This window comes from Kribbella antibiotica (genome assembly GCF_004349055.1).
Taxonomy (GTDB): Bacteria; Actinomycetota; Actinomycetes; order Propionibacteriales; family Kribbellaceae; genus Kribbella; species Kribbella antibiotica.
In genome coordinates this window covers 1-51,988 of record NZ_SMKX01000049.1, presented here as the reverse complement: position 1 = coordinate 51,988, position 51,988 = coordinate 1, and the positions used below count along the sequence as shown (strand labels likewise).

Annotated in this window: 46 protein-coding genes and 1 other annotated feature; of the genes, 14 read left to right on the top strand and 32 right to left on the bottom strand. The window is 67.5% G+C overall.

Annotated features, from left to right (window positions below):
- Positions 1 to 437: MarR family winged helix-turn-helix transcriptional regulator (locus E1263_RS18605; RefSeq protein ID WP_132169011.1), on the top strand; the 437-nt coding region annotated here is incomplete at its 5' end.
- 79 nt (positions 438 to 516) lie between these two features.
- On the opposite strand, the gene E1263_RS18600 is transcribed toward E1263_RS18605, so the two are convergent.
- The 3 genes from E1263_RS18600 to E1263_RS44060 all read right to left on the bottom strand — a co-directional run bounded on the left by E1263_RS18600 (position 517) and on the right by E1263_RS44060 (position 2,660).
- Positions 517 to 1,740: a serine hydrolase domain-containing protein gene (locus E1263_RS18600; protein WP_132169009.1), complete on the bottom strand. Its 1,224-nt coding sequence runs from the start codon at positions 1,738 to 1,740 to the stop codon at positions 517 to 519.
- Between the two features lie 36 nt (positions 1,741 to 1,776).
- Positions 1,777 to 2,433, bottom strand: coding sequence for a DUF4097 family beta strand repeat-containing protein (locus E1263_RS18595; protein WP_132169007.1), 657 nt, complete (start codon positions 2,431 to 2,433; stop codon positions 1,777 to 1,779).
- A gap of 101 nt (positions 2,434 to 2,534) precedes the next feature.
- Positions 2,535 to 2,660: a hypothetical protein gene (locus E1263_RS44060; RefSeq protein WP_272949674.1), complete on the bottom strand. Its 126-nt coding sequence runs from the start codon at positions 2,658 to 2,660 to the stop codon at positions 2,535 to 2,537.
- Between the two features lie 93 nt (positions 2,661 to 2,753).
- Here E1263_RS44060 and recC point away from each other — a divergent pair, with 93 nt between their 5' ends.
- From recC to recD, 3 genes are read left to right on the top strand one after another with little or no spacing between them, the layout of a single operon-like run.
- On the top strand, positions 2,754 to 6,065 hold the full coding sequence (gene recC / locus E1263_RS18590; RefSeq protein ID WP_132169005.1) for an exodeoxyribonuclease V subunit gamma: 3,312 nt from the start codon (positions 2,754 to 2,756) through the stop codon (positions 6,063 to 6,065).
- Positions 6,065 to 9,361: a UvrD-helicase domain-containing protein gene (locus tag E1263_RS18585; protein ID WP_132169003.1), complete on the top strand. Its 3,297-nt coding sequence runs from the start codon at positions 6,065 to 6,067 to the stop codon at positions 9,359 to 9,361. The genes recC and E1263_RS18585 overlap by 1 nt, the downstream gene beginning before the upstream one ends.
- Positions 9,358 to 11,127, top strand: coding sequence for an exodeoxyribonuclease V subunit alpha (recD, locus tag E1263_RS18580; protein WP_132169001.1), 1,770 nt, complete (start codon positions 9,358 to 9,360; stop codon positions 11,125 to 11,127). The genes E1263_RS18585 and recD overlap by 4 nt, the downstream gene beginning before the upstream one ends.
- Here the strand turns inward: recD and E1263_RS18575 are convergent.
- The 22 genes from E1263_RS18575 to E1263_RS18480 form a co-directional block, all read right to left on the bottom strand.
- Positions 11,124 to 11,528 (bottom strand): DUF1761 domain-containing protein, encoded by a 405-nt coding sequence (locus tag E1263_RS18575; RefSeq protein WP_132168999.1) that lies wholly within the window; start codon positions 11,526 to 11,528, stop codon positions 11,124 to 11,126. The two genes, recD and E1263_RS18575, sit on opposite strands and share 4 nt — an antisense overlap.
- A 40-nt stretch (positions 11,529 to 11,568) precedes the next feature.
- Positions 11,569 to 11,994, bottom strand: coding sequence for a VOC family protein (locus tag E1263_RS18570; RefSeq protein ID WP_132168997.1), 426 nt, complete (start codon positions 11,992 to 11,994; stop codon positions 11,569 to 11,571).
- Between the two features lie 20 nt (positions 11,995 to 12,014).
- Positions 12,015 to 12,161: a hypothetical protein gene (locus tag E1263_RS42775; protein WP_165956675.1), complete on the bottom strand. Its 147-nt coding sequence runs from the start codon at positions 12,159 to 12,161 to the stop codon at positions 12,015 to 12,017.
- A 14-nt stretch (positions 12,162 to 12,175) separates the two neighbouring features.
- Complete coding sequence (locus tag E1263_RS18565) at positions 12,176 to 12,871, bottom strand: DUF2461 domain-containing protein (protein WP_132168995.1); 696 nt, start codon at positions 12,869 to 12,871, stop codon at positions 12,176 to 12,178.
- Positions 12,861 to 13,250, bottom strand: a complete 390-nt coding sequence (locus tag E1263_RS18560) for a TfoX/Sxy family protein (protein WP_202868951.1) — start codon at positions 13,248 to 13,250, stop codon at positions 12,861 to 12,863. The genes E1263_RS18565 and E1263_RS18560 overlap by 11 nt, the downstream gene beginning before the upstream one ends.
- 29 nt (positions 13,251 to 13,279) lie before the next feature.
- The gene (locus tag E1263_RS18555) at positions 13,280 to 14,737 is read right to left on the bottom strand and encodes an MFS transporter (RefSeq protein ID WP_132168993.1); all 1,458 of its coding nucleotides are present in this window, start codon (positions 14,735 to 14,737) and stop codon (positions 13,280 to 13,282) included.
- A gap of 250 nt (positions 14,738 to 14,987) precedes the next feature.
- Positions 14,988 to 15,320 carry a YciI family protein gene (locus E1263_RS18550; protein ID WP_132168991.1) on the bottom strand — a complete coding sequence of 111 codons (333 nt, stop codon included), beginning with the start codon at positions 15,318 to 15,320 and terminating at the stop codon, positions 14,988 to 14,990.
- Positions 15,321 to 15,334: 14 nt separating this feature from the next.
- Positions 15,335 to 16,117: a class I SAM-dependent methyltransferase gene (locus E1263_RS18545; protein WP_132168989.1), complete on the bottom strand. Its 783-nt coding sequence runs from the start codon at positions 16,115 to 16,117 to the stop codon at positions 15,335 to 15,337.
- Positions 16,118 to 16,145: 28 nt separating this feature from the next.
- Positions 16,146 to 16,475, bottom strand: a complete 330-nt coding sequence (locus E1263_RS18540; RefSeq protein ID WP_132168987.1) for an SCP2 sterol-binding domain-containing protein — start codon at positions 16,473 to 16,475, stop codon at positions 16,146 to 16,148.
- Between the two features lie 105 nt (positions 16,476 to 16,580).
- On the bottom strand, positions 16,581 to 16,865 hold the full coding sequence (locus tag E1263_RS18535) for a 4Fe-4S dicluster domain-containing protein (protein ID WP_132168985.1): 285 nt from the start codon (positions 16,863 to 16,865) through the stop codon (positions 16,581 to 16,583).
- Complete coding sequence (locus E1263_RS18530; protein WP_132168983.1) at positions 16,865 to 18,109, bottom strand: NAD(P)/FAD-dependent oxidoreductase; 1,245 nt, start codon at positions 18,107 to 18,109, stop codon at positions 16,865 to 16,867. Before E1263_RS18530 ends, E1263_RS18535 begins: the two co-directional genes overlap by 1 nt.
- Positions 18,110 to 18,140: 31 nt before the next feature.
- Positions 18,141 to 19,067, bottom strand: coding sequence for a DUF1702 family protein (locus E1263_RS18525; RefSeq protein WP_132168981.1), 927 nt, complete (start codon positions 19,065 to 19,067; stop codon positions 18,141 to 18,143).
- Positions 19,064 to 20,053 carry a DUF1702 family protein gene (locus tag E1263_RS18520; RefSeq protein WP_132168980.1) on the bottom strand — a complete coding sequence of 330 codons (990 nt, stop codon included), beginning with the start codon at positions 20,051 to 20,053 and terminating at the stop codon, positions 19,064 to 19,066. The genes E1263_RS18525 and E1263_RS18520 overlap by 4 nt, the downstream gene beginning before the upstream one ends.
- Entirely contained in the window at positions 20,050 to 21,381 is a 1,332-nt protein-coding gene (locus tag E1263_RS18515) for a cation:proton antiporter (protein ID WP_132168978.1), read from the bottom strand. The genes E1263_RS18520 and E1263_RS18515 overlap by 4 nt, the downstream gene beginning before the upstream one ends.
- A complete protein-coding gene (locus E1263_RS18510; protein WP_132168976.1) occupies positions 21,378 to 22,322 on the bottom strand; it encodes a DUF1702 family protein in 945 nt (314 codons plus the stop codon). Before E1263_RS18510 ends, E1263_RS18515 begins: the two co-directional genes overlap by 4 nt.
- Complete coding sequence (locus E1263_RS18505) at positions 22,319 to 23,272, bottom strand: DUF1702 family protein (protein WP_132168974.1); 954 nt, start codon at positions 23,270 to 23,272, stop codon at positions 22,319 to 22,321. The genes E1263_RS18510 and E1263_RS18505 overlap by 4 nt, the downstream gene beginning before the upstream one ends.
- On the bottom strand, positions 23,256 to 28,790 hold the full coding sequence (locus E1263_RS18500; RefSeq protein ID WP_132168972.1) for a type I polyketide synthase: 5,535 nt from the start codon (positions 28,788 to 28,790) through the stop codon (positions 23,256 to 23,258). The genes E1263_RS18505 and E1263_RS18500 overlap by 17 nt, the downstream gene beginning before the upstream one ends.
- Positions 28,768 to 29,676, bottom strand: coding sequence for a thioesterase II family protein (locus E1263_RS18495; protein ID WP_132168970.1), 909 nt, complete (start codon positions 29,674 to 29,676; stop codon positions 28,768 to 28,770). The genes E1263_RS18500 and E1263_RS18495 overlap by 23 nt, the downstream gene beginning before the upstream one ends.
- Positions 29,673 to 31,385: an NAD(P)/FAD-dependent oxidoreductase gene (locus tag E1263_RS18490; protein WP_132168968.1), complete on the bottom strand. Its 1,713-nt coding sequence runs from the start codon at positions 31,383 to 31,385 to the stop codon at positions 29,673 to 29,675. Before E1263_RS18490 ends, E1263_RS18495 begins: the two co-directional genes overlap by 4 nt.
- On the bottom strand, positions 31,382 to 31,894 hold the full coding sequence (locus tag E1263_RS43300) for a hypothetical protein (protein WP_202868950.1): 513 nt from the start codon (positions 31,892 to 31,894) through the stop codon (positions 31,382 to 31,384). The genes E1263_RS18490 and E1263_RS43300 overlap by 4 nt, the downstream gene beginning before the upstream one ends.
- Complete coding sequence (locus E1263_RS18485) at positions 31,806 to 33,065, bottom strand: NAD(P)/FAD-dependent oxidoreductase (protein ID WP_202868949.1); 1,260 nt, start codon at positions 33,063 to 33,065, stop codon at positions 31,806 to 31,808. The genes E1263_RS43300 and E1263_RS18485 overlap by 89 nt, the downstream gene beginning before the upstream one ends.
- A complete protein-coding gene (locus E1263_RS18480) occupies positions 33,058 to 34,869 on the bottom strand; it encodes an NAD(P)/FAD-dependent oxidoreductase (protein ID WP_132168966.1) in 1,812 nt (603 codons plus the stop codon). Before E1263_RS18480 ends, E1263_RS18485 begins: the two co-directional genes overlap by 8 nt.
- A gap of 215 nt (positions 34,870 to 35,084) precedes the next feature.
- Here E1263_RS18480 and E1263_RS18475 point away from each other — a divergent pair, with 215 nt between their 5' ends.
- Positions 35,085 to 35,864 carry an AfsR/SARP family transcriptional regulator gene (locus E1263_RS18475; RefSeq protein WP_165956674.1) on the top strand — a complete coding sequence of 260 codons (780 nt, stop codon included), beginning with the start codon at positions 35,085 to 35,087 and terminating at the stop codon, positions 35,862 to 35,864.
- On the opposite strand, the gene E1263_RS18470 is transcribed toward E1263_RS18475, so the two are convergent.
- Both E1263_RS18470 and E1263_RS18465 read right to left on the bottom strand, forming a co-directional pair.
- Entirely contained in the window at positions 35,827 to 39,852 is a 4,026-nt protein-coding gene (locus E1263_RS18470; RefSeq protein WP_202868948.1) for a carboxyl transferase domain-containing protein, read from the bottom strand. The two genes, E1263_RS18475 and E1263_RS18470, sit on opposite strands and share 38 nt — an antisense overlap.
- Positions 39,853 to 39,934: 82 nt before the next feature.
- On the bottom strand, positions 39,935 to 40,801 hold the full coding sequence (locus E1263_RS18465) for a TetR/AcrR family transcriptional regulator (RefSeq protein WP_132168962.1): 867 nt from the start codon (positions 40,799 to 40,801) through the stop codon (positions 39,935 to 39,937).
- 174 nt (positions 40,802 to 40,975) lie between these two features.
- On the opposite strand from E1263_RS18465, the gene E1263_RS18460 reads away from it, so the two are divergent.
- Entirely contained in the window at positions 40,976 to 41,860 is an 885-nt protein-coding gene (locus E1263_RS18460; protein ID WP_202868947.1) for an AfsR/SARP family transcriptional regulator, read from the top strand.
- 117 nt (positions 41,861 to 41,977) lie between these two features.
- Here E1263_RS18460 and E1263_RS18455 read toward each other — a convergent pair whose 3' ends face one another.
- Positions 41,978 to 42,484, bottom strand: a complete 507-nt coding sequence (locus E1263_RS18455) for a PAS domain-containing protein (protein ID WP_132168960.1) — start codon at positions 42,482 to 42,484, stop codon at positions 41,978 to 41,980.
- 164 nt (positions 42,485 to 42,648) lie between these two features.
- On the opposite strand from E1263_RS18455, the gene E1263_RS18450 reads away from it, so the two are divergent.
- Together E1263_RS18450 and E1263_RS18445 are read left to right on the top strand one after the other, a co-directional pair.
- Positions 42,649 to 43,752, top strand: a complete 1,104-nt coding sequence (locus E1263_RS18450) for an ATP-binding SpoIIE family protein phosphatase (RefSeq protein ID WP_132168958.1) — start codon at positions 42,649 to 42,651, stop codon at positions 43,750 to 43,752.
- A gap of 127 nt (positions 43,753 to 43,879) precedes the next feature.
- Positions 43,880 to 44,260 carry a nuclear transport factor 2 family protein gene (locus E1263_RS18445; RefSeq protein WP_132168956.1) on the top strand — a complete coding sequence of 127 codons (381 nt, stop codon included), beginning with the start codon at positions 43,880 to 43,882 and terminating at the stop codon, positions 44,258 to 44,260.
- A 7-nt stretch (positions 44,261 to 44,267) separates the two neighbouring features.
- Here E1263_RS18445 and E1263_RS18440 read toward each other — a convergent pair whose 3' ends face one another.
- Complete coding sequence (locus E1263_RS18440) at positions 44,268 to 45,491, bottom strand: hypothetical protein (protein ID WP_132168954.1); 1,224 nt, start codon at positions 45,489 to 45,491, stop codon at positions 44,268 to 44,270.
- Between the two features lie 219 nt (positions 45,492 to 45,710).
- On the opposite strand from E1263_RS18440, the gene E1263_RS18435 reads away from it, so the two are divergent.
- From E1263_RS18435 to E1263_RS18425, 3 genes are all read left to right on the top strand, one after another.
- Complete coding sequence (locus E1263_RS18435; protein WP_165956673.1) at positions 45,711 to 46,511, top strand: endonuclease/exonuclease/phosphatase family protein; 801 nt, start codon at positions 45,711 to 45,713, stop codon at positions 46,509 to 46,511.
- Positions 46,512 to 46,588: 77 nt separating this feature from the next.
- Positions 46,589 to 47,563 (top strand): alpha/beta hydrolase, encoded by a 975-nt coding sequence (locus E1263_RS18430; RefSeq protein WP_132168951.1) that lies wholly within the window; start codon positions 46,589 to 46,591, stop codon positions 47,561 to 47,563.
- A gap of 32 nt (positions 47,564 to 47,595) precedes the next feature.
- The gene (locus tag E1263_RS18425) at positions 47,596 to 48,261 is read left to right on the top strand and encodes a phosphatase PAP2 family protein (RefSeq protein ID WP_132168949.1); all 666 of its coding nucleotides are present in this window, start codon (positions 47,596 to 47,598) and stop codon (positions 48,259 to 48,261) included.
- Here the strand turns inward: E1263_RS18425 and E1263_RS18420 are convergent.
- On the bottom strand, positions 48,251 to 49,144 hold the full coding sequence (locus E1263_RS18420; protein ID WP_132168947.1) for a hypothetical protein: 894 nt from the start codon (positions 49,142 to 49,144) through the stop codon (positions 48,251 to 48,253). The genes E1263_RS18425 and E1263_RS18420 overlap by 11 nt on opposite strands.
- Entirely contained in the window at positions 49,141 to 49,635 is a 495-nt protein-coding gene (locus E1263_RS18415; RefSeq protein ID WP_132168945.1) for a SigE family RNA polymerase sigma factor, read from the bottom strand. The genes E1263_RS18420 and E1263_RS18415 overlap by 4 nt, the downstream gene beginning before the upstream one ends.
- Before the next feature lie 69 nt (positions 49,636 to 49,704).
- Between E1263_RS18415 and E1263_RS18410 the strand changes: the two genes are divergently transcribed.
- Positions 49,705 to 50,517 carry a methyltransferase domain-containing protein gene (locus E1263_RS18410; protein WP_132168943.1) on the top strand — a complete coding sequence of 271 codons (813 nt, stop codon included), beginning with the start codon at positions 49,705 to 49,707 and terminating at the stop codon, positions 50,515 to 50,517.
- 14 nt (positions 50,518 to 50,531) lie between these two features.
- Here the strand turns inward: E1263_RS18410 and E1263_RS18405 are convergent, their stop codons facing one another.
- The gene (locus E1263_RS18405) at positions 50,532 to 51,221 is read right to left on the bottom strand and encodes a hypothetical protein (RefSeq protein ID WP_132168941.1); all 690 of its coding nucleotides are present in this window, start codon (positions 51,219 to 51,221) and stop codon (positions 50,532 to 50,534) included.
- Between the two features lie 113 nt (positions 51,222 to 51,334).
- On the opposite strand from E1263_RS18405, the gene E1263_RS44375 reads away from it, so the two are divergent.
- Positions 51,335 to 51,655, top strand: coding sequence for a transposase (locus E1263_RS44375; RefSeq protein ID WP_165956672.1), 321 nt, complete (start codon positions 51,335 to 51,337; stop codon positions 51,653 to 51,655).
- Positions 51,613 to 51,744: a sequence feature (AL1L pseudoknot), on the top strand. (Overlaps the previous gene by 43 nt.)
- Positions 51,658 to 51,988: IS3 family transposase (locus tag E1263_RS44370; protein WP_165956671.1), on the top strand; the 331-nt coding region annotated here is incomplete at its 3' end. (Overlaps the previous feature by 87 nt.)

Sequence of the window (51,988 nt, the reverse complement as noted above, 5' to 3'; positions counted from 1 at the left end):
TCGTCACCCCGCTCTGGCGCCTGGCCAAGCTCTTCGCCGACGACCGCCGCCGCGTTCTCGCCGACCTCGGCATCGACTCGGCCACCCTCGACCTCCTGAGCGTCCTCCGCCGCGCCGGCTCCCCCTACGAACTCACCACCCGCGAACTAGCCCGCCGCACCCTGGTCACCGCCGGCGCCATCTCCCAACGCGTCACCCGAGCCGAAGACGCCGGCCTGGTCACCCGGACCCCAGCCCCCGGCACCACCCGCGCCGTCCTCATCACCCTGACCCCTGCCGGCCACGCCCTGATCGAACGCAGCGTCGACCAGGTCCTCACCCGCGAATCCGAACTAGTCGCCTCGCTGTCTCCCCAAGCCCGAACCCACTTGGCCACCGCCCTGCAGCAACTCCTGAACGACGTCACCACCCAGATCGCAGAGGCCAGGGACAGCTAGCGGCTAGCACCTGCGGCATGACTCGACCTGATGGCTCCAGGTAAAGATCGAGGCGTGCGGTTTCCGGGCTGTGCTTTCGTCAGTCGATCGCCTGGTACAGGGTGGTCCAGAAGTCGAGCGTCAGCTGCGTGGCGCTCGGCACAGTCGCCCCGACCTGGGTCAGCAGTACGCCGACCAGGTCGTTGACCGGGTCGGCGTACGTCGACGTACCGCTGCCGCCGTCCCAGCCGAACTGCCCGACTGGGGCGTAGTCGCCGCGGTACGTGCGCACCGCCATCCCGAGGCCCCAGCCGCCGTGCTGGCCCTGGCCGAACGAGATGTGCACGTTGCCGCGAGCCAAGGCCTCCCGAGCGACCTGCTGCTCCGCAGTGAGGCGGTTCGTGGTCATCAGCGCCGCTGCCGGCTTGGAAAGAATCCGCTCGCCCTGGTGGACGCCGTGGTTGAGCAGCATCCGGAAGTAGGCGTGGTAGTCGTCCGCGGTGGAGTTGAGACCGCCACCGCCTCCCGCAAACGCCGGAGGCTTGCTGTGACGGCCCCCCTCGGCCTCGTCCCACACGTGGAACTCTCCAGTGGCCGGGTCCGGCGCGTACATCGGGGGCAGGCGGTGCAACTGGTCGCCGGGCACCCAGAACCCGGTGTCCTTCATCCCCAGCGGGCCGAAGACGCGCTCCTGCAAGAATTCGTCGTACGGCTGCCCGGTGACCCGGGACACCAGCACCCCGACCAGGTCGCTGCTGATCTGGTACTGCCAGCGCTCACCGGGCTGGTTCATGAGCGGCAAGGTGCCGAGGCGGCGCACCCACTCGTCCGGCTCCGGCATGGGGACCGGGAGGTTCGGTGTGATGCCCTGCTCGAACAGGGCGGCCATGATCGGCGTACCGATCATCGTCATGTCCATGCCGAGGCCGAACGTCGAGGTGAGCACGTCCCGGACGGTGATGGGCCGCTTGGCCGGCACGGTGTCGTCGACCTCGCTGGTGATCTGCCGCAGCACCTGTCGGTCGGCGAGTTCGGGCAGCCACTGCTCGACGGTGTCGTCGAGCCGCAGCCGGCACTCGTCGAGCAGGACCATGGCCGCGGCGATTGAGACGGGCTTGGAGGTCGAGGCCATCCGGAAGATGGTGTCCCGCTGCACCGCCGGTCCCCCGTCGTGGCGCATCGAGCCGATGGTCTCCACGTGCGGCTCGCCGCCGCCCCGGCTGACCAGGGCGACCACGCCCGGGATCTTGCCGGAGTCGACGTGGCGGGCGAGGACGTCGTGCCGCCGGCGCAGACCGGTCGTGGAGAAGCCGGTGGTGGTCATGGTGGTGTGCTCCTTCTGTTGTGCTTCGGTAGAGGTTCAGAGGCCGGCGGCGGTGATGTCGCCGACCGAGGTGGTGGCCTTGATGTTCAGGTCAGCGTTGCCGCTGTTCTTGAGCGAGTTGCTGATCCGGCCGATCGCGGTCCCGGCGTCCAGGGTGGCCGAGGTGCCGGCGGCGATCTCGATCGCGCCGGCGTCGGTACGCAGGACGACGTCGCCGCGGGTGGCCTCGGCGATCCGGATGTCGCCGGCGATGGTGCGGATCTCGGCCGGACCGTGCAGACGGCCGATCGCGATGTCACCAGCAGAAGTAGTGAGCTTGGCGCTCGCGACGTCCTCGAGGTCGATCGCGCCGTGCGAGCTCTCGACGGTGAAGTCGCCGTACCGGCCGACGGCCTTGAGCTGGACGCTCGCCGCCTTGACCTCGACCGCCGAGCCGGTGGGCAGCTGAACGCTGACCGCGACGGAGCCGGACGGGCCGAAGTACTGGTTCTTGGCCTTGACCTGCACCGTGAGGACCCCGTCGGCGTAGCCGACCTGAGCCTCCTCGGCGGCGCTGACGTCGCGCTTCTTCGACGGGTCGGCCGGCTTGACCTCGACCGTGGCCTCGGTCTGCTCGGCTGCGACCAGCTGGATGGCGCCGGCCGGGAGGTCGAGGACTGCGGTGATGGGCTCAGAGGTGGTGAAGGTCGTCATCGTGGTGCCTTTCGTGGTTTCTGTTCGGTTGATGGCATTACCTTGGCGAGCGGTCCTGACACTGGCCCGCCATCGTGCTGACACCGCTGACACGAGAGCTGTCAGCAGCCGAGCCGGTCGGTCACCACGGCCGCCACGCGGTCGAGGTCCCGCCGCATCCGCACGCGCAGACCGAGCTCGACGATGCCGTCGGCGAACCCTCGGTGCTCGGGGACCACCCGGTGCACTCGGTGGGTGATGCGCGTGCCGTCAGGGCACCGGCCGACGATCTGAAGCCCGGTAAAGCTGGTTGCGGGGCAGGCTCGTGAAATGCTGCATCGGTGACTCTGTATCTCCATCGCGCTGAGCGAACCGACCTGCTCGCTGACGCGTTGGGTGACGTGCTTGCCGTGCCGCTGGCCGACCCGTTTGCCGAAGAGTTGGTGGTGGTCCCGGCGAAGGGTGTTGAGCGGTGGCTTTCGCAGCGGCTTTCTCATCGGTTGGGGTCTGCGCCGGGGCGGGGTGACGGGGTGTGTGCCGGGGTGCGGTTTGCGACGCCGCGCTCGCTGGTGGCGACGGTTCTTGGGCTGGCGGAGGATGATCCCTGGGCGGCCGATGCGATGGTTTGGCCGCTGCTTGCTGTGCTCGATGGCTCCCTCGACGAGCGCTGGTGTGCGCCCGTTGCGCGACACCTCGGGCATTTCGAATCCGGCGCTGAGGCAGAGCTTCGACAGGGACGCCGGTACGCCGTTGCCGCGCGACTGGCGCGTCTCTTTGCGGCGTACGCCGTACAGCGGCCTACGGTTTTGGCTGATTGGAGCCGGGGTGAGGACACCGACGGTCGCGGGGTTCGAGTCGATGCCGATCTGAGCTGGCAGCCTGAGTTGTGGCGGCGCCTCGCTGACCGGATCGATGCACCGACGCCGGCCGTTCGCCACGCCGCGACTCTGGGCCAGCTGCGCGATCGGCCAGACTCATTTGACTTGCCGGCGCGACTCTCGCTGTTCGGGCACACGCGGCTTCCGGTCACCGAGATCGAGGTGCTGTCGGGGCTGGCTGAGCACCGCGACGTGCACCTCTGGCTCCCCCACCCCAGCAACGTGCTCTGGGAACGCTTGGCCGCTGCGGGCATTAGCGTGGACGACCGCGCTTCTGACACGAGTCATCAAGAGGCCGAGCATCCGCTCCTGGCCACGCTCGGGCGGGACAGCCGAGAGCTGCAGCTGTCTCTCGCCGTTGCAGCGGCGACCGATCGCCATCTTCCGTCGCCTCCGGCGCCGGCCACTCTTCTCGGCTGGTTGCAGCACGATCTGCGCAGCAACACCGTCGCGTCCGCGGGCAGGCAGCTGGCCGCCGACGACCGCAGCGTGCGGGTGCACGCGTGCCACGGTGCCGCGCGGCAGGTCGACGTACTGCGGGAAGTGTTGTTGGGGATGCTCGATGCCGACCGCACGCTGGAGCCCCGCGACATTCTGGTGATGTGTCCCGACATCGAGACGTATGCGCCCTTGATCAGCGCTCGGTTCGGCCTCGGCGACCTCCGCACCGACGGCCACCCGGCGCATCGGTTGCGGGTCCAGTTGGCTGACCGGTCACTCATCCAGACCAATCCCCTGCTCGGCGTTGCCTCGCAACTGCTCGATGTCGCGGGCAGCCGGGCGACCGCCAGCCAGTTGCTCGACCTCGCCCAGACCGAGCCCGTACGGCGTCGCTTCCGGTTCACCGATGATGACTTGGACACGATCACCGGGTGGGTCCGTGAGTCGGGCGTGCGGTGGGCATTCGACCAGGACCACCGAGCGCCGTACGGGCTGGCCGCGTATCCGCAGAACACCTGGCGCTTCGGCATCGACCGGGTCCTGGCCGGCGTGACGATGTCCGCCGACTCCCATGCCTGGATCAACACGACGCTGCCGCTCGATGATGTCGGCAGCACCCGGATCGAGTTGGCCGGCCGGTTCGCGGAGTTCGTCGATCGGTTGCAGGCGGCAACCAAACGGCTCGAAGGAACGCGCCCGCTGGCGGACTGGCTCGATGCGTTGCGGGCAGGGATCGATCAGCTGACGCGGGTCGTTCCCGACGACAACTGGCAACTCAGCCAGGTGCACCGCGAGTTCGCCGATGTGACCGCCGACGCCGGAGCGCTGGCAGAGACACCGTTGCGGCTTCCCGATGTTCGAGAGCTCCTCTCCAGCCACCTGGCTGGACGTCCGAGCCGTGCAAGCTTCCGGACCGGCACACTGACCGTCTGCACGATGGTGCCGATGCGATCGGTCCCCCACCGGGTGGTCTGTCTGCTCGGTCTCGACGACGGTGTCTTTCCGCGGTTCGGTCTGGCCGACGGGGACGACCTTCTGGCCAGGACTCCGATCACGGGCGAGCGTGATGTCCGCAGCGAGGACCGCCAACTGCTGCTCGATGCGATCCTTGCGACGACCGAGTCGCTGGTGATCACCTACACCGGCGCCAACGAATACTCCGGGCAGCGGCGACCTCCCGCCGTACCGCTGGGTGAGCTCCTCGATGTCCTCGATCGCACCACCGAGGCGACCGTCCGGGATGCAGTGCTGATCAAGCATCCGCTCCAGCCCTTCGACCGCAAGAACCTCGAAGCCGGCCGGCTCGGTACGGCGGGACCTTTCACGTACGACCCGACCGCCCTGGTCGCGGCACGCGCTGCCGCCGGATCCCGTCCGGACCGACCGGAGTTCCTGGCCGGACAGCTGGACGTGGACCGTGAAGAGGACATCTCCCTGGCTGATCTCCTGGCGTTCTTCCGGCACCCGGTGAAGGGATACTTCCGGGCGCTCGACCTGACGCTGCCGTGGGAGGTCGACGGCATCTCGGACGAGATGCCGGTGGAGATCGACAACCTGCAGAAGTGGTCGGTCGGCGACCGGCTGCTCCGCGACATGCTGGCAGGAGTCAACCCGAACGACGCCCTGCAAGCAGAGTGGCGACGAGGCGCCTTGCCGCCGGGACGACTCGGCTGGCGAACCGCGACCGCCGTACGGGACGAAGCCAAAACGGTGGCGATCAGTGCGCATCCGCACCGGCAGGTCACGCCCCGGGCCTTCGATCTGGACGTCGATCTCGGCGGCGGCCGACGGCTCACCGGGACCGTGCCGAGCGTGCACGGCCATCGTTTGGTCTCGGTCGGCTTCTCGCGGCTCGATGCCAAACAGTTGTTGTCCTGCTGGATTCAGCTGCTCGCCCTGTCCGCCAACGACGACGACCACAACTGGACGGCATTGGCCATCGGTCGCGGCCGGAACACACCGGCCAGCCGGTTGTTCGGTCCGATCGGCCCAGAAGCGCGCGGCATGCTGGTCGACCTCACTGCGATCTACGACGCCGGCCGACGCGAGCCGCTTCCGCTTCCGCTGAAGACTTCGTTCGCTTGGCACGAGGCACGCCGTACGGGCGACGATCCGGCCACCTACGCCGAGCGACGCTGGCGCCCGGCCAACTACGACGGCGAGAACGCGGATCCTGCGCACGTCCGGGTCTGGGGCCCGTACAGCAGGCTCGACGACCTGCTGGAGCCGCCGCGGCCCGGCGAGGAACACCCGGGCGAGACAACCCGGCTTGGGGCGTACGCCGCCCGGCTCTGGGAACCGATGCTTCGCTACGAGCAGGGAGCACCCCGGTGATGGAACCCTTCGATCTTCTCGGTGAGCTCCCGACCGGAACCGTCGTACTGGAGGCGAGCGCCGGCACGGGTAAGACCTATGCGCTGGCTGGGCTGGTCACCCGTTTCGTGGCCGAGGGCCGCGCCCGGCTCGACCAGATGCTGCTGATCACCTTCGGTCGCGCAGCCAGTCAGGAACTACGCGAACGCGTGCGCTCGCAGCTCCTCGAAGCCGAGCTCGCGATGGCCGATCCGGCTAGCTGGGAGGCCGACGACGGTCTCCTCGGTCACCTCGTTAAGGGCAGCGCCGAAGAGATCGCGGAGCGGCATCTGCGTCTTCGCGATGCGCTGGCCAATTTCGACGCCGCAACCATCGCCACTACACATCAGTTCTGCCAGCTGGTACTGCGATCGCTCGGCGTCGCGGGTGATACCGACGCGGGCGTGACCTTGGTCGACGACCTGGGCGAACTCGTCACCGAGGTGGTGGACGACCTCTACCTGGGTTTGTTCGGGAACCTGGCGGAGCAACCGCCGATCACGCGGGCCACCGCACTCGAGATCGCGCTGAAGGCAGTCGCCAACCCACACACCAAACTCGTTCCGGACAAGTACGCCGAGGGTTCGCCGGAAGGCGTCCGGATCGAATTCGCGCACGCCGTACTGGCTGAGATGGAGCGTCGCAAGCGCCGCCTCGGCATCCTCGGGTACGACGATCTGCTGACCCGGCTCGCGGCTGCGCTCGCGGATCCCGACGCCCCGGCGCGCCAGCAGATGCAGCGTCGGTGGTCGGTGGTGATGGTCGACGAGTTCCAGGACACCGATCCGGTGCAGTGGAAGGTGATCGACGCAGCCTTCAACGGGCCTAGCACGTTGGTGCTGATCGGCGATCCCAAACAAGCCATCTACGCCTTCCGTGGTGGAGACATCGCGACCTACCTCGCCGCCGCGGCCACGGCCGGTCAGCGGCGAACCCTCGATACCAACTGGCGCAGCGACCAGCCGCTGGTCGACTGTCTCCAGGTCGTCCTGGGCGGCGCTCAACTCGGCCACCAAGACATCGTCGTGCATCCGGTGGCCGCCCATCACCAGGGCGGCCGGCTCGTTGGAGCACCGTCGGACGCGCCGTTCCGGCTGCGGGTCGCACGCCGGGAGCAGTTCGGCTCGGCTCGGCGCAAAAGCATTCCGATGGACCAGCTCCGCGACCACATCGCTCGCGATCTGGCGGCCGACATCGGCCGCCTGCTGACTGCTGGAGCGACGTACGCCGGGCAACCGGTGCGCGCCGGCGATGTCGCGGTGATTGTCGAGACACACAAGGATGCGCGCGTCTGCCGCGAGGAATTGGCCCGGGCCGGGATCCCCGCTGTCTACTCGGGTGACCTCGACATCTTCGCGTCGCAGGCGGCCCAGGACTGGCTCTGTCTGCTCGAGGCGTTCGACCAACCGCACCGCTCTGGCCTGGTCCGGGCCGCCGCGACCACGATGTTCTTCGGCGAAACGGCGGCCAGCCTGCGGGTTGGTGGCGAAGAGCTCACCGACCGGACCGGGCAGACGCTGCGGGCCTGGGCGGACCGACTGCGGACCAGTGGTGTCGCGGCGGTCTTCGAGGCTGCGCAAGCGCACGGGATGACCGAGCGAGTCCTGGGCTGGCGAGGTGGCGAGCGGGATATGACCGACCTCGCGCACCTGGCCGAATTGCTCCACGACACTGCGCATCGCGAGGGCTTCAGACTGCCTGCCCTCCTCGACTGGTTGCGTGAAGAGTGCACCGGCCACGGACGCACGGCCGAGCGAACACGACGACTCGACAGCGACGCGGCCGCCGTACAGATCATGACTGTGTGGGTCAGCAAGGGCCTGCAGTATCCAGTCGTGTATCTGCCGTTCGGCTTCACGCGCCATGTGGTCGAGGAGACTGAGCTCCTGGTCTTCCATCAGGACGGCGAGCGGCGTCTCGACCTCGGCGGCAAGAAGCACCGCGGTCATCGCGCGAATCAGAAGCTCTGGCGTGCTGAGGAGGCCGGCGACGACATCCGCCTCACCTATGTCGCGTTGACCCGTGCCCAGTCCCAGGTCGTGGCCTGGTGGGCGCCGTCCTGGGACGAGATCAACGGTGGCATCTCGCGGCTGCTGCGCGGCCGCAAGCAGGGCGAAGCGATTGTGCCCGACACCCTCGACAGGTCCTCGTCAGACGACGAAGTACTGATCTGGTTGCGGCGCTGGCAGCAGGCCGGTGGGCCAGTGGTCGAGGAATCCATCATCGCCGAGCACGCCGAACCTGTACCCGAGGAACTTCCCGGTGGGCTCGCGGCCGGAGTCTTCTCCCGCGAAGTCGACCTCACCTGGCGGCGTACGTCGTACTCGGGGTTGATCCGGGCGGCCGACCAGCAGGTGGGCGGTGTCGCCAGCGAGCATGAAGAGAGTCAGCTGGAGGACGAGTCCGTCGATCCGATCTCGGCGCCTGAGGCGGCGCCGATCGATGCGCTGCCGTCTCCGATGGATGGGCTCCCGGCGGGAGCCACCTTCGGGTCACTCGTGCATGCTGTGCTTGAAGAGGCGGATCCGCAGGCGCCTGACTTGCTGGCCGAGCTGACCGCAAAGGTCCGCGAGCAGTTGCGATTCTGGCGGGTCGACGTGACCGCCGACGTGCTGGCCACCGCGATGCTGCCGATGCACACCACACCCCTCGGCCCGCTGGTTCCCGGGCTGACCCTCGGCGAGTTGGGTCGCGCTGACCGGCTCCGCGAACTCGACTTCGAGATCCCGCTGGCCGGCGGCGACGAAGCTGTCCCGGCCGATGTCCGGCTGGAACAGCTGGCGCCACTGCTGCGCACCCATCTGCCGGCCGGCGATCCGCTGCTCCCGTACGCCGATCGGCTCGAACAGCCGCTGCTAGGTCGGCAGAGCCTGCGCGGTTACCTCACCGGCTCGATCGACGTCGTACTGCGGGTTCCGCACGGTTCGGAGCATCGTTTCGTCGTGGTCGACTACAAGACCAACCGGCTCGGCGATCCCGAGCAGCCTGCGACCTCTTCGGAGTACCTTCCGGAGCAGCTGGGTGCCGCGATGCTGCACTCCGACTATCCCTTGCAGGCAATGCTTTACTCGGTGGTCCTGCACAGGTACCTCCGGTGGCGGCTGCCGGGCTACGACCCCGACGTCCACCTCGGCGGAGTGATCTACCTCTACCTGCGCGGAATGTGCGGACCACAGACGCCGGTCGTGGACGGGCACCCGGCAGGGGTGTTCAGCTGGCCGATGCCGACGGCGCTCGTACTGGCTCTGTCCGAACTGCTCGACGGGAGCACACCATGACGGCGACAGTCGACGAGTTCGACTCGGCCCTTGCGCTTGCCGCGACCGGGGTCCTGCGCGATTTCAACACGGCCGGCGTGATCGTGGCCGCCGACGTCCACGTCGCATCCCGGCTCACGACGATGCTTGCTGAGAGCAACGAATCCGTGGCGCTCGCCTGTGCTTTGGTGGCACGCGCCGTTCGCGCCGGATCCGTCTGCCTCGACCTGACCGAGGTTCGTGACGAGGTCGGTGACGACGGCGCCGAGCTCGCCTGGCCGGCCCTGGACGAGTGGCTCGCGGCGGTGACGGCCAGCCCGTTGCTCGGCGCCCCACATCCGCTCCGGCTTGAAGGCACTCGTCTGTACTTCGACCGGTACTGGCGAGAGGAGGAGCAAGTCGATCAGATCCTTCGCCGCCGGGCCGGTCGCCCCGCACCAACCATTGCCAGCGACAGAGCTCTGACCGCAGGACTCGACCGCCTCTTCCCCGGTCAGGACTACATCGAGCAGCGGACAGCGGCCGAGACAGCCGCCCGGCAGTGGACGACCGTCCTGACCGGCGGCCCGGGGACCGGCAAAACCACAACGGTGGCGGGCCTCCTGGCCCTTCTCGCAGAACAGGCAGAGCTGGCCGGCGATCGCCTCCCGCGGATAGCTCTCACCGCCCCAACCGGTAAGGCAGCGGGCCGCCTCGAAGAAGCCGTACGGCGCGAGATGGCGGAGCGCCTCACCGCGGAGGACCGGGACCGGCTCGGCGAATTCCAGGCCCGGACCCTGCACATGCTGCTCGGTCGCCGTCCCGATTCGTCGACCCGGTTCCGCCACGACCGGGACAACCGGCTACCGCACGACATCGTCATCGTCGACGAGACCTCCATGGTCTCCCTGACGATGATGGCGCGGCTCCTCGATGCGGTCCGGCCCGAGGCTCACCTGGTGCTGGTCGGCGACCCCGACCAATTGGCCTCGATCGAAGCAGGCGCCGTACTGGCTGATCTTGTCGAAGGACTGGTCGCCGGCGGGCACATCGAAGCAGCCGAGCTTCGGACTTCACACCGGTTCGGTGGCGAGATCGGCAAGGTGGCCTTGGCCATTCGGGACGGCGAGCCGGGGGTCGTCCTCGACGTCCTCCGCGACGGCGGTGACCGCGTGCACTTCGTCGAGGACGACGATCCTCTCGAGACTCTCCGTACGGCGATCCTCCCCGACGTACTGGCGATCCGGGCCGCGGCGGAGGCCGGCGACACCGACGCGGCGCTCGCCGCACTGGACCGTCACCGCCTCCTCTGCGCGCACCGCGAAGGTCCGTGGGGAGTCAGCCACTGGAATCGAACCGTCGAGCGCTGGATCACCGAAGAGACCGACGACCCACTCTGGGACACCTGGTACGTCGGCCGACCGGTACTGGTGACCGCGAACGACTACGCCCTCGGCATCTACAACGGAGACGTCGGCGTCACGATCCGACGCCCTGACGGCTCGCTGCGAGTCTGCATCGACAGCTCCCGCGGCCGGCTCGACCTCGCCCCCACCAGACTCGGCAACATCGAAACTCTGCACGCCATGACCATCCACAAGGCCCAAGGCAGCCAGGCCACCGAAGTCACCGTCCTGATGCCGGGCGAAGAGTCCCGCCTCCTCACCCGGGAGCTCTTCTACACCGCAGTCACCCGCGCCCAGGACCGCGTCCGAGTCGTCGGCACCGAAGCCGCCATCCGCTCAGCCCTGAGCCGCCGGGCTCTCCGCGCAACCGGCCTCCGCCAACGCCTGGCCGAGGCCCCTTAGAGCACGCCGATGGTCAAGGCCATGCCCAGGAACAGGACCAGCTGGTAGGCGCAGTTCATCAGGGTGAGCTTTGCCGGTTTCAGCTCGAAGGCGTTGTGCTGCAGGAGAGTGGAGGCCGAGAAGGTCAGCCAGACGGCGACGCCGACCAGGAGCGCGAGCCAGACGGAGTCGTCGTCGGTGGCCGACGCCGCGACGCCGATGCCGATGGTCAGGCCGGCGGCTGTCACGGCGTTGGCGACCAGGAGTTGGGTCAGGTTCTTCTTGCTGGCCTGTTTGGATTCTTCGGGGCGGATACCGGTCAGCTTCCACCAGGCGGCCAGGAAGAATTTGCCGTACCACAAGCGAGCGACGACCATGCCTACGACCAGTGCGGGCACGACGGCCAGCCAGTTGATGTTCACGACGGGTACAACGAGCTGAAGGCGTCCCCGGTACGGCGAATCAGTCCATTCCGAGGCGTTCCTGGATCAGGCGGAAGTGCGGGTGGACGTCGAAGCACTGGATGAAGTTGCCTTCGGGATCCTGCGCGCCGAAGGTGAACCCCTTGCCCATGTCGAAGACCTCGGTCCGGATCGGGATGTCCCCGCGCGCCTTCCAGAGCTCGTAGTACTCGGCCGCGCTGTCGACCTCGAAGCCGATCATCACACCGCCGCTCTGGTCGGGGATGTGGGCGACGGTCGGCCGCTCCGCCTTCTCGCGGGCGTTGAACAGGGCGATGCTGGACATGCGCTTCTTGGAGCGCAGCCAGGAGAAGTGGTCACCGCGGGAGAACTCCTCGACCACCTCGAAGTGGAGCATCTCGCAGTAGAAGGCCCTGGTCCGTTCCATGTCGTAGGTCAGGAAGGTGACCAGATCAAGATGGGTCATGACAGCTTTCCGCCAATCGTCTAAGGGTGGTTGGCCCAAGGATTGATAGAGGTTGCAGGCAGTACTCCGTACAGCAGGTTGAGCAGGAGGGCATAGCCGAGCACGTAGACACCCAGCAGCGCGAGGCAGATCAGCACTGCCCGGAACCTCTGGAGGCCGGACTTCATGGCAGGTCGCCTGGTCAGCCGCGCGGGCGGCGTACTGGGATCGTGCTCTCCCCCACGTGCTCGATGATCCAGTTGGTCAGTGGGGCGGCCCCACTCCAGACTTCCCGGACCTTGTCGGCCGCACCGGCCTTGTGCATCCACGCCGCCTGCTCGAATTCCTTCACGACGACGGCGCCCTTCCACCGCAGGACTTCTTCCCGCGGGTGGTCCTTCGGATAGCCGGACGGGGTTCGCTTGAGCGGATCCTGGCGGCCCGGGCCGACTGTCAGTCCCTTGCCGGCCAGCCGCTTGCGCAGCTTGTCGAAGTCGGCTCCGCTGGCAGCGTTGTCGATCGCAGACCGGAACCGCTCCAGCTGATCGCTGGCCATCACCATCGAGCCACAGGCCAGCCGGATGGCGCCGGACTCGATCCGCAGGAAGTACCCGATGCCGCCGACCGCCCGCTCGCTGGTCGTGACGCCAACCCAGGTCTTGTACGGCGACTTGTCCTTGGAGAACCGGACGTCGCGGTTCGGCCGGAACGTGCGCAGTGGACCGAACTGCGGCTCGAGCTCGGCCATCAGCGCCTCGACCGGCTCGTGCACCTCGGACTCCCAGGTCGCCTTGTTGGCATCCCAGTAGGACTTGGAGTTGTCCTTCTCCAGCCCCGCCAGGAACGTGAACAGGGCCTTGGGGAAACCGCCGAACTTCGTCGCCGCCTCAGTCGCCACTACCCGTCACCTTCTCGTTGTAGTCAAGGGCTTCCTCGAGCCAGGACCCCAGTACCTTGTCGGATTCGACCCGGTCGGCCTCGACGACGATCCAGCCCTTGCTCATCTTCTTGCCGCGCATCGAGGGCCAGTCGGCTCCCGGCTTGGTCAGCAGGTCCTCGACCCGGTCGGGGTCACACCGGATCATCAGGTCGCCGTGGGTGTTCGCGGTGGCGGTCATCTTGTCGTTGACCATGAAGGTCAGACCGCCGAACATCTTCACTTCCCGCACCGACAGCCCGGCAAAGACATCCCGGATGCGGTCGGCGAGATCCCGGTCGTACGCCATTGCAGTGGTCCTTTCGTCGGGGGCGGTGACTTCGGCTGCTACCGCAGCCACCGCCCCTTGTTCACCTTGTCGTCAGGATGTCACCGCGCGGCCTGGTTGGCTCCGGGTGCGGCCGCTGCCGCGCCGGGAGCTTGCCCAGGACCGGGCAGCCGGCCGCGGACCATCGTGGCCGCCGCGACGACGAAGGCGAGGATCGTGGCACCCGAGCAGATGTAGAACACCGTGTGGAAGGCATCCACCAGGGCACCCGGGCCACCCGCGCCCGGACCATCCGTCTGACTGGCGACGATCGTGCCCAGTACGGCGGCCCCAGCCGTGAAGCCGGTGATCCGGGTGGTGTTGATCATCGACGAGCCGAGCCCGGCGCGCTGTGGCGGCGTCGACGCCATCACTGCCAGGGTCAGCGGAGCGAACATGCAGCCGATCCCGACACCGACCAGAGCCAGCTTCCACCAGACACTGCCGAAGCTGGAGGTGGGCTCGATCGTCGACAGCAGGAAGAAGCCGGCCGTCGCCACCAGAGCGCCCACCATGATCGGGATGCGCGGACCCTTCTTCGCCGCGATCCGGCTGGCCGGCGGCGACAGGAAGAAGATGCCCAGGGTCAGCGGCAGCAGCCGCAGACCCGTCGACAGCGCGTCATGCTGCTGCACAGCCTGGAAGTACTGCGCCATGAAGAACATGACACCGACGATCACGAACCCGAGCAGGGACGCGATCAGGCAGGCCGTGGCGAACGTGCGATTGCGGAACAGCTCCAGCGGAAGCAACGGCTCCTTGCTGCGCAGCTCCACAGCCAGGAACCCGCCGAGCAGGACGACCGCGCCACCGAGCAGGGCCAGGATCTCCGGCGAGCCCCAGCCCTTCCGCCCGGCCTCGATCAGACCGAGCACCAGGCAGAACAAACCACCCGCGGCCAGGACCTGGCCCGGCAGGTCGATGCCACGTGCGGACGGGTTCTTGGAGTCGATCAGGCGCGGCACGCCGAGCAGCAGCGCGATGATGCCGATCGGCACGTTCAGCAGGAAGATCGCCTGCCAGTTGAAGGACTCGATCAGAATGCCGCCCAGCAGCGGGCCGAGGGCGATCGACACTCCGGACACCGCGGTCCAGATGCCGATGGCCTTGGCCCGTCCGGCCGGGTCGGTGAAGGTCGAGACGAGCAGTGACAAGCTGCCGGTGCTGATCGCTCCGGCGCCGAGCCCCTGCACGACCCGGCCGGCAATTAGCAGACCGACCGAGGGGGCAAACCCGCACAGGGCGGATCCGAGCACGAACAGGACCAGACCGGCGAGGAAGACCTTCTTCCGGCCCAGCCGGTCGCCGAGGGTTCCGGCGGTCAGCATCAGCGCCGCGAACGGCAGCGTGTAAGCGTCGACGGTCCACTGCAGCTGGGACAGCGCTCCGCCCAGATCCTTCTGGATCTCGTGCAGGGCAACGAAGATGATCGACCCGTCCAGGAGGACCATGAACGATCCCAGACTGGTGACCAGCAAGGTCAGTAAGCCGGTACGTCGTGAGGTGTCGGTGGTGTTCATTTCCAGAGCTCTCCGATTGGGGCAGACGCCCCCACGGTCCGTGGGGGCTGAGTGGTGGGACGGTTCGGACAGCGGGCGGGCGGTCCAGGGTGTTTCTCTTGGTTCCGCGCCGTAGCGAGCATGTGCTCGGTGCGGTGGCTCGGTGTGCTGGAGGGGAGGCCTCGATGCTTTTCCATCGTGGCCTTTCCTCCAGTGCGGCGAGGTGCCGTGCCGAGTGCAGCGCAGTAGGCGGGGAACCAAGAGAAACGCCCTAGCCGGCGACCGGCTCGGGCCGGTGTTCGGGTAACAGGCTGCGGAACTGCGGGGGGACGAGGAAGGGATGGACCTCGACCCGGCTCCACACCTTGTTCAGGATGTAGGGCTCGTTCTCGAGCCACTCGTCGATCTCGGCACGGCTCTCGAAGTCGACGATCAGGACGCCGCCGGCCATCTTTCCGGCGCCGTCGAGAATGCCGCCGCCGAACTTGAACGAGCCGTCCTGCATCATCTTTTCGCCTCCTGCCATGTGGGCCGGGCGGACCAGCATCCGGCGCTCGAAGGTGCCCGGCTCGGTGCCGTCGTACGCGATCACTACGTAGAGCATGGTCTGCGTCCTTCCTAGGCGTCGCTGCGCTGGGCCCACACCGACACGGTCGTCGGCGTGTAGATGACGGTGTCCGAGGGCTGCTCGAGCTGGTCGAACGCGGCCTCGATCTCCTTCTGGCCCATCAGCCCGGCCGTGACGATCATCGGAGCCAGCTTCGCCAGGCTCATCGAGATGGTCGCGATCTCCGGCGTACCGGCCTGGACGGCGGTCAGCTGGCAGTCGGTGCCCAGCACCTTCAACCCGGTACGGCGTACTGCCGGGAGCAGCTTCATTCCGTAACCCGGGTCGGCTCCGCCGAAGTAGAAGAACGTCTCGAGCGCGGCGGCGGCCCGGGTCAGCAGGGGCGACGGCGGATCGACCCGCTGGATACTGCGGATGTCCGCCTCCTCGACCAGGAGGTAGCCGCCCGGCTTGAGGGCCCGGGCGAACTCGCCGATGACCCGCTCGCGATCCGCGAGGTGCATCAGCAGGATCTTGCAGTGCACCAGGTCGTACGTGCCCTCGTCGAGCGGGGTCTCGGAGATGTCCTGGTCGCGCACCTCGAGGTTCGGCGCGGTGATCCCGTCCATCATCCCCGGGTCGATGTCGATGGCATGAACCTTGCCGAAATGGCCCACCCGGTTCGACAGCCAGCGGGCGATCGAGCCGGCTCCGGCGCCGACTTCGGCGCAGGTCCAGCCCTCCTTCACCCCGATCGTCTCGAGGTAGCGGATGGTGGCCGGGTCGGTGAGTTCGGCGATCCGCTCGAGGCGGGCCTTCTCGGGGTCTGTCGTGGCTTCGGTCAACTGTGCCATGGTGCTCAGCTCCTCTGGGTCGTCGCCGTCAGAAACCGGTCCGGAAGAGCTTCGGCACTTTCATCGCGAGCATCATGTCCCCCTTGACCTTCAGCTTCCCGGTCATGAACGCCCGCATGGCGTCTTGGCGGCCCTCGGCGATCGCCATCCAGGTCGCGCCGGTGGTGGTGAAGGTGGTGTCGGGGGCGTCGACGCCGCCCGGGATGAGGCGGCCCTGGCCGTCGGCCATCTCGAAGGCCCAGACTCCCGGGTCCTCATCGGTGATCTTCCATTGCAGCGTCCGGTTCAGACCGGCAGCGGCATCGCTGTCGAACCGGGTCGAGAGGGCCTCGAAGAGTTCTCCGACGGTCATGGTCATGGCCTTGTTTCCTTCCTCCAGGTCGTCACGACCTCAGGGCACACACGGGGCCCTGAGGATGACGGTAGGACCGGTGACTTCCGGCTGGCTTACTCGGCGTGAAAGTTAGTTCGACGCGGTGTTACAGGCCGGGCTCGCGAAGAAGTCGGCGTTCACGGCGGTCGCGTCCGCCCACTCGTCCGGGACCTCGTCCTCGGGGTAGATCGCCTCGACCGGGCAGGCCGGCTCGCAGGCCCCGCAGTCGATGCACTCGGTCGGGTCGATGTACATCTGCTCGTGGTCGGCGAACTCGGACTTGTTCGGGCTGGGGTGGATGGCGTCGGCCGGGCAGGCGTCCCAGCACGCGGTGTCCTTGCTCCCGATACACGCTTGCGTGATCACATAGGTCATCAGACTGCCTCCGCCAATTCGATCTCCTCGGTCAGGCCCATCAGCTGCGACAGGTTCGACGGCGTGAAGAACTCCTCCCAGGGGACGGTGTTCTGGATGACGCCGAAGAACTGGTTGATGGCGTCCTGGTTGCCGCGCATCGCGTTCAGCACGTCCTGGAAGCCGTCCTCGAACGGATCCATCGCGGCATGGTCGACGATGAAGTCGTAGAGCGGCTTGAGCGCCTGGTTGCGCTTGTACTCATAGCTACGCATCGCCGTCTCGATCGGCTTGCGCCCGGAGAAGCCGGCGTCGATCGCCTCCGCGAGCAGATCGGCGTCGCGGAACGCGTCGGTGATCCCCTGCGCGGTGATCGGGTCCTTGTGGACACCTGCATCGCCGACCAGCGCCCAGCCGGGACCGTACGGCCGCCGGAAGAAGTTCGGCCGGCTGCCCGCTCCCTTCAGCTTCTGTACCAACCGTCCGCCTGCGATCCGGCTGCCGAGATCCGGCGCGATCTTGTTCACCGTCGCGAGGTAACTGGCCTGGACGTCGGTCTTGAAGTCGGCGAAGTCCCGCTCGGGCCGCTCGATGAACACCGCGGCTTCGTTGCCGTGGGTCGGAAAGGCGATCACGGTGGACCCGGGCCGGGTGTAGAACTCCAGCCCGGCCAGCTCGACGTTCTCCCAGTACGTGTAGTACCCGAAGGCCTTCGGCGGTACGACGAAGTACTCCGGCGCCTGCACGGTCTCGGCGACGACCGACCGCAGGCCGTCGGCACCGATCACGATCTTTGCGTGCTCGGTGACGGTGATCCCGCTGGGACCACGCCCCCGGACGCCGATCACCCGGTCCCCGTCGGTGAGCACCTCACGAACCGAGAAGCCCTGCCGTACGACGACCCCGGCCGCTGCGGCCGCATCGACGAGCAGCTTGTCGAGCACCGTCCGCTTGGGAGCGTAGATGGCGCCGAACCCGTCCTCGTCGGGGTACGGGAAGCCAGTCAGCGTGAAGTGCCCGTAGCGCGGGAAATCCACGTCCAGCACGATGTTGCGCACCGGCGGGCAGCCGGAGGCCTCGATCTGCCCGATCATGCCCCAGCGCTTCAGGTACGCGCTGCCTTCGACGGTGATCATGTGGGTCGAGACGGTGTCGCTCGGGAAGGTGGCCCGGTCGAGCAACAGCACCCGGTACCCCTTCTTGGCCAGCAGCATTGCGGTCGGGGCGCCGGCAACCCGGGCACCGATCACGATCGCGTCGTACACGTCGGTTCCTTTCGTTAAGGCGGCGGTCGAGCTAGGCGGCGAGGCTTTGTTCCGTCCGGCGGCGCCAGATCTCGTAGACCGGTTCGACACTCACCACGGGCAGGTTGCGGGCGGCTTCCTCCAGGGCGGCGGACGCCTCCCGACCGCTGCGGCCGCAGTAGATCTGACAAGCCAGGTCGGTATGCGCTGCCTGGTTACCTGCGTGTTCACGGCCCCACGCCGCGGTTGCGGCGCCGCGAGCAAGCTGCGGCTGGAACAGCCGCATCCGGGCCAGCAACGACCGCAGCTCCTCCGGGTCCGCACCCCCGCCGTACGCCGATGCAAGGCCGACACCGCTCCACAAGTCGGCGTGCCGGGCGACCGGGAATCCCCCGATCTGCTGGACCACCCGGTCCACCGAGGCACCGCTGGAGAACCACAGCGCCCGGCCGATCCCCTGGTCGAAGAACCGCCGTCCGTAGTGCGACAACCGGATCGGCACCTCGTGCTGATCGACGAAGCGACTCCGCCGGAAGAACGCCTCGTGGAAGCCGTACCCGTCGGCAGTAACCCAACCCAGCAACGGATCCAGGCCCGCGAGGTTGGCTTCCGGCGTACGGCGAAGTCGGGCGTAGGCAAGCCCGACGCCAACATAGATCGGATAGATGTGAGCCGCCCCCGGCCCGTCGACGAAAGCCTTGAGCCGGTTCTTCCACGGCGCAACCGCATCGAGCGCGGCCAGCCCCATCCCGGCGCCCTCATACGCGAAGCCCTGGAACTCCGGTTCGACCGCGTCGAGCCGCTTCTGCAGTGTGGACAGCCGCGGATCCTCGAGGGTCGCGTGGTACCCCTCCATCAGGTTGATCGCCACCGGCGCGAACCGGTCCCAGGCTGCGGGCGCGAACCCCGGCCGCGAGAACACCGCCTTGGCCGACGGAATCCCGAACATCCGGCGCCGAGCCTGGCCGATGACACTCATGCTCCGACCTCCGTCACGGTGGGCCGGACGACCGGCGTACGGGTCCAGACCTTGCCGATGTTCTGGCGCCACACTTCGTACGCCGGCTCCGGGCCGTCGTGGGTAAGACCGAGGCCGGCCTGATGAGCAATCACCGCGACCGCGTTGGCGTCCTCGCCCCAGATGACGTCGCACGCAAGGTCGGTGTGTTTGGCATTCTGACCGGACTGCTCGCGGAAGATCGACGCAATCGCGCTTCCGACCGCCAGGCTGGACCGGTGCCGGCCGGCGGCCTCGAAGAGGGTCTCGATGGCACCGCGGTCCATCACCCCGGCGGCGTACGCACAGGCCAGGCCGATGCCACTCCAGATGTCGCCCTGCCGGTCGGCCGGGAAACCGTTGATCGTGGCAATGATCCGCTCGACGTTCGCACCGGTCGAGAACCACAGGCTACGGCCGACACCTTGATCGAAGCCGCGCTTGGCGTAGCCCCGGACCGACCTCGGCACCTGGTGCTTCTCGACGGTCTCCTGCCAGGCGAAGAAGCTCTGATAGAACCCGTACCCATCCATCACCAGCCAGCGCAGCAACGGATCCTGCTGCGCGAGGAACCGCTTCGGGCTGATCGGCACCCGCGGCAGCACCAGCCCCGCGCCGATGTAGATCAAACACCGGTACGATGCACCTGGGCCGTGGATGAATTCCGGCAGCCGCTTCTTGTTCGGGAACAGGCTGTCGAGCAGCATCAGGCCCATCCCGGCGCCCTCATAGGCGATTCCGCGGAGCTCGGGTTCGATCGACTCCAGGTGCGGCACGAGCACGCTGTGCCGCGGATCGTCGAGGGTCGTGTAGAAGGTGTCGACCAGGGTGCGGGCGACCGGCTCGAAGGTGAGCCAGGTCTTGTCCATGTCCTCCTGGGCGCCGAACCGCTCGGCGGCCATCTTGGGGAAGGCCTCGGCGGACAGCGGGAAGACCGGCTTGAGCAGCTTTCCGAGTGGCAGTCTCATCGTTCCGCTCCCCTGACCGCCGGCGTCAGATCAACCGCACCGTTGCTATTGGCAACCACAACGGGAGCTGTGGTCTCCGGCTCGGGCAGCTTGCGGAACCGGCCGTAGAAGTGCTGGAACAGCGGCGAGGCCATCAGCGTCGTGACGATCGCCATCATCACCAGGAGGGTAAACAGGGTCGGCGTGATCAGGCCGGCCTGCAACCCGATGTTCAGCAGGATCAGCTCCATCAGGCCGCGGGCGTTCATCAGGCTCCCGATCGCGAGCGCCTCGCGTTTCGGTTCCTTGTTCAGCCGGGCCGCGAAGTAGCAGGCGACGCCCTTTCCGAGCACGGAGGCAACCAGGATCAGCACGCCAAGCGCCAGCAGACCCACGCTGTTGACCAGTCCGATCTGGGTGTTGAGCCCGGAGAAGACGAAGAACAGCGGCAGCAGGAAGTTCGTCACGACCGGTTCCAGCGAGCGCCGGACCTCGGTCGCCACGATGCCCCGCGGCATCGCCACGCCGAGGACGAAGGCACCGAAGATCGCGTAGATGCCGACGAAGTCGGTGAACCAGGCCGCACACATCAGCAGCATCAGGATCACGGCGAACATCGGAGAGCTGACGGTGCCCTGCCGGTCTGCTCGGTCACCGATGAAGCGCTGCAACAGCCGCCGCCCGACCGTCAGGACGGTGAGCACGTACAACAGACCGCCTCCGACCGCGAGGACGGCGATCATCGGGTCGTGCTTGAACACGGCCATCACGATGGCGAACAGGCACCACGAGATCGCGTCGTCGGTCGCCCCCGCAGCCAGTGCGAGCGTGCCGAGCGACGTACCGGACAAACGGCGTTCGAAGATGATCCGCGCGAGCATCGGGAACGCGGTGATCGCGATGGCCGCGCCCATGAAAAGCATTGCCTGCCAAGGCTTCACCCCACCGGCGAAGAACTTCCCGTCGTCCTGGATCAGCAGCAGCGCGACGAGCGATCCGAGGATCAGCGGCACGGTGACACCGGCCAGCGAGATCGAGATCGCGCTCGGCACCCGGTGTCTGATCAGGCTCGTGTCGAAGTCCAGACCGATCAGGAACATGTACAGCACCAGCCCGACCTGACTGGCCGCGTAGAGGATCGTCATCGACGGGCCCTTGGGAAACAGGTCCTGCTGCCAGTTCGGCGCGATCAGCCCAAACAGGGAGGGTCCGAGCAGGACCCCCGCGATCATCTCGCCGACGACCTGCGGCTGCCCGATCCTGCGGGCCAGCAGGCCGACCACCCGGCAGGCGGCCAGGATGATCGCGAGCTGAAGGAAGAAGTGCACGGCCATCTGAGATTGCGTCATGAGTGATCCCCCTGGGACGGATGCGGGAATTGGGAGCGAATGCGCTGCCGCCAGACTTCGTAGGCGGGCTCGATGTCGTCGGTCGGCAGATCGTCCAGTGCGGTCCGGGCGATCTCGGCGGCTTCCTGGCTGTTCAGTCCGCAGATCACGCGCGAGGCGAGCTCGACGGTGTCGCCCGGGTTGCCGACCTGATGGCGCGCGCGGGCGGCGACGACGACCCCCTCGGCCAGCCGCGGCAGATGCCTGCCGGCCAGCGCGCGCAGGGTTTCGAGCGCCTGCTCGTCAACACCACCGGTGTAGCCACAGCCCAGGCCAATCCCGGCCCACAGGTCACCCTGCCGGTACGACGGGAATCCGTCGATCGTGGCGTGCACCCGCTTGGGATCGGCGCCGGTCGCGAACCACAGGCCGCGTCCGACACCGTGGTCGAATGCCCGCAGGCCATAGCCGCTGAGGTGTCGCGGCGTGGCCCGCTCCTGCACGTGCTTGCGGTAGGCGAAGAAGGCTTCGTGGAAGCCGTACCCGTCGAGCACGGCCCAGCCCATCACCGGGTCGTCGAGCTTGCGGCGGAACGGCTCCGGATTGCGGTGCAACCGGGCAAGGCCCATACCGGCGCCCAGGTACACCGCGAAGATGTAGTCGCGCGCAGGTCCCTCGACGAAAGCCAGCGTGCGCTGCTTCCACCGCAGCAGGTCGTCGAGTGCGGCCAGCCCGACCCCCGCGCCCTCATAGGCGAACCCGAGCAGTTCCTCGGGATACGCGTCGAGCTTGGCCGCCAGCTTGTCGCGCCGGGTCACCAGGCTCAGCTCGCAGCATTCGGTGACGGTGAACACGACCTTGCTGAGCCGCTCGGTGGTCGGACCGTCTGCACTGGTCAGGACCGGGACGTCGGTCGGAGTGACCTCGAAGACCGGCCGAAGCAGGGTTCCCACGACGCTCATGCCGGCTCCCCCAGACTCTGTCCAACTGGGCTGAAGACGGCTTCCAGACGATCCTGAAGTACGCCGTACGCCGGTCGTGCCGGGCTGTCCGGCAGATCGCGGAACGCCTCGTCGACGTGCTCGGCCGCCTGCTGGCTCGTCATTCCGCACAGCACCTCGCACGCGAGCTCGGTGCCGGGAATCGGGTTGCCGGCACGGATCCTGCCTTTGGCGACGAACGCCGTACCGACTGCGACGCGGGCGAGATGGCGGCCCGCGGTCTCGCGCAGCTCCTCGACCGCGGCCCGGTCGACACCGCCGACGTACCCGCAGGCAACCCCGACGCCGAGCCAGAGGTCGGGATGCCGATGCGCGGGGAAGGTCGCGATCACTCGCGCGATCTCGCTGATGCCGGCGCCCGACGCGAACCAGATGCTGCGTCCGACGCCCTGGTCGAAGACGCGCCGGCCGAAGGGTGACAGGTGCGATGGGACCCGCTGTGCCTGGACGAACTTGACCGGCTTGAAGAAGCCTTCATGGAACCCGTACCCGTCCATCACCAGCCAGCGCAGGGCAGGGTCGGACAGCTCGGCCAGGAACGGTTCGGGCTTGCGCTTCATCCTGCCCAACGCCTCGCCCGCGCCGATGTGCACCATGTAGATGTGCGCGCTGCCGGGGCCGTCGATGTACTGCTGCAGGCGGGAGCCGGGCAGGAACAGATCCATCCCCGTCAGCCCCATGGCCGCGCCCTCGTAGGCGTAGCCGCGGAACTCCAGCGGAGTCTGGTCGAGCCGCGGGATCAGGTCGTCCAGCCGGTGCCCGTCGAGCACCGCGTGGTATCCGCCGACAGCTGACCGGACAACGGTCTTCAGGTGGTTCCAGTTCGGCGTGTCACCGCGACTGAACCCGGTGGCTTCGCTGTCCGGTACGCCCATGACTGCCCGGCGTAACCGGCTAAGAAGCTGGCTCATGATCCATCCCTTCTTCGCGCTCGAGCTCGGCGAGAAGCGCTTCGAGCTCGTCGGGTGAGGCGCTGGCGAGGAGCTGATCCAGCTCGTCGTCGCTCGGTTCCGCCGCAGCGGGGGCGGTCTCCGGCTGATCGGCCGGGGTCGCTTCGAGGTCGAGCCGCGGCAGGATGCGCGCTGCCAGCTCGACGACACTGACTCCTTGGAGCAGGTCGAGCACCGGGATGTCGACCCGGAGCATGATGTCGATCCGGGCCTTCACCTCGACGGCCATCATCGAGTCGATGCCGAGGTTGCTCAGGTTCTCTTCGTCTCCGAGATCGGCCGCATCCAGGTTGAGCACGGTGGCCGCGATGTCTCGCAGCAGGCCACGGAGCAGCGTCTCGCGTTCCTCCTCGGAGGCCTGCCGGATGCCGTCCAGGATCGAGTCCGCGTCGACCGCCGACTCCGACGACTGCTCGTCGCCGCTGCTGACGCCGAGCTCGGCGAACATCGGCGGAAGCTGAGCACCGATCGATGCCGCCCGGGCAGCCGGCCAGTCGACGGTGATCGCCACCAGATGGGCCGGGCGCTGGCTGAGGACTCGCGCCAGGATCTGGGTGCCCGCCTCCGGGGTGATCAGTTCGATGCCGCGGCGCGCGTACATCTGCTCGAGCTGCAGCTTCTCGACCATGCCGATCGACCAGGGCCCCCAGCCGATCGTCAACGCCGGCAGACCTTGCCTGCGCCGGTGGGCCGCCAAGCCGTCCAGGAACGCATTGGCTGCGGCGTAGTTCGCTTGGCCCGCCGAAGCGATCACCGATCCGGTGGAACCGAACAGGACAAAGAAGTCCAGCGGTACGTCGGCGAACAGCCGGTGCAGCAGCCAACCTGCCCGCAGCTTCGGCCGCAGGACCCGGTCGAACGACTCCCGCGTCATCCGGACCATCAGCTCGTCCTCGACCACGCCTGCGGTGTGGATGAGGCCGCTGATCGGAGGCAGGTGGTTCCGCTGGTGGTCGTCGTACCAGCTGTGCAGTTGATCCTCGTCCGCCGAGTCGACCGCGACGCACGACACTGTCGCGCCGCTCGTCTCGAGCTTCAGAAGCTGGTCGATCAGCCCACGCTGTGGATGGTCGGCCGGCAGCTCACGCCAGGTGTCCCGGGTCGGTACGGCGGTCCTTGCCATCAACACGACATGGCGTGCACCGCGATCCACCAGGAAGCGAGCGACGAGGAGCCCGAGGGTTCCAAGCCCGCCGGTGATCACGTAGCTGCCGTTGGGTCGCAGGCGGACCGGGAACGGAGGGGTGAGGTGCGTACTCGGCGCGAGCCGGGCCACGAACCGTTGGCCGTTGCGGTAGGCAACCTGATCCTCACCGGCGGCCGCGTCGATCTCCGCGATCAACTGCTCGGCGTCATCGCCGGGCCCGAGGTCGACGAGTCCGCCCCACAGACTCGGGAACTCCTGGTGGCCGACCAGCCGGCCGATCCCCCACATCGGGGCCTGCGCCACCGCAACCGGTCCACCATCGATCGCCTGGGCCTGTCGCGTCACCAGCCACACCTGCGCCAGTTGGTGATTGAGCTCTGCGGCCAGTGCATGCATGAGGTTGAGCACCGAGACCGAACCGAGCAGCTGGCTGTCCTCCAGTGCGTCCACCGAGATGTCGGCACCGAACGGCGCATCGAGGCTCCACAGGTGCAGGACCTTCCCGACCGACACCTCTTGCCCCAGCTTGTGGAACAGCTGCTTGTACTGGTCTGCATCCGCCGGGTTGAGAACGTAACCGCCGGTCTCGGTCTCGGTCAGTTTCGGCACGGCGTTGTGCTCGACAGAGATCACCTGACGGCCGGCCGCCCGCAGGCGCCGGACGGCGTCACCGGACGAATCGGTGAACACAACCCAGGTGGCGGAGTCCGGCTCCGTGGCCGGCTCGGCGTCGAGCGGCTGCTCTCGCCAGGACAGCTCGTGCAGATTGCGATCCAGACGATCGAGGCTCTGGTTCGACGCGGCCTGCAACGACTGCGCGCGGAAGCCACGGATCTCGGCCAGCACCGTGCCGTCGGCGGCGCAGAGGGCAAGGTCGCTGACCACGACCCGGGCATCGGCCTGGACCACCTCGGCGACGACGAACATCTCGTCCTGTGCCGGCTCGTGGATGACGATACTGTCCACGCCGACTGGCAGGTACGGCGTACCGGGACCGTCGCCCTGCGGCGTCGCCGCCGTCAGCAGGACCTGGAAGGCGGCGTCGATCAACGCCGGGTGGAACCGGTACGACGAAAGGTCGTCGCGGATCTGCTCGGGGACAGTAACCCGGCCGACGGCCGAGCCCGGTCCGCTGACGATGTCCTGCACTGCTTGGAACACCGGCCCGTACTCGAATCCCATCTGCCGGGACCGGTCGTAGAAGTCGTCCCGCGACACGTTGTTGTCGCAGGCCGCCCGCGCTGCCTCCAGATCCCGTCGGGCCGGCGCAGTCGTCCGTCGGCCGAGCTGCGCGGTGGCGTGGATTGTCCACGTCCGATCACCCGAAACAGTGGCGGTGTAGCCGGCGATCTCGACTCGCCCCGACTCTTGGTGAAGGGTCGTCCGCAACCTCGGGTCGGCGGTCTCCGGCAGTACGACGGCCTTGCGGAACTCGAGATTCTCGACCGTGTAGCAGTCGTCGCCGTACACCTCGTGAGCCGCGGCCAGCGCCATCTCGATCATCGCGGCGCCCGGGACGAGAGTGGTGCCCTGGATCCGGTGATCGGCAAGGTAGGGGAGCACGCCGACACCGAATTCACGTTCCCAGGCAGGCTGACTGCCGCTGACCCGCTGGCCGAGCAACGGATGGACCTCCGTGTAATGGCGGTCCTCACGCGCCTCGACCGACTCGTTCCAGTAGCGCTTCTTCTGCCACGGGTACGTCGGCAGCTGAATGTGCGCGCCGTCGCCGTAGAAGGCTTCCCACTTCACGTCCTGCCCATGGGCATAGAGCGATCCGAGCGATCCGAGCAGGACGGCGTCGTCCTCCTCGTCCCGGCGCAGCGACGGCACGACCAGCACCTCTGCCTGCTGCTCGGCAGCGAGCTCCTTCATCGACCCGGCCAGCACCGGGTGCGGGCCGATCTCGACGAAGTGGGTGAAGCCGTCGGCAAGCATCTCCCGGAACGCGGACGCGAACAGCACGGTCGCACGGACGTTCTGCCACCAGTAGTGCGCATTCACACCGGCGCCGTCGATCGTCGTACCGGTCACTGTGGAGTAGAGCGGGACGGTCGCGGACTTGGCGGTCAGGTCCGCGAGCCCGGCTTGCAGGTCGTCACGCAGCGGGTCCATGCAGTGGCTGTGGTACGGCACCTTCACAGCAAGGAACTTGTGGAAGACGCCGAAGGTCTCCAGCTGCGCGGCCATGCTCTCCAAGATCGCCGCGTCGCCGGACAGCGTGACCGCCGACGGACTGTTGATCGCGGCAACGGATACCAGTGGTCCGGCGTCGGCAACTGCCTTGTCGAGCGTCTCCGGGGTGAGTCCGACCGCGAGCATCCGGCCGGTGCCGGTGGCCCGCTGCTGCAGACTGCTGCGGTAGTAGTTCACCTTCACGGCGTCCTCGAACGACAGCACGCCGGACAAGTACTGCGCGGCGACCTCGCCGGTGCTGTGACCGACGATGCCGTCGGGCTCGATGCCCCACATCCGCCACATCGCCGCCAGACCGACCTGTACGGCGAAGTTCGCCGTCTGAGCGATCCGTGTCTCGGCCATCTGCGACGCGTCCTCGGTGGCGAGCATCTCGTCGAGCAGCGACCAGTCGGTGTACTTGCGCAGCTCTTTGTCACATCGCTCGACCGCTGCCCGGAACACCGGCTCTGTGGTCAGTAGTTGCCGAGCCATCGCCCACCATTGCGGACCCATACCGGAGAAGACGAACGCGAGCTTGGGCCTGCCGCCCGCGGCAGCCCGGCCGGATGTCACGCCCTTGGTCGCGCGGCCGGCGCTGAACTCACGCAGGTACTTGGTGGCGTCGGCCGGTGTCGACGCGACGACGGCGAGCCGGTGCTCGTGGTGGCTTCGGCGCAGGCTGGTGGTGTGTCCGACGTCCTGCAGATGTACGGCGTTCTCGGACAGGTGTTCGGCTGTCGATGCGGCAGCTGCGGTGAGTGCTTCGGGCGAGCGTCCCGACAGCGGGATCAGGTAGCGCCGGTCGTGTGGCCGCCGAGTCGGAGCCACCTCGGCGGGTGGTCCTTCGAGGACGACGTGTGCGTTGGTGCCGCCGAACCCGAACGAGTTCACTCCCGCGAAGCGCGGTCCCGAGGTCTCCGGCCAGTTGCCGAGCTGCGTCTGCACCCGGAGCCCGAGCTGATCGAAGTCGATGGCCGGGTTGGGATCGTTGAAGTGCAGCTGGCCAGGGATCTGGCCGTGCTTGAGGGACAGCGCGGTCTTGATCAGCCCGGCCACACCGGCGGCGGCCTCGAGGTGACCGATGTTCGTCTTGACCGAGCCGATGACCACCCGGTCGGTGTCGGCACGACCTGCACCGACGACGCGCCCGATAGCGCCTGCCTCGATCGGGTCGCCGACGGGCGTTCCGGTTCCGTGGGCTTCGACGTACTGGACGTCGCGAGGTGCGATGCCGGCCCGCTGGTACGCCGCGCGCATCGCGGTCGCCTGTGAATCGCCGTTCGGCACGGTGATCCCGTTGGTGTGCCCGTCCTGCGACACCGAGCTACCGCGGATCAGTGCATAGATCGGGTCGCCATTGCGCTGCGCATCACGCAGCGGCTTGAGTACGACGATCCCCGCGCCCTCGCCGCGGGCGTAGCCGTTGGCCGCCGCGCTGAACGCCTTCGAGCGGCCGTCGGGTGCGAGGAATCCGCCCTTGGACTCGGCAATCGTCATGTTCGGCGCGATCATGACGTTCACCCCGCCGGCCAGCGCCATCGAGCACTCGCCGTTCGCGATCGCCTGTGCTGCCAGGTGGACGGCGACCAGCGAACCCGAACACGCGGTGTCGACTGCGAGGCTGGGTCCCTTGAAGTCGAAGGAGTACGACAGCCGGTTGGCCAGCATCGTCATCATCATGCCGGTGGCCGAGTGGGTCTGGAGTTCGTAGCGGCTGTAGATGCCGTAGTTCTGGAGCAGTTGGTAGTCGAGGGTGAAGCCGCCCATGAAGACGCCCACGTCGGTCCCCGCCAGCTCGTCCGCGACCTGGCCGCCGTCCTCCATGGCCTCCCAGGCCACCTGCAGCAACAGGCGCTGCTGCGGGTCCAGCCAGATGGCTTCGCGCGGCGAGATGCCGAAGAACTGCGCGTCGAACTCGTCGATGCGGTCCAGGAAGCCGCCGTGGAACGTGCTCATCTTGCCGAGCTTGCCGCCGGCCGGATCGTAGAACTTGCCCGTCTCCCAGCGGTCGGCCGGCAGGTCCCGGGTGGCGTCGGTTCCGTTGCACAGCAGGTCCCAGAAGGCTCCGGGGCCGTTCGCACCAGGAAACTGGCAGCCGATTCCTACGATCGCGATCGGTTCGCGGGATCGGTCAGCCGGCGATCGGTCGGTCATGGACGTGTTTCCCTTCCTTTAGGTGCACAGTTGTGAGTGCGGTGGCCCTCAGGTCGCGGACCAGCTCGGCGAGCAGCAGGTCCTGCGCGCTGTGCAGGAAGAAATGCGAACCGGGGATCATCGCCAGCCGGAACGGGCCGTCCACCTGGTCCTGCCAGGGCTCCAGATCGCTCCGGCCCACCCGCACGTCCTGGTGTCCCCCGAAGACGGACAACGGCATCCGCAGCGGCGGCTGGGCGTCGTACTCGTAGGTGTCGCACAGCTCGAAGTCCGCCCGCAGGGTGGGCAGCAGCGCGCGCATCAGTTCGTCGTTCTCGAGAACCTGTTGCGGCGTTCCCTCCTTGAGCAGAACGGTCTTCAGCACCTCGTCCGGCAAGTGGTAGATCTTGATGTTCGGGTTGGCCAGCTGCGGGGCCCGGAACGCGGCCAGGAACAGGTGCGCGGGCTCGGGGTCACCGGCGCTCCGCAACCGTCGGGCGAGTTCGAACGCGACGAGCGCACCCATGCTGTGCCCGAAGAACACGAACGGCTGATCCAGATGCGGACGAATCGCTTCGTGCAACGCGTCGATGACCGGACCCATCCGCCGTACCGGCTGCTCTCCTACGCGGGTCTCCCGGCCGGGCAGCTGCGCCGCCCACACGTCGACATCGGCCGGCAGACCGTCGGTCCAACCGCGGAAGATCGAGGCACCGCTCCCGGCGTACGAGAAACAGAACATCCGGACGCCCGGCGCATCACCCCGCGAGAACCGCGTCAGCCATGGCGTCTCCGCGCGGGCCGGCTCGGCCCGGAGGCGAGCCAGCAGCTGCGCGCGCTTGTCGGTCGGCAGCCGGGTGATCCGCTCGTGCAGCAAGGAGTCTTCCGGGAGCGTGTTCGCGGTCATCGGCTGTCTCCGGTACCGGTCTCGACCGTTGGTCTGAGGGTGATCCAGTGGTCGTCGACCGGGTTAGCGGGGTGCTCGGCTTCGTAGACGCCGACCAGCGACATCAGAATTTCGTCCTTGCGCCAGCGCTGCGCCTGGTCCTGCTTGGCGTGGTTGCCGGTGTCGGCCTCGAACTCCGCGAGAACGGTGGCGATCATCTGGCCGGACAACTGGTCGATGAACCGGACGTTCTCGTCGAAGCGCTCCTGCAGATCGGTCTCGCCGAGATCGGCGGTCATGCCGATGTGCAGCCGCGGCATGAAGTCGAAGTCGTAGAAGCGGGTGAACTGGGCCTGGTCCGGCGACGCCTCGTCCACCGCGCCCCACTCCCGGAAGAACCGCTGAACCTCCTTGCTGGTGGTCCCGAAGCGGGCCAGGTTCATCAGCAGGCCCGGGTGGTCGGCCAGTACCCGCCACTTGTCCTGGAAGAAGAGCAGACCCGGCACCGCCCAGTAGACGGCCGTGTCCCAGACGACCTTGCAGGTCATCACCCGGGCGTTGCCCATCAGCGGATACTGGTTCTCGTAGATGGTCAGCCAGCCGTCGGTGAGCAGGAAGAACACCGTGTTGTGGATCGCCGCGAGCTCCTCGACGTCCTCGCCGTCGAGCGACCGGCCGACCAGGTCCGCAATCAGACCGTTGCTGATGGCAATCAGATCCAGGCCCGGTGAGTAGAACGGGTCCAGGAAGACGCCGGCCTCTCCGGCCAGGCACCAGCGGTCACCGGAGAACACCTGCTCACTGCTGTAGGCGTAGTCCCGCATGATCCGGAAGTCCTGCAGTTTGTCGCGGTGCTCGTCGATCATCCGCGCGCACTGCGGCTCGTGTTCGGTCAGCCACTGCATCGCCCGGTCGAAGGTGTTCATCTCCCCGAACGGGTGCACGTCGGCGTCGGTGACGATGCCGATACTGATCCCGCCGGAACCGAGCCGGATCAGCCAGACCCAGTAGCCGGGTCCCATCAGATGGTTGGTGGACAGCTCGCGCCGCCCCTCGACGACCCGGCCGCGCCAGTCCGGGTCGTCGGACCACAGGTCGATGTCGATCGGGTGGGCGATCCGGAACCAGACGGCGTTCGCCCGGTGGCCGACCTTCTTCGCCAGGCCCAGCTTGCGCTTGAGCAGCCCGCTCCGCCCGGTCCCGTCCACGATCCACTTGGCCCGGATCTCGCCGGCCACGGCATCTGCGTCGCGAACGGTGATCCGGTGATGATCGGATTCCGGCTCCAGCTCGACGGCCTCGACCTTCACGCCGGACAGGAAGTCGACACCGCCGTCCACGAGGATCCGGCCGAGGGCGTTCTCCAGCCGGCCACGGTCGAGCTGATAGGTGCCGACCGCGCCAGGCGGACGAACCGAGTGGCCGAGCTCGACCCGGCGGGTGATGTCGTCGTTGCCTTCGTTCGAGAAGAAGACCCGCAGACCGAACTTGTCCAGCTGCTCGGTCCGCAGGTGCTCCTGCAGGCCCAGTACCTGGCGCAGGTAGTACCCGGCGATCTCGACGGTGGACTCCCCCACCTTGTGCGTCGTCTCCGGCACCGGATGGTTCTGACGTTCCAGTACGGCGATCCGCGTCCCCGGCCGTTGCTTGTGCAGTTGCAGGGCCAGCGTCAGACCGGCCACGCCCCCACCGAGGATCGCAACATCGACGTCGGTCGGCAGGCCGGTCACGACGCCACCGCCGCGGGCTCGCTGCCGAGCGTGATCCAGGCGCTGTCGATCGGGTTGATCACTTCGTACTCACGGAACCGCGCAACGACCTCCTGCAGCAACTCGTCGGCATTCCACCGATCGACCTGCGCCGGAGCAATGCCCTGGGCCGTGAGCTGGTCGATGACCGTGGTGACCAACTGACCGGCCAACTGCTCCAGCAGGATCACGTTCTTGGTGAACTGGTCCTCGAGCTCCTCGTCCGGCAGGCCTGCCGCCATCCCGTTGTGCAGATCGACGATCCAGTCCAGCAGGCTGTAGGGGTCGGCGAAGGTGTCCGAGGCCGGCTCGCAATCGACCGCGTGCCACTCGCGCAGGAACTGCTGGACCCGGGTGTGCAGCTCCCAGGTCCGCTGCAGATTCCCGAAGGCGCGGGGGCTCTCACCGAGCCGGCGAAGCTTGTCGTGGAAGAACAGCAGCCCCGGCACGGCCCAGTAGATGATCGTGTCCCAGATGACCTTCGCGACCATCACCTTCGGGTTGCCCATCAACGGGTACTGGTTCTCGTACGCGACCAGCCAGATGTCGCTCAGGACGAGATACACCTGGTTGTGGGCGGCAGCAATGTCCTCGATGTCCTCGCCGCGCCGGTCCCGGGCGACGAGGTCGGTGATCAGGCCGTTGCTGATCGCCATCAGGTCGCCGCCGGACGAGTACAGCGGGTCGATCGAGACCCCCCGCCTCGCCGGTCAGGCACCAGCGGTTCTCCGAGTACACCTGCTGACAGCTGTACGCGTAGTCCTTCATCACCCGGAAGTCCTGGATCTTGTCGCGGTGCGCCAGAACCTCCGCGGCACACTGCGGCTCGTGCTCCACCAGCCAGTCCAGGGCCCGATCGAGGGTGTTGAAGTCCTGGAAGGTGTGCGCGCTGTCCTCGGCAACGATCCCGACGCTCGTGGATCCCGAGGACAGCGGAATCAACCAGACCCAATAGCCCGGCCCCATCAGGTGGTTGGTCGAGAGCCTCCGCTGGCCATCGCAGACGCGCTCCTGCCAGGCCTCGTCGGCCGACCAGCCCTGGACGTCGACCTGGTGCGCGATCCGGAACCAGACCGAGTTCGCCCGGTGCGCGACCGGCTTGGCCAGGTCGAGTTTGCGCTTCAGCAGTCCGGCCCGGCCGGTCGCGTCCACGACCCAGCGGGCCGCAATACGGTGCGAGCCGTCGTCGTCGTGGTACTCGACGATGTGGTCGCTGCCGTCCTCGGAGAGTTCGACCCCACTCACCTTGCTGTGGACGAAGCTGACCCCCTGCTCGGCGATCACCTCGCCCAGGTGGTTCTCGAGGCGGCCGCGGTCCAGCTGGTACGACGGCAGCGGGGCGGCCGCGACCTGGCCGTACTCGACCCGATGCGCGATCTCCTTGTTGCCGTCGTGGCTGAAGAACATCCGCAGGCCGAACTTGTGCAACTGCTCGTGGGTGAGGTGGTCCTCGAGCCCGAGCACGTCGCGCAGGTAGTGCGCCTGCACCTCGACGCTGGACTCGCCGACCTTGTGGGCGGCCTCGGCGACCGGATGCTGCTTGCGCTCGATCACCGTGACCTCGAGGCCGGGATCGGTCTGCTTGAGCTGCAGCGCCAGGGTCAGTCCGGTGATCCCGCCGCCGAGAATGGCGACGTCGTAGTGGCCGGCGATGTCAGGCATAGGTCACCTCTTCGATGGTCGATACGTGGTTGGTCGCGCTGCCGGCTCCGAGGACCATCCAGCCCTCGCTGGTCGGGTTGCGGCGCCGGTCGCGCCGATAGGCGGCGACCAGTTCGCCGATCAGCGGGTCGCGCTGCCAGGCCTGGATCTGGGCGACCACGTGGTCGTCCTCGTACCGGCCGCCGTGGGTCTCGATGACCGTGCTGATCAGCTGGCCCGCGAGCTGCTCGAACAGCCGCGTGTTGGCTGCGAACCGCTCGGCGAACTGGGCGTCGGTCAGCTCGTCGGCCATCCCGCCGTGCAGCTTCACCATGAAGTTCAGCGGCGAGTACAGATCCACGAACCGTGGTTCGAGCTCGCGGTCCTCGATCCCGGCCCACTCGCGGAAGAACGCCTGGACCCGGTTGCTGACACCGGTGAGCCGGGCCAGATCGTTCGCGACCGTCGGGCTGGTCGCGACCCGGCGGAACCGGTCCTGGAAGAACAGCAACCCGAACACGCCCCAGTAGAAGGCCGTGTCCCAGATGACCTTCGAGCTCATCACCGTGGCATTGCCCATCAGCGAGTACTGGTTCTCGTAGATCGCCAGCCAGATCTCGGCGATCCGCCGGAACAGGGAGTCGTGGATCGCGGCCGCCGCCGTGACGTCTTCGCCGTCCAGCGAGCGGCCGACCAGGTCGACCACCAGACTGTTGCCGATGGCAATCAGATCCAGCCCGGGCGAGTAAAGCGGGTCGAGGAAGATCCCGGACTCGCCGGTGAGGCACCAGCGGCCGTTGCCGTCGAACACCTGGTCGCAGCTGTACGAGTAGTCCTTCATGACCCGGAAGTCCTGCACCTTGTCGAGGTGCTGCCGGAGCTCCGCGTGGCACTGCGGCTCGTGCTCGGCCAGCCAGACCAGCGCGCGTTCCAGGGTGTTGAACTCGTCGAAGCTGTGCCGCTTGGCGTCGGCGACGATGCCGATGCTGATCGACCCCGAGGCCAGCCGGATCAGCCAGACCCAGTACCCCGGGCCCATCAGGTGATTGGTCGACAACTCGCGCCGGCCCTCGACCCGTCCCTGCCAGTCGGCATCGTCGGTCCAGGTGCTGACGTCGATCGGGTGACCGACCCGGAACCAGGCTGCGTTCGCCGCATGGCCGACCTCCTTCTGCAGACCGAGCTTGCGCTGCAGCAGATGGTTGCGACCGGTCGCATCGACCACCCAGCCGGCCGACACTTCACGCTCCTCGTCGCCCACGCTCACCCGGAGGCGGTGCTGCGTCCCCTCCGCGGCGAGATCGATCTGCTGGACCCGGCTCCCCGTCACGAGTTCGACGTCCTGCTCGACGCACAGCCGGCCGAGTTCGTTCTCGAGCCGCCCTCGATCGAGCTGGTACGTCGCATGCGGCGGAAAGACCGAGCTGCCGAGCTCGACGCGCTGGGTGATGTCGGTGTTGTCGTGGTTGGAGAAGAACATCCGGAGGCCGAACTTCCGGATCTGCCGCTGTTCGAGATGCTCGCCGAGCCCGAGAACGTCCCGGAGGTAGTGCGCGGCGATCTCGACCGTCGACTCGCCCACCTTGTGGGTCGTCTCCGGCACCGGATGCTCCAGCCGCTCCACCACGAGGAGGCGGAGCTGGGGCCGAACCTTTCGCAGATGTAAGGCCAGGGTCAGGCCGGCCACGCCGCCGCCCATGATTACTACGTCGTAATGGTTCGGACCGGTGGTCTCGGCGGCAGGCTTGGCCTTCAGCGCCTCGAGCAATTGGGCCCGCTTCGCTGCGGGCAAATCGGCAATCCGGACTCGGGTCTGTCGCGTCATCGCATCCCCCTTGTCGTCATCTGAGTAACAGGCTGACGGCTTGCGATTACGCGCGACTTACCTGATCTGGAAGGTAATGCGCAGTGGCCCCGGAAATGACCGGGAACCGTAGTACGCTCATCGCTCGGAGTAACTCGTTCGACCGGGCGCGAAACTCCCTTACCCTTTGTCATTTGGAGGCTACGGTGGGTGTCCGGTCAGAGAATCAAACGTTCGTGCCTCAGCAGCCCTTTCAGGCCTGGCTCTTCGGCCCTTTCCGGGTGGTCCGCGGCAGTACCGAGATCACCGATCAGGCCTGGACCCGGAAAAGCGCACGAACACTCCTGAAATGGTTCCTGCTGAATCCCGGACAGCCGTTCACCGCGACCGAACTCTGTGCCGTCCTGTGGCCCGGCGGAAACGGAAAGTCCAGCACCAAGAATCTGCACGTGACGCTGCATTACCTGCGCCGCGTTCTCGATCCGGATTCACCCAGCCGCAGTCCGTCCCGATTTGTCCGGACCGATGCGACCGGGCGCTACTCGTTCAACGAGAACGACTGGTGGACCGACGTCGGCGAGGTGGAGTGGCTGTGGCGATCGGTCCAGGCGAGCGCCGAGCGCGACGATCACGACGCAGCGATCGCGACGCTGCTGCAGCTCGTCGACCACTACCAGCGCGGCTTCCTGCCGGAGGAGTTGTACGAGGACGCCTTCGCCCATTTCCGCGATCTCCACGAGCGCAAGCACGACGAGGCGCTGCATGCCCTCCTCAAGCTGTACGGCGATCGCAGCCGTCGCTACGAGGTGCTGGCCTTCGCGCAGCGGATCCTGGACCGCGATCCGTACTCCGAGTGCGCGGTCACGGCCCTGGTCGAGGTGCACCTGGCCCAAGGCAACCTCGCCGCCGCGATGTCGGAGCTGGACGGCTTCGTGCAGACGCTGAGAGACGACCTGGGCATGCAGCCGAGCCCACGGGTCATTGCGCTTCGGCGGCGGCTGTCCGCATCGAACTGACCCGGCTGCATTCCAGCGGGGCAAGTCCCTTTTCGACGGCCCTGATGATGGCCGGCCGGAGCTGGTCCGGCGCAATCACAGCGTCGACAGACCCCACCGCGACCGCGCGGTCGACGTCGTGGACCCGATCGAACTCGTGCGCGAGATCGTCGAGCATCTGCGCCTGAACGGAATCCCGGACATCCGCGAGGTCCAGGCCGATCCGCAACCGCTCCGGCCCGGTGATCGACTGCAGATCAGCCTCGAGAGCTGCGACGCGGCCGTCGACCCGAGCGCGTCGCCGTGCCTCACCGGACAGTACGACGTTCGCTGCCGGAGCGCCCCCGATCACCGAGGCCCGTGCACCGGCAACGGCCAGCACGGTCAGATTCGGATTGAGTCGCTTGGAGAAGACGACGAAGGCGCCCCCGTGGTAGCGACCCACGACGCAGAACACGATCGGCCCTCGGAAGTTCACCACCGCGCGGCCGATCTCGGCGCCGTACTCCAGCTGCAGATTTCGCAGCGAGTCCGGAGAGCCGTCGAAACCGGCCAGGTTGGCAAGCACCACGAGCGGGCGGTTTCCGGAGGCGGCATTGATGGCCCGCGCGAGTTTCTTCGACGCCTGCGGGAACAGCGTTGCGGCGCTGTACAACGGCGGTCCGTCCGCGGGAACGACGCCCTGCCTATGCGTCGGCCGCGACTCCACGCCGACAAGGCAGACGGCATGCCCACCGAGGCGAGCGTCCAGGACGACCGCATTCTGCGCGTCGGCCATGTCGGCCCAGCGCTCCAGCGGGGTCGAGTCCTGGTCGATGACCGCACGCATCACCGTCCGGATGTCGAAGGCCTTCTTGCGATCCGGGTTGTGCTCGACCGAGAAGATCTCGCCCACCGTCCGGAAGTCGCAACCGTCGACGGCATGGGGGTACTCGCTGATGTCCCGATCGGCCGGGTCGACGGTCGGCACCCACCGTGGCCCGGTCTCACCAGGCTCGACGTACGTGTGGTCGTAATGCCGTAGCAGCAGACCCGCCGCGCCGGCCAGGTCCCGGGCCCAGTACTGGCCTTGCCCGTTCGGGCCCATGACGCGGGCGTAGCCGCCGATGCCCACCTCGCTGTCGGCCGAGACCGCGCCGGAGAAATCGAGCGATCGTTTGCCGGTCAGCACCATCGCGCTCATCGGCGTCATGATCAGCACTCCCCTGGTGTGCATGAGCATCGTCGCCTCGGCGTTCCAGTACGGCTGCGCACCGACATTGATCCCTGCGGCCACGACATTCAGCTCACCGCCGGCCTGCGTGAACTCGACGATCCTGCGCAAGGCAGCGGCCACCCAGTCCATGTTCTCCGTGCCGGAGTCCATCGAGATCCGCGCCCCGGAGGACAGCGCGAACCATTCGACCGGCACACCGAGCCGCTCGGCAAGGTCGATGGCAGCGATGATCCGGCGGCATTCCGGCTCGGCGACCGCACCCAGCGCACGAGTCGAGTCACCGCACATCAGTACTCGGGTCATCCCCTCGGGATACGCGGGCGTCACCGTCGTGACCAGCCCGACGACGATCCCGGCGGCGCCGCGGGGACGATCCACCGGGACTAGATCCCCCAGCGCGTCGAGGTCGAGCTCCGTGAAAGAGCCTTCCGCTCCGGCGAGAAACGCTCCCAGGCTGTGCGGACTGGAATACCCACGTGCACTCGCCTGCCTGGTTCGCAGACCGTCCGCATCGAACGGCTGCAGCGGCTCATCCAGATCCTCAGCATCGGAGACCACCGGCGCGCGGCTCAGCGGATCAAGTGTCAGTCGCCGGCTCGGCCGCCCGGACAGGATCAGTTCTTCCAGGTCCGGATCGTCGACGAGCGCCGCCAGTTCGTCGATCTCCTGGTATTCGGCACCGTGGATCCAGAGGTGGACGCGGCCTGGACGAGCGTGCCCTGTGGCCCGGGCCACCCGCACCGCAGCCATGCATTCTTTGACGACCTGTACGACGCCGTTCGAGTCGTCCACCTCGCCGATCGCTACCAACCGGCGATCGGACGGGTTGTCAGCTGCCACGCAGTCGTACAGCAGCACATCTGACGGCAGGCGCTTGACCTGGAACAGCTCCAGCCGATCCGGCCGATCGACGGCCGGACCCCGCATCGATCGCTCGTACCAAAGGTGGCGGACCGCCAGGGCAAGATCCCGAAGGTCCCGCGCTCGCCCCTGCTCGGACAGCCGGTCGAGGACTGCCCGTGCCCCTGTCTCACTTGAGGGGCTCTCGTGGAGCCAGCGCTGGAGCACCGCGGCGGCCACCTGCTTGGCCGTCGAGTCGTGCCGGCGATGTGCCCTGCAGATTCGGAGGAGCAGATCGGCCGACGGTGGTGCCGCAACGCCGTACCAGGACGACAGGCATTCGAGCCGGCTCCGGAGTCCGTCGTCCAAGGTGTGCGATCGCAGGTAGTGGTGAAACGCGTCATCACGGAGGAACAGATCGCCCAGATCGGCGTACACGGCCAGGAGGTTGATCTCTTCGGCGCAAGGCGGACCACCAGACGCCATCCGGTACGCCGCCAGTCCAGCACTCGTGATCGCTTCGTCGGCATCGAATCCGAGGATCTGCGCCAGCATCTCGTCGTACCGGCCGGGCCGCGAACTCGGTTGGCCGGCTCCGCCCAGGACCTCGTCGGTCGCCGGCCGCTGAGCTTCCAGCAGAACCGACCCGACGCGAACCAACGGAGCGCCGTACGCGACCTGCGCTCCGGGCCGGACGTACCACTCCCCGACCTCGCAGTCGAACGGCGCGCGGACCACCGACTCGAGCTTCATCGACTCCAGTACGGCGAGCGGCGTACCGGCCACGACACGCTTGCCCGCAGCAACGGACTGCTGAACGACGATGGCCGGGATCGGCGAGCGCAGGATCGACCCGTCGCGGTGCTCGATCCGGATCGGATGACCCCCGACCTCGACCAGCTCGAAGCCCGCATGCGCCGAGGTGACGACGAGGATCGCTGAGTCGTCCATGGTCAGCCGTCGCCGGAACGGGTCCAGGCTTTCGACGTGCACCTCGACGTCGGCGGCGCCGGCCTCGCTCTGGATGGAGAGGTGATAGATGTCCTCGGCTCGCTGGAGCACGTGCACGTGATAGGTGATTCCGTCGAGCCCTAGATGCACGGTGTGCCCGTCGTCCGCCCCCAGCGCAGGCAGCCCACGCGCGGCAGTGTCCAGGAATGTCGCCACGTCCTCGGCGAGCGCCCGGGCGTACGCCTCAACTGCCGCGGTAACCAGCGCGACCCGGCCGGCAGTCCGCGGACGACCATCCGTGAGCTCCGTCAAGAGCTCGCCCTTGGTGGTGGTTGCGCCGTCTGCGACAACCGTCGTACTGGCCACGGCGCGTCCCAGGCGCGCGACTGCCTCGTGCGCAGTCGCGCCGTACGCGGTGATCCGCGCCAGCACGGGGCGCCCCAGGGCACACACCGCATCACCTTGAGAGACACCGGGGTCGACGTGGATTCCCGCGCCGCCGGGCAACTCCAGCAGACGTATCCGGCGACCGAGCTCTGACCCGTTGTCCAGGTCAACCAGCTGCAGTTGCGCCGTGGCGACGAATGCTGACGGCATCACGACGGGAGTGACCGAGGGCAGGCCAACGGCGTTCCTCAGCTGATCGATGCCAACGGCAACAACCGGGCCAACGACGACTCCCGGTACGACGGGCTCACCGCCGAACAGCGGGATGCCGAGAGCCCGGCAGGCTTCTCGTGTGCTGTCTTCCTGCTCGGGCCAACCGCCGTACCAGACGGCGTCTGCGGCTGCGTCTATCAGCACCTGCAGCAGAGTGGACGACCCGAACTCCACAGCAACGTCGGCATCGCGGACGAAGCGCGCGGACCGGTCCTCTCTGAGGTGGAGCACGACCGCACGCACCTGCCGATCCGGCGGCAGGTCCGCATTCAGGTCACGGACGGCACGGATCGCCTGCAGGGCGGGGGCTCCCCGCCCGATGATTACGAGGCACCTGAGCACATGACCTCCTCACAGCGGATGTTCTGCCACCATCCGCTCGGCGACTTACGCGCGGCCTATCTCCGGCGTAAGTCGCAGCGGTCTACTCGATGCCCGCCCGCTGCCTTGCCCGGCGCTCGGCGACAGCCTGGCTGACGCCGATCAGCCGGTCCCAGTCCTCGCCCATGCCGACACGACTGCCGATCTCGCGCATCTGGGCCCGGAACAACACCCCGGACTTGATCAGCTGCGGCCGGATGTGCCCGTAGACCTCCAGCGTCACGATCGCGAACAACTGCGCCCAGGCGAACTCGAACAACCAGACCATGCCGAGCGCATTCTTGCCGAGCAACGCGGCCAGCTCGGACTGCGCTCCCGAGGCCTGACTGTGGACAGCCACGAACTCCGGATCGAGGTCCTGCGGTGCGGGCACCGGGAAGGGCCGCTGCTTCGCCAGCCTCGCCAGGGCGCCGCCGAAGTGGTCCGCGAACAGCTCGACCCCAGTGGCCGCGTTACCACTGACGCCTCGCGACAGCGGGTGCGTGGCACTGTCCGCCTCGGTCCGGATAGTCCGCTCACCGGAGAGTGAGTTGGTCACGAAGACGAGCTGGAACTCGGACTTGTTGTCCAGCGCCCAGTCCCGGAACGCGGTCGCGGCCGCCACGATCTGAGCCGCGGGATCCTGGTCGCCGTACACCTCGCCGGCCTCGACCATCTCCCGCACGACGTCGGCGAAGATCGCGTCCGAGAGCAGTTCGTTGAGCGCCGCCGGGTTCTTGACGTAGCGATACAGCGCGGGCGGCGTCAGCCCCATCTCCGTGGCCAGCGCCCGCAACGTCACCTCGCGGCCGTCGCGCAGCATCGACCGCCCGAGCTCGACGATCTCGTCGAAGGTCGCGAGCCGCTGCCGTTCCCGGCGGGTGAGAACGGGCCGGTCGGGACCCTCGTCTCTGGATTCACGCTGAATCATTGCCAAACCTCCGGCCTCAGGGCCCACGTCAGGGAGCGCCCTTCACCAGCAAACAGTAACGCTTGACAACTAGAGTGAACAACACTCACGCTTAACCTCGTTAACAAGCCGTATACCGATAGACTGGGGTTACGGAGGATAGCTAGAGTGAATAGCGTTAACCGTAGAGTGGGGATGCTTGAGCCGCTGGCATGGGTTCATCCCAGAGAGCGCGAGCACACAGCGGTCTATCGCGCATACATGTTCGGGCCGTTCCGCGTCTTCCGAGGAGACGAGGCGTTGGGACAGCGCAGTCAACGCAGGGAGAAGGCTCAGCTGTTGCTGAAGTGCTTCCTGCTCAACCCGGGCCAGCCGCGTTCGATCGACGAACTGATCGAGCTGGCGTTCCCGGCCGCCGCACCGGACAAGGCCACCAGCAGTTTCCACGTGGCCATGCACTGCCTGCGCCGCATGCTCGAACCGGACCTGCGCCCCGGCGAAGAGTCGTCGTACGTGCGTCGCAGCACCAACAACTTCTACCGCTTCGAGGCCGACGACCAGTGGTGGACCGACACCGCCGAGGTCGACCGCCTCTTCGACCAAGGCCGTATCAGCGACAATCACGGCGACGCCCAGCGCGCCTGCTTCTACTACGGACAGGTCGTCGGGCACATGAACCGGCGGCTCCTCGAAGACGACGACGCACAGCAGCAATGGCTCACGCCGTACCGCCGCCGCTACCAGTCGCTGCAGCGCGAGGCGCTGCTACGTCTCGTCCAGATCCACGGCGAACGCGGCCAGGTCGACGAGTCCCTCGAATACGCCCACCAGATGCTCGTCGACGATCCCTACAACGAACTCGCCATCATCACCATCGTCGAGGCCGACCTGGCCCACGGGCGTCTCGCCCACGCCCGGCATCGGCTCGCCACTTTCCTCGACGCCCTGACGCACGACCTCGGGATCGCCCCGAGCCCCGACTTCCTCAGGCTGAAGGCCCGGGCCCGGCAGGACCTCACGCACTCGCCCTGCGGGGAGGTCCACCGCGAGCTGGCTGCGACGTCGAGCCGCGCCGGCTAGCAACCAGGACGGACAGAAGTGGATCTCCGCCAACGCGGACCGGGCGCGGGAGGCCCGGTGGGGCGTTGCGGAGATCCACTTCTTGCCAGTTGAGGCTGTGGTCGGTCCAGGCTGCTGTCAGTTGAGGCCGGGGACCAGCTTGTCGGTGTTGTGGCGGAAGATGTTGACCGCGCCGACGACGTCGTTGGCCGCGTTGCGGATCGGGAAGACGTTCACCAGCGCCAGCAGGCGGAAGCCGCTCGGCTGCTCACAGATGACATCGGCGTTGCGGACGGTGCCGCCGTTGCGGATCACGACCGACGGCGGGGCGCTCGAGTGCGGCATGACCTCGCCGGACGGGTAGCGGAGCTGGTGCGCGCCGCAGTACCGCTCACTGGCCCCGAGCGCCGGCTTCCGGCCCCAGGCGTCGATCGCGGTCTGGTTGCAGGCGGTCAGCAGACCGTCGGTCTCCAGGACGTAGATCCCGACCGGCACCGCGTCCATCGCGGCCTGGTCGCCGAGCAGACCCTCGGGGACAAGGTGACCGTCCACGATCTCACCACGGAAGGTGAGACTGTCGAGGTCGTTGGCGACGATGCGCGCCGTGAGTTCGGTGAGGTCGACTTCAGACTCGGTGACTGACATGGCAGGCCCTCCAGTGGTGCTGAGAAGTGGGACTGCCAGCGTGCGGAGGACGACTTACTGCACACTTTCAGTGACTGAAAGTCAGGAGAGCAGCCAGGGTCGTTGACTCCAAAGTCGGGGCGTGATCAAGTTCTGCGGCAGAGAGCTCACACCGAAGGGTCCCGATGACTGGCAGCGGCGCCCCCGGACGCGAAGCAGCGGTTGCCTTGCAGCGAGCGATTCTCGGTCCTTCCCAGCTACCGGACGGCTTCGCGGTCCGCTACCAACCTGCGGTCAGCCCGCTGAAGGTAGGCGGCGACTGGTGTGACACCGTCGAGCTCAGGGACGGCAGGATCGGCATCGTCGTGGGTGACTGTGTCGGCCGGGGCCTAGAGGCCGCCGCCGTGATGGGCCAGCTTCGCAGCGCATGCCGCGCGCTCCTGCTCCAGGACACCGGGCCAGCCCAGACTCTGACCGCGTTGGACCGATTCGCCGCGACCATTCCCGGAGCGGACTGCTCGACGGTCTTCTGTGGTGTCCTCGACCCACAGACCGGCCAGCTGATCTACTCAAGCGCCGGGCATCCACCTGCGCTCGTCGGACTGCCCGACGGTCAGATCCAGTCGCTCGACGGCGGTGGATCGATCCCGCTCGCGGTCAGGCCGGAGATCAAACGCCCTGAAGCGGAGTACGTCGTACCGGGGCGAGCCACGCTGCTTCTCTACACCGATGGCCTGGTCGAACGCCGCCGGCAGTCTTTGGACGAAGGGATGGCGAAAGCAGCCGCGGCCCTGCTCCGCCGGCGCAGTGACCCGATGGACGAACTCGCCACGGGCCTGATGGACGAACTCGCACCCGCCTCCGGCTACGAGGACGACGTGGCGCTGCTCGTGTATCGCCATCCGGGGCCGCTGGAAATCGCCGTACCGGCCGAGTTCACTCAGCTGGCGCCGCTGCGGGCGACCCTGCGGAGCTGGCTACAGCGCTGCGGCCTGCAACAGCTCGCCGTACAGAATGTGCTCGTTGCGGCCGGAGAAGCCTGCGCCAACGCCATGGAACACGGCTGCGGTCTCGACCCGACGCAACACATCCAGGTCTCCGGCACCGTGACTGCGGACGACATCGAACTGAAAGTCGCGGACGGCGGTCAGTGGCGGCAGCCCAGGCCTGTCGAAGACATCCAACGCGGCCGTGGCCTCGCCCTGATGCGCGGGCTGGTCAATCGGGTCACAGTCACCACCGGCATCGCGGGCACCACAGTCAACCTGCAGACGAGGATCACGTCATGACCAGCACCGGCCGCGGCGTGTCCGGGCTTGGTTGCCCAGCGCAACGAGACGATCAGTCGTCCAGGTGCGTTGGTTACCTGAAAGTGGGTACTAGCGGTGCCGGATGCGCTGCTCTACGGTCAGCGCTATGAGTGACGTAGAGCGGAACAAGCAGATCGTTCTCGACTACTACCAGACTGCCTTCGGCGGCGAGCCGGAGGAGGCGGTCGCCCGCTATGTCGGCGATCGGTATGTCCAGCACAATCCGATGGCGGCCGACGGCACCGAGGCTTTCATCGGGTTCGTGAAGTGGTTGCGGAGCGAGAATCCTGAGCTCCGGCTGGACATCAAGCGGGTCGTTGCCGAAGGCGACATTGTCGTGACGCATGCCAACCTGGTACTCAAGCCGGGTGAGCCGGGCCAGGCGCTCGCCGATTTCTTCCGGGTCGAGGACGGCAAAGTGATTGAGCACTGGGATGTCATTCAGGACATCCCAGCGACCTCGGCCAACAACAACAGCATGTTCTGACCGACGCTTACCAGTCCAGGTGGAAGGCGGGGAGGCCGAGGCGTTCGCGGACCCACGGTGCGCCGGGCGGATAGCGGAGAACTTCCTTGGCGAGGTCCTCGTGGGTGGGTTCGGAGAACCAGCTGGGCTCCTCGTGCGTGCTGGACCAATCGCGGTCGAGTGCGTCGGGTTCGGTCGAGCCGCGCACTGTTGAGGGGAGGCCGAGCTCGATGTTCTGGAGAGCCAATCTGATCCGGCGCAGTGCCGCTGCTTCGGGGAACTTGTGGAGCAACTCGGTCTCCCCGGGCCCGCGCTCCAAGACGATCTCCTCGTGATCGCCGACCACACGCAGGACGATGCTGCCACCCGCCGGTGCCAGTACGGCGGCCGCCGCGGCAACGTCGTTGGCCAACATGCTGAGGAAGATCGCGTCCAGCGGTCCTGAGCTGTCGCGCACGCCTTTGTAGATCCAGCGGGTGGCCCGCTCGTTAGGGGCGACGGGGAAGGTGGCATACATCCCGACGACGCTGATGCGGGCGACGCTGACCGCTCGCGTGTATTTGACGGGCGAGTACTTGATGAGCCACCGGCCGAGGCGGGTCCACGGGCCGATGGCGAAGGCGATCGAGAGCATTGCGGCGCCCACGAGGCTTGCGATCAGCGCGAGGCCCAGGAAGCCGACCAGCGCGACGACGATGCCGGCCAGGAAGTCCGGCAGACCCCACTGCTCTCGCGTGTGGTCCCAGACGGGGTCCATGACCAGGCTGCGGAAACGCTCGCCGAGGGCAGCCAGATAGCTGGAGACTCCGGCGGTGACGGCCGCGACCACAATCGCTACCACGCGACGCGCGAGACCGGCACCGCGCAACTCGTCGACCGCCGTCACAAAGCCGGCGAGGTGCTGTCCCCACTGGGTGATGACCAGCAGGATCATCGACAGCGCGACGAGTACGGCGGCGTACGGCTGGATGGCGTCGGAGTCCGCGTTCCAGGCGATGTACCCAGCGGCCACACCGGCGACGCCGACCCGCAACAACCAGCAGACAACTACGAGCAGGCGGCCGAACCCCGCCGTACCGGAGCGACGACGGCCGGCCAGCGCAGGAAACGGTCGCGTGGCCGGTGCGGACACCAGGGTGATGACGGCGATCGCAATGGCGACGATCGCGCAGAGGGTGACGCGGAGATCGCCTGACTCCTCAACGAACAGGAGCGCGATGCTCGCCTCCACGAATGCCAGAACTGCGAGCACACGCAGAAAGCTCAGGACTGGAGGAACCCGACGTGGCCGAAGACTCAACATGTACCCCTCTACGCGGATGACTCCGCTGCAGCCTAGAGGGGGCGGGGGCCGCTCGGCAGACGGGAGAACGCCGGAGCTGATGCAACAAGCGGCAACTTTCCCCTGGCGCAGAAGGAGATCTGTGTCAGCATGGCTCCGTCCCGCCCCTTCCGCCCCAGGAGCTTGGTCATGATTCGTCGTCTACTCACCGCGGCGTTGGCCGCGATCGCCGTCACTGGAACCCTCAGTGCGGGCCCGGCCGCGGCTGCCTACAGCTTCGGGAATCTGAGCTTCAACCTGTGCGGCAACAAGTGCAACGACGGTCGGCTCACGGTGGCCGACGAGGTCGTCGACTCGATCATCACCCGCAGCCCGCGCACCGCCACGCTGCAGGAGGTGTGCGCCGGGCAGGCCAACCGGATCCGCAACCAGTTGGCGGCCCGCGACTACCAGGTCATCCACGTGCCGACCGCACACAAGTGCGATGACGGTACGGACTACGGCATCGCGCTGGTCACCCGCGGCACTCGTGACTGGTACAAGGTCTGGACGCTGCCGAATCCGCACGGCAACGAACCGCGCAAGATGGTCTGCGCGATGCTGTCACCGCAGAACTTCATCGCCTGCTCGACCCACATCGACTTCCACGGTGACGGGACCCGCGGCGCCCAGGTCAACGCAGTGGCCGGCATCCTCGCCGACTACGCGGCCGCCGGTCACCCCGCCTTCGTGGGTGGCGACTTCAACCTGACCCCGACCGACGACGCCCTCGACGCGATGTACCGACCGGCGTACGGCGGTGGTGCCGTCGGCACCCACACCGAGGCCAACGGCTGCTGCACCCGCGGCGGCCCCGCAACCGGTGACGGCGGCAACAAGATCGACTACGTCTTCATGAAGGCCTCCGCCTTCACCGCCAACTCCTCCGACGTCGTCTCCACCCCGAACTCCGACCACAAGAAACTCTGGGCGAACCTCACGCTGAACTAGCGCCGATCCGGTCATCCTCGCCACCTGGGATGCTGGTGACTGCACCAACCCGGTTACCACCCGCGACAAGGATGCCGATGACCACCTGGAAGCCCGACCAGCTCGGTGACGACTACCAGCAGCACACCATCGTCCTCGGGGCCGACCCCGACGGCGAAGGCGAGGCCGAAGCGGTCCTGGTACGACGTACCGCGCCCGCCGAGCCCCGTTCGGTGGTGCTCTACGTCCACGGTTTCGCCGACTACTTCTTCCAGACCGGACTCGCCGACTTCTTCGCTGGCCGTGGCGCCGCGTTCTACGCGCTGGACCTGCGCAAGTGTGGCCGAGCGCGCCGCCCCGGCCAGACTGCTCACTACGTCTCCGACTTGGCCTGGTACGACGCGGAGCTCGACCGGAGCGTCGACCTCGTGGCCCGGGAACACCCAGGCGTGCCGATCACCGTCGTCGCCCACTCGACCGGCGGGCTGATCGCTCCCCTCTGGCTCGACCGCCGACGCCGCAACGGGAATCCGGCCCCCGTCGCCGCACTGGTCCTCAACAGCCCCTGGCTCGACCAGCAGGGCAGTTCCACGCTCCGTGGACCGATCACCTGGGCCCTGGTCCCGCTCGCCCGCGTCATTCCACTGCGCGTTCTGCCGGCGCCGGTCGGCGGCGTCTACGGGACCTCCCTGCACGTCTCCGGGACCGGCGAGTGGGACTTCGACACGGTTCTGAAGCCGCTGGTGGGGTTTCCGGTGACTGTCGGCTGGCTCAACGCCGTCCGAAGGGGGCATCGGAAGGTACACAAGGGGCTGGAGGTCGGCGTTCCGACCCTGGTCCTGCACTCCGACCGGAGCCACTTCTCCAGCTCCTACAGCGATGCCGTCGACCGCGCGGACGCCGTACTCGACGTCCAGCAGATCGCCCGCTGGGCACCTCACCTCGGAGACCGGACCACGGTCGTGGTCGTCCCCGGTGCGCGCCACGACGTCTTCCTGAGTCAGGTCGAACCCAGAGCAACGGCGTACGACACGGTCGACTCCTGGCTCGGCAGCCTGCATCGCTCCGCGTAGGCACTTCCGGCGGGGTAATAGCATGGCGGCTGATGAGCAGAGCACGAGTCGCCGCCGGTCTGATCGCCGTCGCCATCGGTACGACGGCCTTCGTCGCACTCGCTGATGCAGCCACCGAGGGCGACGACCTGGCCGCCTTCGACCCGCACCTGACGGCGACCGTGGTCGATCATCGGATCGGCGGACTCACCTCGGTCGCGCGGGTTGTCACGACGCTCGGCGAGATCCCGGTCCTGACCGGGCTCACTGTCATCGTGGCGCTGTTCCTCCGCGCCGGCACGAGGCGCTGGCAGCCCGCGCTCGTCCTCGTGGTCGGCATGCTCGGAGCGGCCGGGCTCACCTACGGCTTGAAACTTCTGATCGGCCGCCAGCGTCCCGACTCCTCAATCGTGCTCGGGACGGTGAGCACCGGCTTCTCGTTTCCCTCCGGACACAGCCTGAGCTCGCTGGTGTTCTTCGCCCTGCTCGCTGCCCTCCTCTGGCGCTCGAACGCCGCGATCACCATCAAAATCGCGGTCGTCGCGCTGGCCGTCCTGCTCAGCGCGGCGGTCGGCCTCAGCCGGATCTATCTCGGCTACCACTGGGCGACCGACGTACTGGGCGGCTGGACGCTCGCCCTGACCTGGCTGTGTCTGCTCGCGACCGCAGTGCATCTGATCGGTCAGAGGTCACGGCGAGCTACCAGGATTAGCTGTTGATGTGGAACTTGTCTGACGTCACCAGTTCGGCCAGCTGACTGGGGGTGAAGACCGGCTGTGCCAACGGCTGGCGATTCGGGAGGTCGGTCTTCTTCACCTGAGCGAGGAAGACCACGGTGCCGTCGTCGTGGCGGTAGGCGGCCCACTGGTCGAAGCTGTCGCGGCCCTTGGTGGTCACCACGGCGACCTTCTTACCGTCGACGTCCAGGACTGTGCAGCTGCCGGTCCCGCCCCAGAAGCTCTGGGCCAGCTTGCAGGGAGCCGTGGCCCGCTTGCTGTCCGGAGTGGTCGACTGCACGAACAACTGGCCGACCCGGTTGTCTTTCTGCACCGGGATGGACGCCTGGTACTCCCAGTAGTCCGGTTCCCCGTCATTCGACGCGTACTGGCTCTGCGGCGACCGCATGGCCCGGCCGTCCGGGTACTTCAAGTTCGGCGCAGTGAACCCAGCCGGTACCGACGAGCTCAGGTCCTCCATCAACGTCACTGAGCGGGCGGCGCGCGGGCCCGCCTTCGCTGTGCGATCCGTCTGGCCCTCCGGCCACGGGTCATTGGTCTTGCGGGTCGACGGGACCACGGTGGAGATTGCCGCCGGCGGAGCCACCGACTTCGGCGCGGATGACGGTGCGGAGGACGGCGTCGTACTGGGGCTGCCTGCCACTACCTGGCCCACCGACCGGCTGTCGGTGAAATGCGCGATCGCTGTGGGAGCGGCCACGACGCCGGCCACCAGCGGTACAACGGCCAGCCCGGCCCAGGTAGCGCGGCGCCGCTTGCGCACCCGACGAGCCTGGTCGAGCGCGCCGGCCGGATCCATCGACGGCGGCGGACTGCTGCGCACCATCTCGTCGCGCATGGCCTCGTTGAGATCCTCTTCGTTCATCGAACCTTCTCCTCTTCCAGTAGACCGCGCAGCGTCGTCAACCCACGCGCAGCCTGGCTTTTGACATTTCCGGCCGAACAATCGAGGAGCTCAGCCGTCTGTTCGACGGACTGGTCTTCCCAGTACCGCAGAACCAGTACGGCGCGTTGCCTCGGCGGCACCTTCGCCAGCGCCTCCAGTAGCACCAGCCGGTCGTCGGCCAGCCCTACCGACGGCGCTGCCCGCTCGGTCACCGGGGCTCCGACCGACTCGTTGCGGAACCACCCCCGGCGCCGCTCGGAAAGGAACGTCCGGATGAGGGTCTGCCTGGTGTAGCTGTCCATCACCTCGTGCCGCTGGATCCGGCGCCACGCCAGATAGATCTTCGTGAACGTCTGCTGGACCAGGTCCTCCGCGCGATGCCAGTCGCCGCACAGCAGGTACGCCGTACCGCGCATCGCGTCGGAGCGTGCTGCGAAGTACGCCTGGAACGCCTCGTCCCGATCACTCATCGGACCTCCCCGTCGTTGATACCGGGTTAGACACGCCTACGACGTCAAAGTTGGTTGCATGATGGAGTGGTGACTTCACTTGACCAACCTGACAGCCCACAGGGCTACCTCCTGGACAACGCGCGTGCCGAGGCAGGTGAACGGTTCACCTGGCTGGCCGAGTTGTTCGACGGTGTGACCCGGGGACATTTGGATCGGCTAGGCATCGGGCCCGGGGCACGCTGCTGGGAAGTCGGGGCCGGCGGCCGCAGCATCCCGGAGGCGCTGGCGGCGACCGTGGGTCCGACCGGGTACGTGCTGGCCACAGACATCAATCCGTCGTGGCTGACTGCAGGCGACGGGTACGACGTGCGTCGCCACGACGTCGTCGCTGATCCGCCGCCAGAGCCGGGGACATTCGATCTGGTGCACGCCAGGCTCGTGCTGGTCCATCTCCCTGACCGCGCCCGGGCGTTGGCCACCATGGTGGCCGCGCTGCGACCTGGCGGCTGGCTGCTGCTCGAGGACGCCGACACCGCTCTCCAGCCGCTGGCCTGTCTGGATGAGAGCGGCCCTGCACAGCAGCGTGCCAACCGGCTGCGCAACGCGGTCCGGGAGCTGTTGACCCGCCGCGGCGCAGACCTGCGCTACGGCCGGACGCTACCGCGGACCTTGCGGGAAGCCGGTCTAGTGGAGGTCGCCGCAGCGGGCTCCTTCCCGGTCGGCGGGCCAGCCTGCAACCAGCTAGAGGCTGCGACCATCCGGCACGTACGCGGCGAACTGCTCACGGCCGGTCTGGCCGACGACACCGAGCTCGACGCGCACCTGGCCGCCATCCACGCCGGTGAACTCGACCTCACCCTCGCGCCACTGATCTCGGCCTGGGGCCGCCGCCCCAGTTAACGAGGTACGCCGCGCTAGCTGGGTACGAAGGCGCTGCGTCCCTGCCACGAGCCGTGCTCCGACAACGGCCGGAACCGCAGAGTCGCAAACTCATGGTGAAAGTCCCTGCGCCTGCGTTCACCCATTGCGGCGGCATGCCGGTCAGCTTCCGGTACGGCGCTCCGACCGTGCACCATCGCTTCCATCTCCTGCACCGATCGCCACACCGAGAACGTGGAGATCGTGTGCGGCGGCCGCATCGCAGCCAACGCCAACGTGGTCCCCGGATGATCGCGAACCAGTCGCTCCACCGGCTTGCCCCACTTAAGGAATCGCGGCACCTCCAAAAGCCGCATCCGCGCCAACGTCACCGCCACAACAGGCTCGGCAGGATTCCACTCCCCCGCTCGCGCCGGAAGGTCAGGCAACGCCGCGAGCTTCGACCATCGGCGCAAGAACTCCAGCCGCACATGCCAGCCCGCCGCCAACTCCCTACCCAACCGGTCATCCGCCAGAAACGCCTCGATCGCCGCCTCGTCCTCCCACCGCGCAAACATCGCCATCCGCCGCAACTGCATCCGATCCGGCGACACAGTCGGCGCACCCAACCGCATCAGCGCCAAACACTCGGCGTACCGCAATCCAGGCGCAGTAGGCGCCTTCCACAGCGCCCCGGCCGTAGTCATCGGCCGAAGCTCCGCAAGGTGAAACGTGAAGATCGTCATGGTCCACCAACTCTCCCACGACCGAGGCGCACATCCGCCGCACGCGGCCTCAGCCGACATGCTGAGTCACCCCGGAGTGTCTGGAGACTTCATTTGTTGGAAGGATGAAGTCCATGGGACGTCCGTCGTCGTATTCGCCCGAGATCCGTGAGCGCGCGGTCCGGATGGTTGCTGAGTCCAAGGCTGAGTACGGCTCAGAGTTCGAGGCGATCAGGTCGGTCGCGTCGAAGCTGGGCATCGGCTCGGCCGAGACGCTGCGTAAGTGGGTCCGTCGAGCCGAGATTGATGCCGGGCGGCGCCCGGGTGTGACCAGCGAGGAATCGGAGCAGTTGAGGGCGCTGAAGCGGGAGAACGCCGAACTGCGCCGGGCGAACGAGATCTTGAAATCGGCAGCGACTTTCTTCGCGGCGGAGCTCGACCGCCCACACAAGTGATCGTGGCGTTCATCGACGATCACAAGGATCGTTTCGGGGTCGAGCCGATCTGCCGCGTGCTGTCTGAGCATGGCTGCAAGATCGCCCCATCCACCTATTACGACAACCGGAATCGTCAACCCAGTAAGAAGGAACTGCGCGATGTTGAGTTGATCGCGGTGATCGAGAAGGCCCGTGAGGTCCGGTTTGTGCGGCTGTTCGGAGCCGGCAAACTCTGGCTGCATCTGCGGTCGTCTGGTCACGAGGTGGCTCGGTGCACGGTGGAGCGGTTGATGGCCCAGATGGGAATCAGCGGCGTGGTCCGCGGGAAGAAGCCGCGGACCACCATCGCTG

Excerpts from the sequence above, each read along its gene's own strand:
- E1263_RS18535 (WP_132168985.1), bottom strand. The coding sequence starts at position 16,865 with ATGACCTATGTGATCACGCAAGCGTGTATCGGGAGCAAGGACACCGCG.
- E1263_RS18450 (WP_132168958.1), top strand. The coding sequence starts at position 42,649 with ATGACTGGCAGCGGCGCCCCCGGACGCGAAGCAGCGGTTGCCTTGCAG.
- E1263_RS18415 (WP_132168945.1), bottom strand. The coding sequence starts at position 49,635 with ATGAGTGATCGGGACGAGGCGTTCCAGGCGTACTTCGCAGCACGCTCC.
- E1263_RS18515 (WP_132168978.1), bottom strand. The coding sequence starts at position 21,381 with ATGACGCAATCTCAGATGGCCGTGCACTTCTTCCTTCAGCTCGCGATC.
- E1263_RS18595 (WP_132169007.1), bottom strand. The coding sequence starts at position 2,433 with ATGACGACCTTCACCACCTCTGAGCCCATCACCGCAGTCCTCGACCTC.
- E1263_RS18480 (WP_132168966.1), bottom strand. The coding sequence starts at position 34,869 with ATGACGCGACAGACCCGAGTCCGGATTGCCGATTTGCCCGCAGCGAAG.
- E1263_RS18455 (WP_132168960.1), bottom strand. The coding sequence starts at position 42,484 with ATGTCAGTCACCGAGTCTGAAGTCGACCTCACCGAACTCACGGCGCGC.
- E1263_RS18430 (WP_132168951.1), top strand. The coding sequence starts at position 46,589 with ATGACCACCTGGAAGCCCGACCAGCTCGGTGACGACTACCAGCAGCAC.
- E1263_RS18425 (WP_132168949.1), top strand. The coding sequence starts at position 47,596 with ATGAGCAGAGCACGAGTCGCCGCCGGTCTGATCGCCGTCGCCATCGGT.
- E1263_RS42775 (WP_165956675.1), bottom strand. The coding sequence starts at position 12,161 with ATGAAGTCCGGCCTCCAGAGGTTCCGGGCAGTGCTGATCTGCCTCGCG.
- E1263_RS18420 (WP_132168947.1), bottom strand. The coding sequence starts at position 49,144 with ATGAACGAAGAGGATCTCAACGAGGCCATGCGCGACGAGATGGTGCGC.
- E1263_RS44375 (WP_165956672.1), top strand. The coding sequence starts at position 51,335 with ATGGGACGTCCGTCGTCGTATTCGCCCGAGATCCGTGAGCGCGCGGTC.
- E1263_RS18555 (WP_132168993.1), bottom strand. The coding sequence starts at position 14,737 with ATGAACACCACCGACACCTCACGACGTACCGGCTTACTGACCTTGCTG.
- E1263_RS18505 (WP_132168974.1), bottom strand. The coding sequence starts at position 23,272 with ATGAGCCAGCTTCTTAGCCGGTTACGCCGGGCAGTCATGGGCGTACCG.
- E1263_RS18585 (WP_132169003.1), top strand. The coding sequence starts at position 6,065 with ATGGAACCCTTCGATCTTCTCGGTGAGCTCCCGACCGGAACCGTCGTA.
- E1263_RS18495 (WP_132168970.1), bottom strand. The coding sequence starts at position 29,676 with ATGACCGCGAACACGCTCCCGGAAGACTCCTTGCTGCACGAGCGGATC.
- E1263_RS43300 (WP_202868950.1), bottom strand. The coding sequence starts at position 31,894 with ATGGTCGCGAAGGTCATCTGGGACACGATCATCTACTGGGCCGTGCCG.
- E1263_RS18435 (WP_165956673.1), top strand. The coding sequence starts at position 45,711 with ATGATTCGTCGTCTACTCACCGCGGCGTTGGCCGCGATCGCCGTCACT.
- E1263_RS18445 (WP_132168956.1), top strand. The coding sequence starts at position 43,880 with ATGAGTGACGTAGAGCGGAACAAGCAGATCGTTCTCGACTACTACCAG.
- E1263_RS18540 (WP_132168987.1), bottom strand. The coding sequence starts at position 16,475 with ATGACCATGACCGTCGGAGAACTCTTCGAGGCCCTCTCGACCCGGTTC.
- E1263_RS18510 (WP_132168976.1), bottom strand. The coding sequence starts at position 22,322 with ATGAGCGTCGTGGGAACCCTGCTTCGGCCGGTCTTCGAGGTCACTCCG.
- E1263_RS18520 (WP_132168980.1), bottom strand. The coding sequence starts at position 20,053 with ATGAGACTGCCACTCGGAAAGCTGCTCAAGCCGGTCTTCCCGCTGTCC.
- E1263_RS18550 (WP_132168991.1), bottom strand. The coding sequence starts at position 15,320 with ATGCTCTACGTAGTGATCGCGTACGACGGCACCGAGCCGGGCACCTTC.
- E1263_RS18570 (WP_132168997.1), bottom strand. The coding sequence starts at position 11,994 with ATGACCCATCTTGATCTGGTCACCTTCCTGACCTACGACATGGAACGG.
- E1263_RS18465 (WP_132168962.1), bottom strand. The coding sequence starts at position 40,801 with ATGATTCAGCGTGAATCCAGAGACGAGGGTCCCGACCGGCCCGTTCTC.
- E1263_RS18485 (WP_202868949.1), bottom strand. The coding sequence starts at position 33,065 with ATGCCTGACATCGCCGGCCACTACGACGTCGCCATTCTCGGCGGCGGG.
- E1263_RS18460 (WP_202868947.1), top strand. The coding sequence starts at position 40,976 with ATGCTTGAGCCGCTGGCATGGGTTCATCCCAGAGAGCGCGAGCACACA.
- E1263_RS18545 (WP_132168989.1), bottom strand. The coding sequence starts at position 16,117 with ATGGCACAGTTGACCGAAGCCACGACAGACCCCGAGAAGGCCCGCCTC.
- E1263_RS18405 (WP_132168941.1), bottom strand. The coding sequence starts at position 51,221 with ATGACGATCTTCACGTTTCACCTTGCGGAGCTTCGGCCGATGACTACG.
- recD (WP_132169001.1), top strand. The coding sequence starts at position 9,358 with ATGACGGCGACAGTCGACGAGTTCGACTCGGCCCTTGCGCTTGCCGCG.
- E1263_RS18525 (WP_132168981.1), bottom strand. The coding sequence starts at position 19,067 with ATGAGTGTCATCGGCCAGGCTCGGCGCCGGATGTTCGGGATTCCGTCG.
- E1263_RS18600 (WP_132169009.1), bottom strand. The coding sequence starts at position 1,740 with ATGACCACCACCGGCTTCTCCACGACCGGTCTGCGCCGGCGGCACGAC.
- E1263_RS18500 (WP_132168972.1), bottom strand. The coding sequence starts at position 28,790 with ATGACCGACCGATCGCCGGCTGACCGATCCCGCGAACCGATCGCGATC.